Below are 57,671 nucleotides of genomic sequence, written 5' to 3' on the forward strand. Positions count from 1 at the left end.
CGTTCCTGAAACGCCATTGGCCTTGGTGGATGCGGCCAATCGCAAAATTTTCGAAAATGGTCGAAGGATGGGGCTATCCGCCGATCGACTATCGGATCAGTTTCCGCAACCGCGCAACCGCGCGCCCAAAGATTCGTGAGTTGATCGGAAGACATCCCGAGCACGTCGTCGTGGCGCATGGTGAGGTTGTCAGGACGGGTGGCGAACCCTTTTTGCGGCGTGCGTTTTCATGGCTGCTCCAGTAGTCCCAACGTCGGCAATTGGACGGTCGCCGAATGGCAACCATCCGCTGATAGTGGACGGTCCGCTTCCGTGAAGAGTTTCGGGCGCCGGCAGGCGTACGAAAGTCCCAGAGGAAGGAACCCGCGGGCCACAGGCGATGGCTATGGGGATTTCGATTTGCGCCTGATGGCGGTGATGGCGCGACCGCCGCCAGCAAGCGGCGGGTTAAATGCGGACGGACCTCTTTGCCCTTCAGCCACGCTGTATTGCCGGCCCGGCACGCGGCTGGCTGCGGCCCTGTCGGCATCGATGAGCACAAATGACACGCGTGGGTCCGTTGCCGAAGGCTGGGTGCCTGCGGCTGAACGGTTCGTCGCCGCCTTGTCCGGCGGTCCGCGCGGCTGCCTCCACCGTTCGAACGTCTCGATGATGATCATGCGTCCGCCGCAGCACGGGCATGGCGGCCGGAAGTCGTCCGGTTCGTCGGGGTTGCCGGGGTCGGGCGGCGCGGCGACGTTCAGCAGTTCGCGCGCCAGCGCGGGGCTGGCCTTGCGAGCGGAACCGGCGAGCAGGCCGTAGTGCCGGATGCGATGGAAGCCGCGTGGCAGAACATGAAGCAGGAAGCGGCGGAGGAACTCGTCGGTCGCCAGTGTCATGACCTGCTGGCGATCGGCGCCGTCGCGGCGGTAGTCCTTGTAGCGGAAGGTGACGCCGCTCTTGTCGAAGGCGATCAGCCGGCTGTTCGAGATCGCGACCCGGTGCGTGTAGCGCGACAGATAGGCGAGTACCGCCTCCGGGCCCGCGAACGGGGCCTTGGCGTAAACCACCCAGCGCTTCTTCCGCACGGGAGCAAGATGTGCGCAGGAATGCCCGCTGCTCGATCAGGTGCGCGATCGACCCGAAGAAGCTGAGCCGGCCCGCCTCGTGCAGCGCGACCAGCCGGGTGAGAAACAGGCGACGGAACAGCTTGCCGAGAACCCGCACCGGGAGCAGGAAGGCCGGGGGCGACGATATCCATCGGCTTCCGTCCGGCGCGATGCCGCCGCCCGGCACGATCATGTGGACATGCGGGTGGTGGGCCAGCGCCGAGCCCCATGTGTGGAGTACGGCGGTGATGCCGATCCTGGCGCCGAGGTGCTTCGGGTCGGCGGCGATGGTCAGCATCGTCTCCGATGCCGCCTTGAACAGCAGGTCGTAGACCAGCGCCTTGTTGTGGAACGCGATGTCGGCGACCTCGGCTGGCAGCGTAAACACGACATGGAAGTAGCCGACCGGCAGCAGGTCGGCCTCGCGCTCGGCCAGCCATGTCCGCGCGCCGCGCCCTGGCACTTCGGGCAGTGCCGGTTGCGGCAGGAGTTGTAGGCGATCCGCCATTGGCCGCAGTCCTCGCAGGCCTCGACGTGACCGCCGAGGGCGACGGTGCGGCAGTGCTCGATCGCCGACATGACCTTGAGCTGGGCGGAGGCTCAGATGACCTGCATGGGCGGCCCGGGTAGGGTGGCCCGGCAGCGCGGAAGACGTCGGCGACCTCGACAGAGGTGCGCACGGCTCAGCCGTCAGGCGAGATCTCTCCCGGCTTGAACAGGCTAAGCTTGTCGAGCGGGCTCGTCACCGTGCGCACCGTTCGGGTCGCGACCTTGGCGTAGAGTGCGGTGTTGTTGAGCTTGGCGTGCCCGAGCAGGACCTGGATGATGCGGATGTCGGTGCCGTCCTCCAGCAGGTGGGTGGCGAAGCTGTGGCGCAGCGTGTGCGGCCCGACCCGCTTGGCGATGCCTGCCGCCTGCGCCGTCTCGACGACGATCCGATAAAGCTGCCGCGTGCTGATCGGCTTCATCGCGTGCTGCCCGGGGAACAGCCAGCCGTCGCGATGCATCACGCCCTGCTGCCGCCAGACCTTCCACCACTCACGCAGAAGCGTGAGCAGGTCCTGCGAGAGCATGGCGTTCCGGTATCGCCCGCCCTTGCCACGCTCGACTCTGAGCAGAATGCGCTCGCTGTCGACGTCGGCGACCTTCAGCATCGACACCTCGGCGACGCGCAGGCCCGCGCCATAGGCGACTGACAATGCGGCCTGGTGCTTGAGGCAGGTGGTGGCGTTGAGCAGCCGGGCGACCTCGTCGCGGCTCAGCACCACGGGCAGGTTGCGCGGATGCGACAGCCGGACGACCCGGCGCGCCAGGTCCGGGCGGTCGAGCGTTTGTGTGAAGAAGAAGCTTAGCGCCGACACGATGCTGTTCATCGTCGGCACCGGAACGCCGTCTTCCTGCTGGTCGATCTGGAACCGACGTAGGTCGTCGGCGGTCGCTGTGTCTGGTGAACGCCCAAGAAATGTCGCCAGGCGTCCGATGTCGCGGAGATAGTTGCGCTGCGTCTCGCGTGAGAAACGCCGCATGTTCATGTCGTCGATCAGCCGCTGGCGCAGTGGGCTGACGGGTGCATCGAGAACGGGGTACTGCATGGTCAGGCTCCTTGTTGAAGAAGCCCGTCATGCTCTGCTCCAGCCGAACGACGCTCAACGCGAGCGCGAAGACAGGTTCTTGATCTCTACCTCAATCGCAGGCGCCCTCCCGCGCAGCGGGTTCGTTCACCGGCCCCACCGCAGCATTTTCCGCTTTGAGGCGAAATAATTCTCAATTAGTGTCCGCCAGGCTTAAGGCATGGGGGATTGCCGATGGGTTTTTCACGCAGGGGTGTCGTGCTGGGCGGCTTGGCGCTGGCCGCGGTCGGTGCAACCGGTAATGCCGTTCGAGCCGCGGCAGCAAAATCCTTTTTCTCCGGTGCCGCCAGCGACAACAGTTTTGTCTATCGCAAGACCAACTTCGCCAATATCGACAAGAGATGGCATCGCCAGATCGTCAAGTATTTCAGCAGCGAGACGGTCGGCACCGTCGTGGTCGATACCCGCCACCACTTCCTCTACCTCATCATGGAAAACAAGACCGCCATCCGCTACGGCGTCGGCGTAGGCAAGGAGGGCTTCAAATGGTACGGCCGCGCGACGATCGACCGCCGCGCGCTGTGGCCGCAATGGGTCCCGCCCCCCGAAATGCGTAAACGCAGGCCGGAACTACCGCCCATGGTCGCAGGCGGCGCGTCCAACAATCCGCTCGGGCCGCGCGCGCTCTATCTGTACCGCGACGGCGCCGACATCGGCTACCGCCTGCATGGCACGCTGGAGCCGTGGAGCATCGGCACCGACGCTTCCAGCGGCTGCATCCGCATGTTCCCGGAAGACATTATCGACCTCTACCAGCGGTGCCCGATCGGCACCGCGGTGGAGGTCCTGCCGCACATCGCCGACCAGGCGCCCGTTTCCACCACCGTCGAATGATTGGCGCATCATGAACAGCATGATTGCAAACACGCGCCGGCTGCTCGCCGCCAGCTTGCTGGTGCTGGCCGCATCCTGCTCGACCAGCAACACGCTGGCCCCTTCCACGCCCGACGTCACCAACGCCGAGATTGCCAGCTTCCAGAACGTTCAGCCGGGCAGCGAGGAGGATTTCATCCTCAATGTCGGCCGCCGCACCTATTTCACGCAAGGTTCGGCCTCGCTCGATGCTGTCGCCAGGGCCACCCTCGACACCCAGATCGCCTGGTTAGCAAAGCATCCACGCTGGCTGCTCAAGCTGCAGGGTTTCGCCGACGATCCCGGAGCAAGCGAAACCGCGCTGTCGCAGCAGCGCGCCGATGCGGTGATGAACTACCTCGCCGCTGGCGGCATAGACCGCAACCGCATGTGGGCCAAGGGTTACGGCAAGGATAGGCTTGTCCGCGATTGCCCCAACGCCGCCTGCAGGTCGCAAAATCGCCGCGTTTTGTCTAATTTGCGCGACGAGAGGGACGAGTCGTAGGGGGTGCTCGGCACCAAATCAGAGTCTCACACGCGACCGCGGCATGACTGCTTTGCGCCCATTGTCGGCCGTTGAGTTGATCTTTGCTCTGCCCGATAGCAGACCTTGCTGGCGACCACCTTGGACATCGCAGTTGCGCAAACACCTGACATTGCTGTTTGCTACTGGAAGGTTGCGATCAAGCCCGCGCAGGCCCTTTGTAGAAGTGCCACCTGATGATTCTGACGACCGGCGACCCGTTCTATTAAAAAAGTCGAGAGTCCGGCTGCCGATCTTCCTCGCTGCGAATGGAGGGCGGATCGATTGACCGGCGAGCGACCTAGTATTTCTACTGCCATTCTGCCTATGGTTCGCATCTCGACCTAGTGGGCAGCGCTGCGACCGAGGGCTAGAACCTGCATGCGGCAATCACACGACGAACTCGAAGCTAGGATTGGGCATCTCACGCGGGAGCTCAACGAAGCGCTCGAACGCGAGACGGCGACCGGCGAGCTGCTTCGCGTCATCGCCTCGTCGCCAACTGATATCAAGCCGGTCCTCGACGCCGTGGCGGCTAGCGCCGCCCGTCTTTGCGAGGCCTATGACGTAATCATCCGGCTCAAGAAGAACGATATGCTCCATCTCGGCGCGCATTCGGGCCCAATTGCGGTCGATGAGGCGCCGTGGCCACTGGAGCGAGACCGGGTAATGGCGCGGTCGGTGATCGATGCGAGGACCGTGCAGGTCGAAGACCTGTCCGAGGCTGGGACCGAATTCGCGGCAGGACGGGAAAAGGCCATTCAGTACGGCTTTCGCACCATTCTGGCGACACCTCTCGTGGGGGATGGAAGAGCGATCGGTGCGATTAGCCTGCGGCGAAGAGAGGTGAGACCGTTCAGCGACAGGCAGATCGAGGTTCTGAAGACCTTCGCCGACCAGGCCGTGATCGCCATCTCGAACGTGGGGCTATTCGAAGAAGTGCAGGCACGGACGGCCGAACTGACCGAAGCGCTTGCTCAGCAGACTGCGACCGCCGACGTGCTCAAGGTCATCAGCCGGTCGGCCTTCGACCTTGAACCCGTATTGCAGACGCTACTCGATTCGGCGATCCGCCTGGCAGGCGGTGATATGGGCTCGATCTCACTGCGCGATGGCGATTGGCTACGGGTCATGACCGGGACCGGTTGGACAGATGAACTTCGCGCCTATGAGAAGAGCCATCCACACCCGATCGGGCGTGGGACATTTCAAGGTCGAGCGGCCCTCGAAGGGGCAACCGTCCATGTGGCCGATGTGTCCAAGGATATGGAATACAAAAGGCCGGAAGCGGCGAGCATGGGCCATTTCCGCGCGGCCCTTTCGGTCCCCCTCAAGCGAGGCCGAGACGTGATCGGCGTCTTCGGCATGGCGAGACGGACCGTGGGGCCGTTCTCACAACGCCAGATCGAACTGGTGGAGACCTTCGCCGATCAGGCTGCCATCGCCATCGCGAACGTGCGCCTGTTCGAGGAGGTGCAGGCGCGCAATCGCGAAGTAACCGAGGCGCTGGAGCGGGAGACTGCGACGGGCTCTATCTTGCGCGTCATCGCCGCGTCACCGACCGACATCCAGCCAGTCCTTGACGCCGTCGCCGAAAGCGCAGCGCGCCTCTGCGACGCCTATGACGCGACGATCTACCTGCGACGCGCCGGTCGGCTGGCGGTGGGAGCCCATCACGGGCCGATCCCCGTCGACGACACCGGACTGCCGGTCGCCCGGGACGTGGTCACCGGCCGCGCGGTGCTCGATCGCGCGCCGGTGCATGTCCTTGATTTGCAGGAGGCCGGCAGGGAGTTTCCGGTCGGAGCCGAGTTTGCGCGACGGCTCGGATTCCGCGCGATCCTTGCGGCTCCGCTCCTGCGCGAGGAGGACGTCATCGGAGCGATAATGATCCGGCGCGCCGAGGCGAGGCCATTCACAGACAAGCAGCTCGAACTGCTGAAGACTTTCGCCGACCAGGCCGTCATCGCGATTGAGAACGTCCGCTTGTTCGAGGAAGTGCAGCAGCGGACGCGGGAGGCTACCGAGGCGCTAGAGTACCAGACGGCGACCAGCGATGTGCTTGGCGTCATCAGCCGCTCGCCCACTGATGTGCAGCCGGTGTTCAACATGATAGCGCAAAGTGCCGCCCGTCTGTGCGAAGCGCAGTTCTGCTTCGTCTACAGATATGATGGCGAGCTTCTGCATTTCGTAGCGCATCACGGCATCACCGAAGAAAGCGTTCATATCGTACGCAACACCTTTCCCGTGGCACCTACTCGCGGCAGCGCCGCCGAACGGGCGATCCTCTATCTTGACGTGGCGCAGATCCCAGACCTCACCTTGGACAGTGAATTCACGCACCGCGCCGCGGCGGCTTTTTCGGGCCTGCGCAGCGCAGTCGCCGTGCCGATGCTGCGTGACGGCCTGCCCATCGGTTGCATAGCAGTCGGGCGCGCTGAGACGGGCGTTCTTGCCGCCAAGCAAGTAGAACTTTTGAAGACCTTCGCCGATCAAGCGGTCATCGCCATCGAGAATGTCCGCCTGTTCGACGAGGTGCAGGCGCGCACCGAGGACCTGTCGCGCTCGCTGGACGACTTGCGCAAGGCCCAAGATCGACTCGTGCAGACCGAAAAGCTCGCCTCGCTCGGCCAGCTGACCGCGGGAATCGCTCACGAGATCAAGAACCCGCTCAATTTCGTCAACAACTTTTCGTCGCTGTCCGGCGACCTTATCGTGGAGCTGCGCGAGGCGCTGCAAGGCGCGGCGCTTGACGACAAGACCCGCTCGGAGATCGACGAGTTATCGGACATGCTGAAGGGCAATCTCGACAAGGTGGTACAGCACGGCAAGCGCGCCGACTCGATCGTCAGGAACATGCTGCTCCATTCGCGCTCGGGCTCGGGCGAGCACCGGCCGATCGACATCAATGCGGTCGTGGAGGAGAGCTTGAACCTCGCCTATCATGGCGCGCGCGCCGAGGGGAAAGGCTTCAACATCACCCTGGAAAGGAATTTCGATCCAGGCGCCGGCAAGGTCGATCTCTTTCCGCAAGAGATCACCCGAGTGCTGTTGAACCTGATCTCCAACGGCTTTTACGCGACAACGAAACGACGTGTGGCCAATGGCGAAACCGGCTACGAGCCGGTGCTGGCGGCATCGACGAAGAACCTGGGGGATGCGGTCGAGATCAGGATCCGCGACAACGGCACCGGCATCCCGCCGGAGGTGAAGGAAAAGATGTTCAACCCGTTCTTCACCACCAAGCCGGCGGGCGAGGGAACGGGGCTAGGCCTGTCGTTAAGCCACGACATCGTCGTGAAACAGCACGCAGGCACCATAGAGGTCGACACCGAGCTGGGTTCCTTCACCGAATTCCGCATCGTTTTGCCGCGCGGCGCCGCGACGCTCGCCAAAGCTGGAGGAAGCGCTTGAGTCTGCTCATCCTGGTCGTCGACGACGAACCCGACATCGAGGTGCTTTTCCGGCAGCAGTTCCGGCGCGACCTGAGAGCCGGGCGCTTCGACATGGCATTCGCGCTTTCGGCGCCGCACGCTCTCAGCGTGATCGAGGCGGCGGAAAGTGCCTCGCTGATCCTCATCCTATCGGACATCAACATGCCGGGCATGAGCGGCCTCGAGCTCCTGCCGAAAGCGAAGGCGTTGCGTCCCGATGTGCCCGTGATCATGATCACCGCCTATGGCGACCCCGAGACCAAGCGAAAGGCGCTCGAAAACGGCGCCGAGGCGCTGTTGACGAAGCCCCTCGATTTCGTCGCGCTGCGCGGCGAGATCGACGCCCGCGTCGGGCTCGCGGCGTGACGGCGCTGATCCTCGTCGTCGACGACGAGCCGGACTTGGAGCCGCTCGTCCTGCAGAAGTTCCGCCGCCAGATCCGCGACGGGGCAGTGAGCTTTATCTTTGCCCGCGACGGCGTCGAGGCGCTGGACGTGATCGCCGCAAATCCCGGCATCGAAATGGTCGTTGCCGACATCAATATGCCGCGCATGGACGGTCTGTCGCTGCTTGGGAAGCTCCAGGACGCCGAGGAGCGTTTGTCGACCATCATTGTGTCGGCCTACGGCGACATGGCCAACATCCGCATGGCAATGAACCGCGGAGCCTATGATTTCCTTGTGAAGCCGATCGATTTCGCCGACCTGGAGACGACTATCGCCAAGACGCTGAGGCACCTTGCCCTTCTGCGCGACGCGCGGGGCAAGCAGGTGGCGGCCGAGCGCGCGCACGCCTCGCTGTCGCGTTACTTTTCGCCCAACCTCGCCGAGCGGCTCGCCAGCGACGCTGGCGAGCTTGCCGGGCAGCGACGCGAGGTGGCGTCGCTTTTCACTGACATCGCCGGCTTCACTGCGCTGGCTGAAACACTCGACCCGGCGGTACTGGGCGAACTGCTTAACGTGTACCTCGCCGGCATGACCGACATCGTTTTCCACCACGAGGGCACGGTGGCCAAGATCGTCGGGGACGCACTGCATGTGCTCTTCGGCGCGCCGGGCGACCAGCCCGACCATGCCGCCCGCGCCGTCGCCTGCGCGCTTGACCTCGATGACTTTTCGGAAGACTTCCGCGCCGGCTGGCGCGCCAGGGGCGTGGCGCTCGGCCCCACCCGTATCGGCGCCCACGCCGGGCCGGCGATCGTCGGTAATTTCGGCGGCGCCCGCTTCTTCGACTACACGGCCTATGGAGACACGATCAACATCGCGGCGCGGCTGGAAGCCGCCAACAAACAACTAGGCACCCGTATTTGCGTGAGCGAGAGCGTCGCGAGGCAAGTTATGAATTTCCGAGGGCGGCCGGTGGGTGACCTCGTGTTGAGAGGACGAACGGAGTCGCTGCGCGCTTACGAGCCACTAAGGCCTGAGCAATGCGACGACCTCGCGACGAAGGATTACCTGGCGGCCTTCGCTAAGCTGGAAGCCGGCGACCCTAGTGCGGTCACCTCGTTCGCTGCTGAAGTAGGCAGGCGCGCAGGGGACCAGCTTGCGAGCTTCCACTTGAAGCGATTGCTGAACGGGGCAACAGGTCCGCGGATCAACATGGATTGATCGATTCGATGTTCAACGGCCGCGTCCTCTCCCTTCTATTTCTGAGGCTCGTTCCCAATTCTGCAATACGTGGACGGCACCGGCGGGCGCCTCGATCGTAGGATGACGCGCACCTGTAACATCCTTGGCAATCGATAAGCGACGGCCTCGGGTTCTTGCAGCCGTCCGACTTGAGTGAGCTTCGGGCTGCCGCCCCTTCAGGCGAATATCTGCCCTTTCCATCTTGGCTGCGCAAACCGGGCTGGCAGCCTTCGGCCCAGAGCCGCCAGTCAGCAATGCGCCCAGAATCGGTCGTAGAGGCAACCTGTGCCACCGCCGAAAAGCAGACATTGCAGGTGGCAATGCTAAAAGTCCCGGTCGCACACATAGGTGTTCAAGATTGTCGACGTCCTGCTAGGGCGGAGCTCGTAAAAATCGCGTCGAACGGGCATTTCGTCAGGATTCGAAGCCGATCTCAGTGATTAACACCTGCTCTTTCTACTTCACGCCTTAGCGGCCGATTTCCAGGCGGTGCGCAGCCTCTTTAGACCTCGGATAGGTTTTGCCGATATTTATCGGAAAAAGGGAGCAGAAAAGTCATGGCCGAAATCTGGCATTCACTCCTCGCCAATCTTGCCCTCGTCTCCATCCTGGTCGTCGCCTGGGACCTTGTGGCGGATTATACCGGGCGTCTCCCGAGACAGATACAGTCGCTGCTTCTTGGCTTAGTCATGTGCATGGGCTCCATCATTTCCATGGCGACGGCCCTGTCTGTCTCCGGCTTCATCATTGAGCTGTGCGCCGCGTTCATCGGCGCGGCCGCAATCGCAGGCGCCCTCCCGCGCAGCGGGTTCGTTCACCGGCCCCAAAGCAGCCGCTCTTAACCATGGGATAGAAGATACTTCTCGCGTGAATATTAGTCCTCCTGCCGGTCCTTCGGTTCGCCAGACCATACGAGACGACGAGGAATACGGGTTGGCTAACAATCCGCCAAGCCACTGATTATCCTGTTTAATCTCACGCTCTCTGCGACTAATGTAATCGTTATCTTTCGATAACTTACGAAGCGGTTCGCCAAAGTTGATTCAAGTAGCCAGTCCGCCACTTGCCACCTGCTGCCTGTAACAATTAGATCAAAAGTTTTCTGGCCTGCGAGAGGCCACTTACTGTTCTGCTCGAAACACTTGCGATGGAAGGTGCGGCGTTTCGGTGACAGCCCAGCGCGCTTTGAAGTGGGATAATCCCTCGCAGATCGCCTTTGCGACGGGAATACCAATCTCGGATCGCGAAAGGCGGTTTCGCTTGCCTTTGATCGTCATCACGGCCGGCTGCTCCAGATCTGCGGCGTCACTCAGTCGAACATGCTATTCCGCTAAAACGCCTGGAACCTATCGCTGCACTGCGTCTTGAATCGCTGTTCGGAGGGTGCATGAGTAAAAGAGCAAACGGGCTCTCTTTCGTCGAGTTTCAGTCGCCGACTCTGGTCGCAACGGCGCCCGAGGGCAGCGACTGGATTCACGAGATCAAGTACGACGGCTACCGCACCGAACTGATCATTGAGCGCAGCAAGGCACGGGCCTTCACGCGCCGTGGCTACGACTGGTCGCATCGATACCGCCGAATAGTTCAAGCAGCGGCGGGCTTGCCGGTGAAGACCGCGATTTTGGATGGTGAGGCTGTCGTTCTCGGCGACACCGGCCTTCCGGATTACCAAGCCCTGGAAAGGGAGTTGGGCAATCCAGACTCGGCGAGGCTCATCTTTTACGCCTTCGACCTGCTTCTTCTCAACGGGCGCGATCTTCGGCAACAGCCATTGGTGAAGCGCAAGGCAGCGCTGGAGAGGCTGCTGGAGAACACCCCACCGACACTGACCTATGCCGAGCATCTGGAGGTAAGCGGCAAGGATGTGTTTCAACATGCCTGCCGGATGGGATTGGAGGGCATCGTCTCCAAACGCGTGGATGGCACCTATTGCTCAGGCATCCAAACGAGTTGGCTCAAGATAAAGTGCATCAAGAGCGACACCTTCCCCATCGTGGCTTTTGTAGAGAAACTCGGTGCTCACCCGCGGCGCATTGCATCGCTTTACCTAGGCCGTCGTGAGGGCGACCGACTGCTCTATGCCGGGAAGGCTCGCAGCGGTTACACGCTAAGTGCTGCGAAACTCGTTCGGGAGCGGCTTGACCCGCTGATTACCAGCAAGTCGCCTTTGTCCGAGCCCATTGTAAAGCCGAAGGCGACCTGGGTGAAACCAGATGTGCTGGCCGAGGTCCAGTTCAGCGGCGTCACCGATCGCGGCGTGCTGCGCGAGGCAGTGTTCAAGGGTTTGCGCGAAGACCTCGTGCCGATCCCCGCCAAGCCTCCAGCCCCATCCAAGCGACGCGTGTCAGCCCCACAACATGGCGTTCCCAGTGAAAACATCCTGCAACTGCTGCCCGACGCGGTTCCACCTCCCAAGGAAGAGCTTGCACGCTATTGGGAGAGGGTTGCCGATCACGCGCTTGCTCATCTCGGCCGCCGTCCGCTGAAGCTGGTTCGCCATGCTCATGGCGCGACCTTCTATCACAAAGGCACGCTGCCGAAGATCCCGGCGGCGGTGCATCAGTTGCGGCTGCAGAAGCGCGAGGGTGGCGAGGGCGTTCGCGTGTGGGTTGATGACCTTGCCGGCTTGCTGGGGCTGGTCGAGATGGATGCAGTAGAGCTGCATCCCTGGAACGCCACTGTCGACGATATCGAACATGCCGACCGTATTGTTCTGGACCTTGACCCCGGCGAGGGCGTCGAGTGGGACCAAGTTATCGCGACGACACTGGCGCTCCGCGACATCCTCGAAGCGGAAGGTCTGGAGAGCTGGCCGAAAGTGACCGGAGGCAAGGGCATTCACTTGATGGCCCCGCTCAGGGCGAAGCTCACGCACGACAATGCCCGGCTCCTTGCTCGGTCGTTCGCAAATCGGCTCGCTGAAGCGCATCCGGATCGCTATCTACTTTCGGCCGCGCCGTCAGCTCGAACAGGCCGCATCTTCATTGATTACCTCCGCAATGGTCGGGGCAACACTGCGGTGGGCGCCTTCTCGCCACGGGCGCGCCCCGGTTTTCCAGTCGCCCATCCGGTGACCTGGAGCCAGGTTGAGGCAGCCATCCGGCCAGATGCCTTCACGATCGGCCGTCCATTCAGGGCAGCCGTTAAAAAGGCAGCGTGAACGCATACGCCGCAAATGAAGAATCTCGCAGGGGATTCCGATAGCAATTAGCAAAGAGGCGTAGCCATCCCGAACGACGGATCACGTCGTGTGCTTGCCGGACCCGTCGAGTTCTATCCAGGCTGGCGCATGATCACTCGGCTTTTCCCAGCCTCGCACGTCAGCGTCGACTCCGGCGTCACACAACCTGTCCGAAACTGATGGGCTGACCAGAAGATGATCCATCCGCAGGCCGGAACTTCGATCATAGCCGCCCTGGTAGGAGAAGTTCCAATAGGTGTAGACGCCCTTTTCCGGGTGAATGCGGCGGACGCCATCGATCCAGCCGCCATCAAGCATCTGGGCATAGGCTTGCCGGCTCTCCGGAAAGTAGACTGCATCGCCTAGCCAGCGTCGCGGCACCACGGCATCGATCGGGGTGGGGACGACATTGTAGTCGCCGCACAGAACGCTTGGGACGCCTTGCCTGAGCAGCAGCTGACCGTAACTGATCAGGCGGTTGAACCAGCGCAGCTTGTAATCGAATTTCGGGCCGGGAGCGGGATTGCCGTTGGGCAGGTAGAGGCAGCCGACGACGATCCCATCCACCTCAGCCTCGAGATATCGGCTGTGCGTATCGTCAGGATCGCCCGGGAGCCCACGTCGGCGCTCCAGCGGCTCTTTTCCACGAGCGAGTATAGCTACGCCGTTGTAGGACTTTTGCCCTTGCCATATCGCGCCGTAACCGGCGTTCCTGATGGCTTCCGCGGGAAATTTCTCATCCGAGGTCTTCAATTCCTGAAGGCACACGATGTCAAAGTCGGTCCGACCCAGCCACTTGATGAGCACTGGCAGGCGACCGTTCACACCGTTGACATTGAATGTTGCGATGCGGGTCATCAGGAGATCTCACCAAAACTCTCGCGCGGTGTAAACGCAAATGGCTCAGCAATTGATCCCTCACTGGGCTGCACGGGACGTTGTCAGTCGCCTTGTAGAACTTCGCGGCTCGTCAATTTGCTCCCACCGCTGGGCCGCCGCGCACTTTGAAGACGGCGGGTCATCCAGACTGCCGGGTTCGATCCTCGCGACCCGCGCTGGTTGCGATCGGTTCAATGCTTCCTGGATAGGAATAGGGCGAACGCCCGCCGCTTTTTTGGCGGCGGGGCCTTGATCCTCAGCGCGAGCTGGCGTTGCGAATTCTGTCGCGCTCGGCCTTTATGTCGCCGTAAGGTTCGGCATCGGCATCGAAGCGGGTCCAGCCGTCGGCTTCATATGCGCGGCGGCGCTGTTCCAAATTGACCGAGTTGGTCTGCCCGAGAATGCGCTCCGCTTCGTCGACAAGCCCGTCGCTGACTTTGGCCGTCACCAGAGCGCCGCCACGACGGACGCCTTCGGCATAGACATGGGCATCCCTTTCCGGCACGCCGGAATCGGTGAGCGCGCCGACGATCCCACCGGCCGCACCGCCGACGACTGCGCCGCCCACAGCACCGGCTGCCGTAGCAGCCAGCCAGCCTGCGGCCACCACGGGGCCGACACCCGGGATGGCCATGAGGCCAAGCCCTGTCAGCAGACCGCCGGCGCCCCCGATCACCGCGCCGAGACCGGCACCGCCGGCGGCATCCTCGGCAGCGTCAGAGCGGTAGCCATCGTCGTACCGACCATCTGAATTGTTGGCGACGATGCTGATGTCGCCATGCGGAACACCGCTGGCTTCCAGTTCGCCTACGGCATCGGAGGCGTCATCGTAATCGTCGAAAAGTCCGGTTACGGTCTTCATGGTAAATCTCCTCGATCTGGGTTTCGGTTGGTCAGTTGGCGCCGGCAACGACGTTGCCCTGATAATCGAGCGCCACCGTCGTGTTCTTGCCGTCCTTGGTTGCCTGGCCGCGCCAGATACCCTTGTCGTCCTTAGTCAACGCGGACACATCGGTGAAGCCGGCATCCTGGAGGCGGGTCTTGGCCTGCTCCTCGGTGAAGCTGTTGGCGCCGGGAACGGGGGCGGCGGGGTTTGCGGTGCCGGTCGTGGCTACGGCTGGCGTCGTAGAACTCGTGGTAGACGCTGCGTCGCCCGTAGTGGCGATCTTCTCGATCATGTCCTTGTGCATTTTGAGCGTCGGCAGCGTCTCGGCGGCGAATGTCTTCAACTGCGCATTGTCGCCGCCCTTTGCATAGCTCTCGAAAAGCGTGACCGCTTCCGAATGCGCATCGCGTTGCATCTGGACATAAGGCTTGTCGACGGCGCCCTTGGCAGTCTTCAAGGTGTCGAGATCAGCCTTGCGCTTGGCGTCTAGTTCCTTCGGCAACGTCAGCTTCTGTTCGCCGGCGATGGTCTCAAGCTTGGCGTTGGCCGCGCCGTGGTCGTCGATCATCTTCTGCGCGAAATCCTTGACCGCCTGCTCTTGGGCCGTACCCTCGGCGATCTTGCTGGATTCAACCTCGAACATCCCACCGGCCGCAGCGTTGTCGACGAAGCGTTGCGCGCTGTCGGTGGCGAAAGCGGACAGGGTGAACGTCATGGCCGTGGCGGTGGCCAGGGAAGCCAGAATAAGGTGAGTTTTCATAGGGGCTTGTCCTCGTTAGGCACGGGTGTGCTGTCGAGCTGACAAGCGTCAATCGGCTTTGTTCCGCTGCATGAGCGATTATCCAACCGACTAAAAGACGTCCCGCCGGCGCTGGTGCACTATCGCCTTTGGTCTTGGCCGGGCTACCCCACCGGACTTTCTGTTCGCGTGCCAGTGTTCTTGGTGCTGACAGACACGAGCCATTCAGAAGAAGCTCTGCCCGGTGGCCTTTGGAACCGATGTTTAAGGCTGGCCGGTGAAATCACCGAAAGCGGCCGAAGCGAAGCGCTAGACTAAACACTCGCCGCTTGGCGTAACTGCCACGGGATGACCGTATTCCGCTCTCGTGGGATCGCGTATTTGCGCAAGATCCAGCGCGCGCCTGTCGGCCATGGCGTGGATGGCGTTGAGGCCAAGGTCGGGCCGCGAGGAATGGCCGGAGCGCCCGACAACAGTCACGCGGGCGGCAGCCTTGCCCTTGGGTGATGGCTCACGCGGACTGGACGCAATAGCCCACGCTGGGGTGCCACGATGGTACTTACCAAGGCCGGCGAGATCAAAGCTGGGATGCCTATGATTGCCGCGCTGTATGACGGGCCGGTCGACTTCGCCGGTTCTGCCGATCAGATCGCCCGCGAGGTCATTCGAAAGGTGCAGCGGATTCAGCCCCCGCTTCCTCGCAGTGAGGCAGGCCCACCGCGATTGGCAAAGGCGGTCGGCGTCTTCGCTGGGAACCTAAACGACCGCAGCTGGTTGGGCGCCGGTGGCAGTGGCCTCTTCAGGCTCGCCGTTGAGGTCTGGGCCTCGACTGCCCGCGCTTCTGCCGCGGTGTGCGGCGTTTTGAGGGACCGACATGGTCCCCGGTAGTGGGAGGATCGCAGCATGGGTTTCCTTGGCAAGTTCTTCGCAGGGCTGTTCGGCAGCAAGTCATCTTCAACCAAGACGAGTGGCGACATGGGGAAGGCGACCGGTGCTGGTCCCGCAATGGCGGCACATCAAAGGATGCCAAAACATCCGCTGCAAGCGGACAAAACGCAAAAGCAGCCAGAAAATCGAAGTGATTTTAAGCAAGCCGGCAGCATTGTAGATCGGTCGCCTAACGCAAGCACGACTCGGTGGGTGAATGGCTGAAGGCCGTTCGATTGTCGGATTGATACCAACTCTCTTTCACGTATCATTTGATCTTGCCCGGTCAGATGCCCGGCAGTTTTGTATACCTCGTTCGATCAATCCGGCGTGCGGACGTGGAAGTCGACTCAGGTGCTTTCGTCCAGAACAGGGATGGAAGTTATGCTTGGAGACCAAAGCAATATCCGAAAATTGCCCAAGTTGCGGCAGATGAATGTTGCGACGTAACAGATCCCCGCCTGATAGCAGCGCTCAGATTTGTAGCCCGCTCCTATCGAGCGCGATCCGTTGAGGCTGCAGATGATCTGGTGGAGATCACGCTGCGCACCGCCATTCAGCAAGTAGATGGGCGACCGGAGGAAATCAGCCTGTTCAGCTGGCTGAGCGCAATCATGGCGCGATATCGGAAGTGAGAGCGCTGGGGGCCGACGACCCGCTCCCAGCTGCCGGCCGCGTCAGAAAATTGCCATTCCGCCATCAATGCACCCAGAAAGCGCCTCGTCTGGCTCGTTCGCGCGGTTGGGGAATGCTCGTCGCGGAGCGCTGCCCCAAGAGTGCCGCTGTCTGCGGACGCCAAGCTCGACTCCTGACCTCCTTAGAGAGCGCCACCTAATGCTGAAATTACCGGGCGTGGTGGAAAACCAAATTTAAGTACTTTCGGCTAGGCTCGGCCGAGGGGTATTGCCAGGGAAAGGTATTTGGGTCAATTGGCCAACACCGCATCCAGTCTCAGCCGGTTGAGACACTCCGTTTTGTCTTCAGCGAACCTGCCGGCGGCGATCGCTTTTGTGGTGCTTGTGATCTGCGCCGTGTTGGCGGACCGGGAAAACAGGATTGTTTCAGACCAATTGGCGCGCGCCGACGTCTCGGCCAAGGTGAACATCATAAGGGCCAAGCTGGAAGGCAACATCAACGGCAATCTCCAGCTTACGCGCGGTCTGGTTTCGGCGATCGTGACCGAACCCTATATGGGGCAACAGAGGTTTGCGGCCCTGGCCAGCAACCTGTTCGAGCAGGAATCTCAGCTGCGCAACATCGCCGGCGCGCCGGACCTAGTTATCTCGCTGATGTATCCAATGCCTGGCAACGAGAAAGCCATCGGCCTCGATTACCGCAAGAACAATGCCCAACGCACCGCCGCGCTCCGGGCGCGCGACCTGCGGGTGCCCGTGCTGGCCGGTCCAGTCGACCTGGCGCAGGGCGGCCAAGGCTTCATCGGCCGCTTTCCGGTCTTCGTGAAGACGGCGGGGGGTGGCGAGCGCTTCTGGGGGATCGTCTCCGTCGTTGTTGACGTTGAGCGCCTCTACAAGGCAAGCGGCCTTTTTGACGCCGATCTCGACATCGAAATCGCCCTGACCGGCAAGGACGGCCTTGGCGGGACGGGTGATCGCTTCTTTGGTGGCGAGCGCGTCACGCGTGCCGACCCGGTGACCGCAGAGGTGCATCTGCCCTCCGGTTCCTGGCAGATCGCCGCCATCCCCAGAGGTGGCTGGGCCGCATCAGCGAAGAATCCCTGGGCCTTGCGGGCCATCATGGCATTGGCCGGTGCGCTCGTCGTTCTGCCCATTCTCGTTGCGGGGCGGCTGTTCGGCGAAAGGCAGAAAAACTTCGCCGAGCTCAGGCGATTGTCCGGTCGCCTGGAACTCGCGCTGGATGCGTCGGGAATCGGTGTCTGGGAGCACAACATCGCCACCAACGAGCTGGTGTGGGACGACCGCGTCAACGAAATCTACGGCAGGCCGGCTGACCGGAAGCCACGCGGCTATGATGACTGGGCCTCAGCGATTCATCCGCACGACATCGAACGGGCGCAGCAGGATTTCGATGCCGCGGCGGCGGTAAAGGGCCCCTATTCCTCGCAGTACCGGATTGTCCACCCGAATGGTGAGATCCGGCATGTGCGCACGCGTGCAACCTATTTCCAGGGCCGCAACGACACGCCCAAGATGATCGGCGCCGAATGGGACGTCACGAGCGACGTCGTGCTCAACGAAAACCTCGTACGAGAAAGACAGCTGTCCGAACTGAGGAACGCTGAGCTTGAACTGGCCAAGGGGCGCATCGAACATGTGGCGCTGCACGACTCGCTCACCGGGCTGCCGAACCGCCGCTATCTCGACGAAATGCTGGCGACGACCGCGCGTCGAGGAGAACGAACCGCGCTCCTGCATTTGGACCTTGACCGATTCAAGCAGATCAACGACACGCTGGGGCACGCGGCCGGCGACGCCATGTTGATGCATGCCTCGAAGGTCATCAAGGCAAATGCCGGAGCCGCCGACTTCGTCGCGCGCATTGGCGGCGACGAGTTCGTGGTCATTTGCGGCGGGCGCGACGATCCCGAGCTCGCCGCACTAGCCGACCGCATCATCGAAGAGATGCGGCAACCCGTCAATTTTCGTGGCCACCAGTGCCGGTTCGGTGTCAGCATCGGCGTTGCGGCGAATACGGGCGAGGGGCTCGACGCAAGGCAGCTGCTGGTCAACGCCGATCTCGCCCTCTACCGGGCAAAGAGCTCAGGCCGGAACCGCTACGAGTTCTTCAACGAGGAGCTGCAAAGCGAAATCGTGGAAACCAAGCGGACCGCCGACGAGATCCTGGGCGGCCTCGAGCGCAACGAATTCATCGTCTTCTACCAGCCGCAGTTTGACGCCGGCACATTGGAAGTCGTCGGCGTGGAGGCCTTGGCCCGCTGGCAGCACCCGACGCGCGGCATCCTGACGCCCGACGTCTTCCTGAAGGTCGCGGAGGAACTGAACGTTGTCGCCCTGATCGACCGAACGGTCCTCAAAGCGGCTCTGGCCGACTTTGAGTGCTGGCAGCTTCAGCACCTCAACATTCCACGCGTTTCGGTCAACGTCTCGGCACGCCGGCTCGAGGACAAGGACCTGATCGATGGTCTTCGCAAGCTCAACATCCGCGAAGGGACGGTCTCCTTCGAACTGGTCGAGTCCATCTTCCTCGATGAGAATGACGACCTCGTCGCCTGGAACATCGAGCACATCAAGGACCTCGGCATCGACATTGAGATAGACGATTTCGGCACCGGCTACGCCTCGATCGTCAGTCTGCTCAAGCTTCAGCCGCGCCGACTGAAGATTGATCGCCAGCTGATCACACCCATCACCGGCTCGCTGCCGCAACGGCGCCTGGTGTCATCCATCATCGAGATCGGCAAATCGCTCGGCATCGAAGTGGTTTCCGAGGGCGTCGAGACGATGGAGCATGCGCGCATCTTGAAAGAGCTCGGCTGCGACCTGCTGCAGGGCTACGCGCTCGGGCGCCCCATGGGCGCTAAGGCTTTAGAATCCTTCGCGCAATCTCGCAAATGGCCGGCTGCGGGATAGCCGTCTCGTGTCGCGGAGTTGGTTGATCTTGCACGAATACAAGGTCGTGCGACAGCAAGTCCAGGGGCGGATCAGGACCCGCGCCGCTGTTCGATACAATGGGCCCCCGACCAGCAAAAGATTGCCCAAGCTGATCCGACGCACCATCCCGCAAGTACATCCGTGGGGTAGTGAACGCCGAAATATATCCGGCTCATTCCGACCATGATGGTCAGGAACACGGCCAGGGCAACGAAATACCCTTTCACCCGGCGATCAGGATTTGCCCTGGCCAGCAAAGCTCCAAGCGTAAGGAAAGTGACAGCGGACAACATCGCGTGGCCGCTCGGAAAACTGGCGGTAAAGTCCCTGGTGGTGTGGAAAATGTCGGGTCTCTGGCGATCAAAGGCGACCTTCAGAACTGTGCTCAGGGCCTCTCCACCAGCCACGGCGGCGGTGACCAATCAAGCGTATCTCCGCTTCTGCGTGATCAGCAGGTAACCTATGGCCGCCAGCGATACAAAACCCAGGAACGCAACGCTGCCCAGAGCCGTGACGTCGCGGCCCATTTCCTCCAGCCACGGCGGGCCGATCAGATTCGTCGGATCATCGGCGCTCCGAAACGCCGCAAGTACGGCCCGGTCGAATGCCCTCGTGTCACCCTCGACAACTTCCTCTGCCAGGAGGCTGAATCCGAGGACCAGGCCGCCAGCTACAAGCAAATGAAGCGATCAGCCACATAGCATCGCTGCGAAAACCTCGCAGAAAGCCGTTTAACGAAGCAGGCGGGTTGATCTCCATGCATCCAAGCTAGGGGGCGGCTAAGTCTCGTCAATCATTTCCGTCGGCCGAACGCTGCTGAAGCGCTATCAAGTCGCGTTCGATCTCATCGAACGGATGAAGCGACCGCTCAAGGACCACCCTCTCACGCCGTAACACTCCAACCTCCCGGCGTAACCTTATCTTCGCCTTGAATTGAACCAAGGACATGGCAACCACCGCATGAAACGTAAACGCTCGAGGCAACTGTCGTGGACTCACGGATGTGGGGGACCTACCGAGCCTCTCGTGATGATCGCGGTCCGCAGGACCAGCCTTTCCGGCGGTTGGATCTGGCCGTTCAGGCGGCGAATGAGCAGTTCCGCAACGCTATGGCCAAGTGCATAGACCGGCTGATCGATGACGGTTATCGGCGGAGTTGTGACACCGGTCCAGTCCGCATCGTGAAAGGTGATCAGCGAAATGTCGTTGGGGATCCCCATGCCGCGTTGGCGAATAGCCCTGAGGATTTCCAGCGCAATCACACTGTCAGAGGCAAGGATCGCGGTCGGTCGCCCAGGATGGGAAAGCAGTTCGTCTGCGAGCCTGCGTGTCTCTCGGGGGCCTGTCGCGCCGAGCCGGACGTGGCGCTCAGGTCGGTCGACACCGGCGTCTCTGCACGCGCTGACGAAGCCATCGATGCGCTCGCGGACCGACGACGTGTAGATTTGCCCGAGATCGACATATTCGTGGCCATTGGCTTCCACTGCCGTGACATAGGCGATGTTGCGATGGCCGGCGTCTATTAGCACACGAGTTGCCCGTATGGCGGCCTCGCGATCGTCAACCGTGACAGTGTCGACATCGAGGTCGGGCAGGGCTCGGTCAAGCAGGGCAAGCGGCCGACCGGACCGATGGATGTCGCGCAGATGGCCTATGTCCCGCGACTCCGAGGGCGTCACGATCAGCCCGTCGACGCGCTTGCCGATGAGGAGCCGTACAGCCGCCTTTTCCGCTTCGATCTTCTCGCCGGAGTTCGCCAGAATGACGTTGAAGCTGGACGCTTTCGCCGCATCGCTGATGCCGCGCACGGCGAGACTGAAGAACGGATTTTCGATATCGCCGACGACCACCCCTATGATCCCCGACCTGCCGGTCGTCATGCTGCGGGCGAGCTCGTTCGGCCGATAATCGAGAGCCTTGGCGGCTGCCGTGACGCTCGCCCGGATGGTGTCGCTGACGACGCCATAGCCGCCCAACACGCGGGCGGCCGTCGCCTTGGAGACGTTCGCCGCTCGGGCAACGTCGGCGACCGTTTTGGGGCGGGCACTGTATGGGACTTTCGTCATCTCAAGAACGACTACAAGAAATGTTGACGGCAGGTCAATCGGGCGGTACTTTTAGGAAAGAGACCGGTCTCTTGTAGCAGAAACCGGTCTCTTTTGCGATACGACTGGACGCGAGGATTCTGCTGGGCGTCGGATGACGAGGCGGGTGAAAGCGGTCTCAAGTGAATGCCAAGAAAAACAGACCTTCAGAGTGGAGAGAGACGTGAACAAGTTCGAAATGATCAAATGGCTGATGTGGCCGGCTCGGCGGGGCGCAGTGGCTCTCGCAATCGCGTGTGTCGCAGCAGCTTCTGTTTCGGAGGCCACCGCGGCGGAAGACAATCCCTATGGCCTGATCGACGCCAAGGTCGTCAGCGTCGGCACGATGGGCGATGCGAAGCCTTACGCCTTTACCCAAGCCGGTGGCACTTTCACGGGTTTTGACGTGGAACTGTTCCAGAACGTGGCGAGCCGCCTTGGCTTCAAACCGGATCAGGTGATCTTCACCGGCCAGGAGTTCTCGGCTTTGATGCCATCGGTTGCCAATGGGCGCTTCGACGTCGCGGTGGCCGCGATCGGCACGACGGAAGCGCGCAAGAAGACGGTCGATTTTTCGGATGGCTATCTCGCCGGTTACCTGTCGGTGCTGACCGCCGACAAGACGATCACATCGGCTGACGGGCTCAAGGGCAAGCGTCTCGGCGTCGTGCAGGGCACACTGCAGGAAATCTATGCCGCGAAGAATTTCATCGGCACCGATCTGGTCAAATTTCCTGACAACAACTCGGCCGTCTCGGCGCTCAACAACGGCACGGTCGACGCTCATTTTCTCGATTACGAGGCGGCCAAGGACTATGGTCAGCGCTACCCGGACCTGAAGATTGCTGTCAATATCCCGTCGTTCGACGCGCCGGCAGGCTTCGTCATTCGCAAAGGCAACGACAAGCTGCGGAACGCGCTGAACACCGCCCTGCACGCAGCCATGCAGGACGGCACGTGGAAGACACTTTATGAAAAGTGGTTCCCTGGTTCGCCGATGCCCGATCAGTATCTCCCCAAGAAGTGACCGCTCCGGCAGCCGGTTCCCGCCGACGGCTGGAAACTTCGCGGGCCGCACTTCGATGAGTTCGGATGCTCAGCGCAATGAGAAGAAGATCGAATGAACTGGCTTGAAAACCTGCGTCGCAGTTTTCTCGACTGGCAGGCCATGGCTGACGTGCTGCCGAGCATGATTACCATCGGATTGAAAAACACCCTGATCCTTGCGGCTGCTTCAACGGTGCTCGGCATCGCAATAGGCATGGTCCTGGCGATCATGGGCATTTCGCAATCGCGTTGGCTGCGCATTCCGGCCCGGATCTATACGGATGTCTTCCGCGGGCTTCCGGCGATCGTCACGATCCTGCTGATCGGCCAGGGCTTTGCTCGCATCGGCCGCGAAATCTTCGGCCCTTCGCCCTATCCGCTAGGCATTCTTGCGCTCAGCCTGATCGCTGGCGCTTATATCGGCGAGATCTTCCGGTCCGGCATCCAGAGCGTCGAGCGCGGCCAGATGGAAGCCTGCAGGGCGCTCAGCATGAGCTACGGCCAAGCCATGCGCCTGATCGTGGTCCCGCAAGGCATCCGGCGCGTCCTGCCGGCCCTGGTCAACCAGTTCATAGGCAATGTCAAAGATTCGAGCCTCGTCTATTTTCTCGGCCTGCTCGCATCGGAGCGCGAGATCTTCCGTGTCGGTCAGGACCAGGCGGTGGTCACCGGAAATCTGTCACCATTGCTGCTGGCGGGCGTCTTTTATCTGGTCATAACCGTGCCGTTGACCCATGTGGTCAATCACATCGACAACCGGCTGCGGACTGGAAAGCAAAAAGCTGGCGTGGCCACAAGTGGCCTGGCCGAGGTGAGCGAACTGGAAGGCGCCGCCAGCGGTCCAACTTCAGAGGCGGGTTCGGTGCGTCCCCTGTTCAAGGGCGGCAGCCTCGTCGTCAGCAACCTGGATATGGCCTATGGGGAGCTCGACGTTCTCAAGAGCGTAAGCCTGACGGTCAAGCCGGGTACAGTCACCTGCATCATCGGTCCCTCGGGGTCAGGCAAGTCGACCCTGTTGCGTTGCCTTAATCGTCTGGTCGAACCCAAGGGCGGCGAGGTGTTGCTCGATGGGGCGAGCATCTTGGCTATGAAACCCGAGAAGCTGCGGCGGCGCGTCGGCATGGTGTTTCAGCAGTTCAATTTATTCCCGGATCACACCGCCCTTGAAAACCTCACGCTATCGCTGACCAAGGTCAAGGGCATTCCGACGCAGGAAGCCGAACGCATCGCCGAGGCACGTCTTGCAGATGTCGGCCTTGCCGCGCGTAAACACCATCGCCCCGGCAGTCTTTCCGGCGGTCAGCAGCAGCGTGTGGCGATCGCCCGCGCGCTTGCAATGGATCCGGAGGTCATTTTGTTTGATGAAGTGACCAGCGCGCTTGATCCCGAACTGGTCAAAGGCGTCCTCAACCTGATGGCGGACCTCGGTCAGCGCGGCATGACGATGGTCGTCGTGACCCATGAAATGGGCTTTGCCCGCAAGGTCGCGGACCAAGTCATTTTCATGGACGAAGGCCGCGTCATTGAGGCCGGCCCACCGGCAGCGATTTTCGACACCCCCAAGAGCACGCGTCTAAGGCACTTCCTGGCCGAAGTGCTTTGATCTGAATTCGAAGAAACCAAGACGACCCGGTCCGCTCCCACGATTCATTCTCCACAGCGAAAGAACCTTCCATGCCTACACACCTGGTCTCGAAAGTCGTCGTTGTCGGCGGCGGTATTTTCGGCGTCTCCTCCGCGCTTCATCTGTCGCGGCTCGGCATCCAAACCATCCTCGTCAATAACGGGCCGTTGGCCAGTGGAGCGTCCGGCCGCTCGCTCGCCTGGCTCAACTCCGCACGCATGCGCTCCGCTGAGTATCATCGGCTGCGTATGATCGGCATCGACCGGTACCGGACCTTGTCGGCAAAATACCCAGATGCTGCCTGGCTGCGTTTCGACGGTGGATTGACCTGGGATGCGGACGACGGCTCGAATGAGATCATGGGAGCTTTGGCCCATGAAAAGAGCCTCGGATATGACGCACGGCATTTGCGCCCAAGCGACATCCCTTCAGCCACGCCTGGCGTCGCGATAAACGCCGTCACGCCCCAGGGCGCGATCTTCAACCCGGGTGAGGGCTGGGTCGATCTGCCGACGTTGATCAAACTGCTGGTTGCGGAATTCGTGGAGCGGGGCGGTCAGCTCGTCCTCGACGCCGGGCGCGCAACGGTGACACTCTCTGCGGGGCGCGCCACTGGGGTCGCGACGGAGACTGGCGCCACGTTTGCCGCCGATGCGGTGCTTTTGGCCACGGGCAGCGAGGTGCCGCGTACGGTGGCGCAAACCGGCCAACACATCCCGGACGGAACGCCGATCGCGTTGCTGGTCAGAACCAAGCCCGTGGCTCTGCCACTTCGGGCGGTCCTCAATACGCCGCGCGTTGCCGTTCGCCCGACCCCGGACGGAGCTCTCGCACTCGATTCGGCATGGTCCGAAGAACAGGTGATCGTCAACTCCGACGGCACTTATGGCGTCAAGGCTTCGACCCTCCAGGGGCTCCTCGAAGAAGCCTCGAAGGTGCTTGAGGGCAATCCGAAGCTGGAGTTGGAGAACTACGGCGTCGGCCCCAAGCCGATCCCGGGGGATGGCGAGCCTGTGCTCGGCCGGCTGAACGACGTTGAGGGATATTACGTGGCCTTCAGCCACAGTGGCGCGACGCTCGCGCTGATCGCCGGCGAACTGCTTGCAGGCGAGATCGCCACCGGAAATGAACACCCGTTGCTGGCCAATTTCCGGCCAGCCCGGTTTGCTTGAGGTAGCGCTCCGGAGCCTTGCCACCATACGTGTCCGCGAATTCCGAAGGGGGTAGCCGGCCGGAGTTCGTCACCTGTTGCAGCAAGGCACCAATATGCGGCACAAGAGCTGCTCAAGCCCTGTCGAAGGGTGGCCTGCGCCAATGCCCAGGTCTTGGGAGCACAACGATCGTGGCGCAGAAAGGCATCACCCTGAAGGACGTTGCCGCCGCGGCCAACGTTTCGCGCGCCACGGCCGCGCGGGCGCTCAACAGCTATGGTTATGTTGGCGACGGGACGGCGTTGCGTGTGCTGGAAGCGGCCGAGAAACTGGGATATCGGGCCAATCTCGTCGCGCAGGCCCTGCGCAGCGGACAACTGCCGATCGTCGGCTTCATTCCTGGGGACATCCAGAACCCGTTCTTCGCGCGCATCGCCCATGATATCGAGACGGAACTGCGCAGACATCGCCACAATCTTCTGATCGCCAGCAGCGAAGAGAACGTCGAACAGGAAAAGGAGCTGCTCGAGAGCCTGCGCTCGCTCAGCATTCGCGGCTTCATTCTCGCACCGACCTCCGCGACGGACAGCCAGCATATCGTCCAACTCGCTCGTGAGGGCACGCCGGTCGTGCTGATCGATCGTGTCGTCAAGGAGGTGCACTGCGACAGCGTCATCGTCGACAATGAGGGCGGCGCGCGCGAGGCGGTGGACTATCTGGTCGCCAACGGTCACGAGCGTATCGGCTTGTTGCGGGACGAATCGCGCATCTTCACCGCGCAGGAGCGGTTTGCCGGATACCAGAATTCGCTTGAATCGCACGGCATTGCGTTGGATGCGTCGCTCGTCAGTGTGTCGCGATCCACCGTCGAACATGCCATCGAAGCCACCATCCGACTGTTCAGTCGCGGTGATCGCCCGACCGCCTTGTTCACCGTGGACAGCCTGATGACCCAAGGCGCGTTGCTCGGCCTGCGCTCGATGGGACTGTCGATCCCGCAGGATGTTTCGCTGGTTGGATTCGACGATTTCAACCTCGCCACCTTCACCGATCCCCAGATCACCGTCATTGCGCAGCCCACATCCGAAATTGGGGCGCTTGCCGCCAAAATGCTGCTCGAACGTCTGGCGGGCAAGAAGCTGGCCCCGCGCCACACGCGCTTCCCGACGCGTCTCATTGTTCGCGGCTCGGTCTCGCGGCTGCACCGGCGCTGATCGCCCGATCAAATAGGCCCATCCGCAGATTCGTCCCGTAAGAGCACTTGCCAACCGCCAAAATGCATGCGTTAAATATGTGAGATCGATCTCACAATCAGCCGGATCGATTGTGGCCGTGTCGATCTGCCGGCGGTGCCTGCACGAATGGCGCCCTGACGCACCGAAAAATACGAGGAAGAACTGCATGCTCAATTTTGACAAAGACCGCTTCATCAAGATCCAGAGCGGAGCCATCTCCTTTGCCGAAGAGGCGAGGTCGCTCGTACGTCGGCTGCTCGCGGACGGCGTCGAGCGGCTCTATTTCATGGGGACCGGCGGCGTGCAGCTTCTGACCCTCCCAGCGATCGAACTCGCCGAGCGCCGTACGAGCTTTCCCGTGCGGGGAGAATATCCGGCGCAGGTCGTGCTGGATCCTCCTGCCGGGCTGGACCGGAAGGCATTCGTGGTCATCCCCTCGCTGTCGGGCACGACCAAGGAAAGCGTGCAGCTGCTTTCCTTCCTGAAGCAGAAAGGCGTGCGCACGCTCTCGCTCACCGGCCATTCCGACACGCCGCTTGCCAGGGAGGCCGATTTCACCTTCACGAACTTCGCGGAGGACGACACCTCTTCGGAGTCCTTCTACCTGCAGTCACTGCTGATCGTCCTGGCATTGCTGGCCGAGCGCGGCGAGTATGAAGACTTCGACGCCACAGTTGCCGAGCTCAGGAGACTGCCTGAACTGTTGGTTGCAGCAAAGGCCGCTTACGAAGGCGCCGCGGCAAAACTCGCCGATACCATTAAGAACGAAACCTACCACATCTTCACCGGCGCCGGCTCCGTCTGGCCGCAAGCCTACTATTACGGCATGTGCATTCTGGAGGAGATGCAGTGGATCAGGTCTAGGCCGGTCCATGCCGCGGACTTTTTCCATGGCACTCTGGAGCTGGTCGAACCCGGTGTGAGCGTATTCCTCTTCAAGGGGGAAGATGCCAGCCGTCCGCTGGGCGACCGCGTCGAAAGCTTCATCAAGCGGTACACCGACAAGGTGCACGTTCTCGATGCCGCGTCGGTCGAACTGCCCGGTATCTCGCCTGCTGTCCGCAAACTCATCTCGCCGATCGTGCTTGCGACGTTGCTGGAACGCGTGAGCGCGCATCTGGAAGTGCTGCGCAATCACCCGCTGACGACGCGTCGCTACTACAAGCGCGTCGAATACTGATCACCTCACCTCATAAAAACGAAGAAGGGAACTGATCATGAAATATTCAATACAGGCTGCAATGGCGGCGCTGGCCGCCGCATCGGCACTGGGCATGACAATGGGACAAGGTATCGCCGCCGAGGCGGTCCAGGCCGATGCGAATGCAAAGGTCGATTATCAGGGAACGCTGTCGGTCCTAACGAAATTCGGCGCGCAGCAGTTGGCGCCTTATTTGGTCGGCGTCGCCCAGCACTATGAGAAGCTTCATCCCGGCGTGAAAATCGAACTAATCCAGGAAAGCGACGACAGCGTCAAGGACAAGACCAAAACGCTGGTCGCGTCAAACTCGCTGCCGGACATCTACTTTTCCTGGACCGGCAGTTGGGGCGGAAACTTCGTGCGCGGCCATCGCGCCGTGGACCTGACCACGGTCATCGGGCCTGACACCGAGTGGGGCAAGACACTGACACCGGCGGCCGTTCAGGCCTTCATGTACAACGGCAAATACTACGGCATTCCGCTCTACCTCGACGCAAAGTTCATGGGCTACAACAAGCAAGCCTTCGCCAAGCTCGGCCTGAGCGCTCCCAAGACCTTCGAGGAGCTCCTGTCGTCCTGCGAGACGATCCGGAAATCGAGCATGACGCCGATCTCTTTCGGCAACAAGGAAGCCTGGCCGGCAATCCACTATGTGGGTCAGCTGCTCGCCTACGACGTGCCGCAGGCGGTGCTCGAGAAGGATTTCAACCCGAGCACGGCGCAATACAGCGACCCGGGCTATGTTGCCGCGCTTTCCCAGTACAAGCAGCTCATCGACAGTTGCACGGATGGCGGCGCCTCTGTCAACGGCACCTCCTATTCGTCAGCTATCCAGACCTTCAGCAACACGAAATCGGCCATGTACTACCAGGAAATCATCGAGTTCGATCAGAGCGCGTCGGCCGATTCCGCTTTGAAAGTGTCCGATCTGGGCTTCTTCACGCTGCCTGCGCCGAAGGGCGCAAAAGGCGACGTGAAAGCGATCGAAGGCGCGCCGGAAGGCTACATGATTAGCTCTGCCTCGAAAAACATCCCGCTGGCGATCGACTTCATGAAATTCGTTACGTCCAAGCAGAATGGCCAGGTGCTCTCGGCCTCACCCTATGGGCAGCCCAGCGCGACCATCGGCGGGGCTTCGGAATCCAACATGAACCCTTCGGTGGTGGCCGGCCTTAAGGAGATCGCCTCCGCTTCCTACCTGATGCCATGGCTCGACACGGTGAACCCGCCGCGCGTGGCCTCCGCGTGGCTATCCAGCCTCCAGGCCCTGACCGGCGGCTCCATGACGCCTGAGCAGGTGATGGAGCAGGTCAAGCAGGCCGCCGCGTCGTCGAAATAGGCCGATGGCGAACTCCGGTCTGGCCAGAATGGAAGGCGCTGCCTTGAGCAACGCTGCGGGCGAGCCGGCGGCGAAAGCCGGCCGGCCGTTCCGCCACTGGAGCTCGCTCCGCTGGGTTGCCGTCGCCGTGATCCTGGTCGGTTGGTTCGTCTATTACCCGATCGTCGACAACTTTATCGTCAGCACCACCGACGAGGATATCTTTACCGGCGAGACCACGAATATCGGCCTTGCCAATTATGAGCGGCTGCTGCATGACCCGGTCGTCTGGGTGGCGCTGTGGAACAACACGCTCTACGCCCTGATCTCGATCATCTTTCAAGTTGGTGGTGCCTTCGTCCTAGCGGCGCTGATCGAGGGGCTGGGCAGCGAGCGGCAAAGGCGCTTCTGGCGCGCGATTTATTTCATCCCTTCCGCCATCTCGATCACCATAACCGGTCTGCTGTTCTATTTTATCTACCAGCCGGATATCGGGCTCTTGAATGCCGGCCTCAGGCGCATTGGTCTGGAACAGCTCATCCAACCCTGGCTCGGCAGCGAGCATACGGCGATCTACGCGATCATCGCGATGAGCCAATGGCAGGGCTTCGGTTACTCGACGCTCCTGTTTGCGATCGCCATCCAGAAAATTCCGCGCGATCTCTATGATGCCGCCGTCATGGACGGAGCCGGGCCGCTGCGCAGGCTGTGGAGCGTGACGCTGCCTCTGACCCGCGAGATGACTGGCCTGATGATCATCGTAACGATCACCGGCGCGTTCCAGGTGTTCAACGAGGTCATGGTCATGACCGCCGGCGGCCCCAACAACCGCAGCCAGGTGCTTGGCACATGGCTTTACCAGCAGGGCTTCATTCAAAACAATTTCGGCTACGGCGCCGCGATCGCCGCCGTGATCTTCGCCGTGACCATGATCACCGGAGCGGCCCAGCTTTGGTACACCAGACGCCGGAGGATCGAGCTGTGACGGTGATGGCGGCCAGTGGGCGGACCGCGCGCCCGACCTTCGGGAGCGCTCTTGCGAAAGCCTTTCTGTACTCGTTCCTGATCTGTCTCGGCATCGTCGTGCTTTATCCGCTGGTCTGGATGGCGCTCAACGGCTTCAAGGATAATGGGCAGATCTTCGGCGACCCGTTCGCGCTGCCGTCGCGGTGGACCTGGGGCAACTATGTGCAGGCCTGGAACCGGGGCGTCCGCGACTATCTGGCCTCTAGCCTGCTGGTGACCGTCGCTTCAGCGATCTGCACGGTGCTCATCAGCGCCTGGACCGCCTATGGATTGACGCGAACGCCAATGCCCGGCAAGCCGCTTATCGTCGGTCTGGTCCTTGGCGGCCTCATGCTAAGCCCGACCGTGGCGCTCATTCCCCTGGTGCGGATGCTGCAGGCCATCGGCCTCTACAACACTTACTGGGCGCTGATCATCCTCTACACGGCGTTCCGGATCCCGTTCAGCACCTTTCTGATCCGCGCCTACATGCTTGGGCTGCCGAAGGATCTCGACGAGGCGGCCCGCATCGACGGCGCCAGCGAGGGGCAAATCTTCTGGCGCATCATCCTGCCTCTGTGCCAGCCGATCATCATCTCCTGCATCATCCTCCACGTTCTATTCGCCTGGAACGAGTATTTGTTCGCGATGGTCTTCACCAATGGATCGGCGGTGCAGACGCTGCCCGTCGGCCTCACCTCGCTGATGTCCAAGAACGGCACAAATTACGGCGTCGTCTTCGCGGCGATGACGATCTCGGCCCTGCCGATCGTCCTGCTGTTCTTCGCCGCACAGCGGTACTTCATCCGCGGCCTCTCCGAAGGCATCGGCAAATAAATCACCGGGAAGACATTCATGCCGCAGATCAAGGTCGACCAACTGATTGGGGCCAATTTCGCCTTCCAGCATTACGCGTTCGAACGCGTTGCCGAGATCCTTCGCAGCTTCGGCTTCAAGGAGATCGAGCTCTGGGGCATCGCGCCGCATCTCGACCTTTTTCACGCGACCGACGCACAAGTTCGATCGGTGCGCGATATACTTGCGCAGAACGGCCTGTCGACTTGGTGCTTCACGCCCGAGCAGGTGATCTATCCGATCAACATCGCGTCGGGCGCCGGAGCATACCGCCGTGACAGTGTCAGGCGGTTCCGCCGCGCGGCGGACATATGCGCTGAACTGGGCGCCAAATATCTGTTCCTGACGTCCGGGCGTGGATATGAACACGACCCGCCCCAAGACGCGTGGGCGCGGTCAGCCCAGTCGCTTGCTGAGATCGCCGCCCATGCGGCCTCGGTCGGCGTGCGCTGCCTGCTCGAGCCGCTGCAACGCGTCGAAACCAACGTCGTCACCAATGCGTCGGGCCTGCGCCGAATGCTCGACCAGATCGGCGCCGACACCATGGACGTGGTCCTGGACACGGTCGGCATGGCCACGGCCGGCGACACGGTGGCCGATTATGTCAGGCTGTTCGGGCCGCGCCTGGCACATGTCCAGATCGTCGACGGGCTCCCCGCTGGACACCTTGTCTGGGGTGACGGGAAGCTTCCCATCGGCCAGTATCTCGAAGAGCTCGCAGCGTCGGGTTATCGGGGAAAACTGACCTTCGAGCCCTTTGGAAACGGCTCCTACGCGCTCGACCCGGTCGCGGCATGGACACGCAATCTCAAGGCAATCGAGCCCCACATGACGCGGGCGTCGACAGCAGCATGACCGGAAGAGCATCGCCCAATCTGGTCGCTGTCGGTGACAACTGCCTCGACGTCTATCTCAACAAGGACCTGCTCACCGTGGGCGGGAACGCCCTCAACGTTGCCGTTCAATGGCGCCGCAATGGTTGGAGCGCGCGCTATTTCGGCGCGGTTGGCGACGATCCGGAGGGCGAGATAACGCTCCGCGAGATCGAGACCGCCGGGCTATTCCGCGAGGATGTCGAGATGATCTCCGGTGATACGGCGGTAACCCTGCTGCGCGACCAGTCGGGCGACCGTACTTTCCTGTTCGAATCCTTCGGCGTCGGCGAGAACTACATGCCCACGCCGCCCAACTGGCGGGTTATATCGAAAGCCGACTGGGTGCATCTGGGCACCAACGCCAACAAGGATCTCGTACGCCGCCTGGTTCGCGAGCATGTGCCGTTCAGTGTCGACGTCTCGACCGCGCATCTGGCCTTGCCGCTGCAGGGCGTGCCTCTCGTCTTCGCCTCCGGTCCAGACGAACTGAGCGTGCCGGTCGAGCCGGTCATCGCCGCGCTGCGGTCGGCTGGTGCGCGCCAGGTCGTGCTTACCTGCGGCAGTCGGGGCGCCTACTTCTGCGACAGCCAAGGCGTTCGCCACGCCGAGGCGTCGCCGACCGCCGTCATCGACACGTGTGGGGCGGGAGATAGCTTCATCGCCACCTTCATAACCGCGTTCTGTTTCGCGGGTCTCAACGCCGACAGAGCCATGCAAAAAGCCTCTTTCGATGCCAGCAGGACCTGCACGCATCTGGGTGGCTTCCCGCAGGCGACGCGCCCGATCCCAGACTGGCTGCCGCTGAAATATGCCGACGTGATCAATCGCGAGACGAGGGTCTGACATGGCCACTTTACGGATGAGACAGCCGGCAGCCGCGGCGCCAGCCGATCGGTCGTTCTGGCTGCAGGACATCGCCGCTGCCCCGGCGACGCAACCCTTGGTCGGCGGCGAGCGGGCCGACGTGGTGATCGTCGGTGGCGGCTATACTGGGCTGTGGACGGCGTTGCGGATCCGCGATCTGGCTCCCGAGACCCGCGTTATGGTGCTTGAGGCGGATCACTGCGGCTCCGGCGCTTCCGGGCGCAATGGCGGACAGGTGCATTCCTGGTTCGCCGAGCTCGATCAGATCAGCGCCGTTGTCGGTGAAGAAGAGGGGCGGGAGCTTTGCGCCGATAGCGTCGATGCCATCGCAGAGTTGGGGAAACTTCAGCGCGACGGCACGATCGATATGGATCTTCGTCTCGACGGCTGGCTATGGACGGCCAGTTCCTCGGCCCAGGAGGGAGCCTGGAACCGCGCTGTCGCGATGACCGAGGCGGCCGGGGCCAATCGCTTCCGGCAGTTGACCGGCGAGGAGATCAAGCAGCGGACTGGGTCTTCCGCATCCTATACCGGCGTTGTCGAGCCGAATGCCGGGACCGTCCATCCAGCCAAGCTGGCCACCGGCCTGCGCGACCTGGCGATTGCTCGCGGGGTGGTCATCCATGAGCGCAGTCCCGTCACCGAAATCGTGCCCGGCAGGACCTGCCTGGTCCGGACTGCGCAGGGCGAGGCGCGGGCCGAAAAGGTCGTGCTGGCGGCCAATGCGTGGTTGTCGGCGCTGCCCGAACTTCGACGGCATCTTTACGTGGTCGCAAGCCAGGTGGTCGCGACCGCGGAAATCCCTGACCTGCTCGACCGGATCGGCTGGCGCGACGGAGCCTCTATCTGCGACTCGCAGCGCCAGGTCCTCTACTACCAGCGCACCGCGAAGGGTCGGGTGGTCTTCGGCCGCGGCAGCGGCAACATCGCCTATGCCGGCAATTTCGGCCAGAGCTTCAACCGCAGCCCCCAACACGGACGGGAAAACATCCGCGAACTGGGCCGCGTCTACCCCGAACTGCAAGGGGTGCCGATTGACTATGATTGGGCAGGTCCGATCGATTGTGTGCCGGAGCATGTTCCCGTCTTCGATCAATTGAAGGGTCATCCCAACATCGTCTTCGGCATGGGATACAACGGGACCGGCATTGCCCAGACCCCGATCGGCGGCCGCATCCTGGCCAGCCTTGTGCTGGAACGGAAGGATCGCTGGAGCGGCAGTGGGCTGGTGGGGCTCGATCGGCGCAAGACGATGCCGCCAGAACCATTCCGCTATATCGGCGCCAAGCTTGTGCGCGCCGCGGTCGCGCGCCGAAACGACGCCGAGATCCGCGATGAGAAGCCCGGGATGCTGACCAAGTTACTTTCGGAATGCGCGCCGGGAGGCGACAAGCCCGTTTGCCTGCACCGTCGTCGCGGCTCGCTGGAATAGGCGCGCTACGCGAGCAACTTGCGGGTGATGAGGCAGAGCCTGGCGGACTGCGGGGCGCCGTCATCGGCGTTCGGCGCGGCGTCCAAGGTGGATACGAAAGCAGGAGCCATTTCGGCCACCGCGGCTGACCGGTCGAGGTGTTGGGCGCGAGCGTGCGACGTGTTTGGCCACCTAATCCCACGCTGGGCAACCCCAATAATGTGGGGTCGGTGGCTGCTCTGTTTCACAGGCGACGTGCTGAGCAAACTAGGATTGTCGCTCCGTTGACGGCCCTGGAAAGCTGTGCCGGAGCCTACGTCAACTCATAATAAAAATCACAGATCAGGTCCGCAACCTTTACCGCTTCAAAGTCCGTCATGTGGGCGGTCGTCTCGATGGCGACCGTTTCCATGTTGTCCTGGTCGGCAGCCAGAAGGTCCAAAATCTTGGCAAACTTGAACTTGAGCTCCCGGTCACCGTCGAATTCATCGAGCGTGACATGCAAAACGTTCAGGTTTGCATCTATCAATCGTGTCTGGATGGGGTCGGATGATGCGGCCAAGGTGCGAACTGCTGCGAAAAAATGCTCGCGCGCATTGGCGTATTTGTCGTCCATTTTTGCAAACCTTATGGTCAGTTGATGCGCCCTGGACGTGGGCGAGAGGTCGGGCTTTACGCTCTGGCTCGAACTGAGTCAAATTACCGGCGAGACGGTGGAACGGCGTTCCATGGACACGCTGGCTACCAGTCCGACAGCATTTCCTGGTGAAAGTCACCACTCTCGCCAAACCGGCGCCTGCCGAAGGGACCGAGGCCGAGGAATATCATCTGGGGGCGGAGCATCCACTAATGCCTGGGTTTCGGCAATCCTGACGCTCTCTGAGCGTTTCCGGTTCCTGTGCTGCTGTAGCGCTCAAAACCAGGATTGATACTACCGGCAGCTTGCTTGCGAAGCCGGCCTTGCGAGTAAGCCGACACCCTGTCTTTTCCGAACGGTTCGCTCTTTCAAGACGATCTAACGGAGCAGGCCCTCGTCGTCGAACGCTCCCAGCCCTTCAACTTGGGCCCGGGAGCGTCATCTCTGGGGTTATTCCCGGCACCGCGAACTTCTCGCTACCCTTTCCCGCCCGCGTCAGGGCAGCCTTGCCGGCACCGCGTCGCCTGTTCTCTGTAACTTGCTGCGCGTCCTCTTCGCGCCAAAGGCTTGGCAGATCACGATCAAGGATGTCCTCGATGTGCTTGGGATCGAACACGTGGACGGTCACGGCCTTGGATCGACCGCGCATCTTCACGGTGCGGGTGCCAATGCTTTGCAGCCGTCCGTCTTTCAGCCACTTGTGACGCTCACGCTAAGAGATCGCGAGGATGTCCTCGGCCTCGCGCGGCAGGACCGGGAGCACTTCGATGGTTTCCAGTATCTTGGCGGTCTTGTTCGAGGCGGCCTCGAACTCTTCGGCATCGTCTTCGCGCATCCGCAATGTCATGCAACCAGTCCCGGCTTTGATGTATTTCCTCACCGCCCATGGCAGGCGGGCACGTATTTCACGCTCGATGCCTCTCGTGCGCACCGACGAGCCAAGCGACGCTGATTGCTGAAGTGGCCACTCGGCAATCCGCGACAACGAGGTGCTGATGCTTTGGCGAGAGCCAAGATCTCGAGCAGTCACAATAGCCGCAGCGATGCCGCCAAGAATCTTCCGGGTTCGCGCAAAACGCACCGGCATCTGAGCTAGTCGCTTCCTTGTCGCACGGTTACTACCGCCAACGAGCCGGCCGGCAGGGCATTCATTCGAGAGAAAACAGCCGCTGGGGGCGGGCGTTCCAGCCGCTGTCCTTGGCAGGACCAATGCGTGTTCTCCGGCCAGACTTAGGCCCCAAAAGGGCTAGACCTAAATGCCTAAGGCGGAACGTTAAGCGCGGCTTTGTGTTCAAGTTGCCGGGCGGTGCGGGGCGGTGATCGTCATGGGCCGGACCCTACAGGAGAGCAGATATGAACATGCTTCTAAAGAACACCGCAGCTGCGATGTTGCTGTTGGCCGGGATCGGCTCAGCCGCCGCTGACGACATCATCATCCAGCCGGAACAAGACACTGTCATCCGGGAATATGTGAAGGAGCAGCGCCTTGCTTCGGTCAAGCTCCCCGGCGTGGAACTGAATGTCGGGACAGCTCTGCCGGACACGGTTGAAATCCATGAGGTTCCCAACGTGAAATACCGCTATGTGGTGGTCGACAACCGCACGGTGCTGGTCGACCCGGGCACCCGGAAAATCATCAAGGTTTACGACTGAACGAACTAATCCAACCCCGCTGCCAGTGAGGTGGCGGGGTTTGAGTCTACCAAATCTCAACAATCCGGATGAAGATGATCAACCTTGAAGTCGTGACATCGCAAGCGCTCTGGCACGCCGTTTCGGCAAGAATGCGGTTTCCGAGACGAAACCTTCCAAAAGGTCTCGGGCTTTATGGGTGACGGTCGCGGCCAGGCAGAGTCTCCCGCTCAACGAGCCAGTCGAGAAGATCGAGGACTTTCAGGGCGCCCGACACCGGTATTAACGGGGCTATTGGAGAGGCAAGCAAGTTACGAGAAGGGTACTGGCCAACTAGCTTCCGCCATAGTGCTTCCCGCATCAAAGGGCCGGACCACAACGCCGCATGTCGGCCTGGAGATTAGTTTCCTCTCGTTGTGAAGCAGGCGCGACAGCATCGACGGCCGGAAGTGAAGGCACGGTCGCGATGCGCGTTGTCGCGGACGAGCGCGCCAGCAACTCGGCCTGCAAGCCGACACCACGGGGAACTAGTCGCTGGGTTGAAGCTTGGCGGGTGGGTCGGATCTGGACAGCCACGCCGGAGAGTTTGCCACTCATTGCGAATGGTTCGGCTCTGAGGTAACTTACACGTTCGGATGAGGAAGGTGCCTGCTGCCGCGACGGTTTTCACTGTGTTTTGTGTCGCTGTCTTGGCGGATTGTGAGTTCTTTACAGACCTTGATGCCGCAATCTGGGGAGCTTGCGGCGTCGATGTGGCGGTTAAGGCGGTTGCCATGCTCCGACTTTGCGGATTGATCGCGGTCTTCCTCGTAGGGAGCCTGACGAGCTTCGCTGCGTCGGCCGATCGAAGGGTCGCCCTGGTGATCGGCAATTCTCAGTACCGCGAAATTCCCGCTCTCAAGAATCCTGACAAGGATGCCGAGGACGTATCCAGGACCTTTCGGTTGGCTGGTTTCGAAGTGTTCGTCGCCAAGGATCTCACAAAGCTGCAGTTCGAGGCACAGTTCCGCAACTACCTCGCGGCGGCGGATGGCGCCGATCTGTCCGTCGTCTACTATTCAGGTCACGGCTTTCAGATTGGTGGCGAGAATTTCCTGATCCCCGTGGATGCCTCGCTGAAGGATGCGGCCGACATAGAGGTCCAGGCGGTCAAACTGGACGATGTCTTGCAGCAATTGCGCGCGAAATCGAAGATCCAGGTGATCATCCTCGATGCCTGCCGCAACAATCCATTTCCGCGCAAGGATTATTGGCTGAGGGACCAGCTGATCACGGCGGGCAACACCGGCCTTGCACAAGTCAAAAGTTCCTTGAACACGCTGATTGCCTTTGCCACCGAGCCAGGGGCGGTCGCCTATGATGGAGCGGGAGACCTCAGCCCGTTTTCATCCGCATTCTCTCGTCGCGCGCTGGCGCCGAACCAGGAGATACGCACGGTCATGGCTGCGGTGCGCCGCGATGTGGTCAAGGCCACCGACGGCAAGCAGGTTCCGTGGGAAAACTCCTCGCTCATCGACGAGGTTGTCCTGATGCGCCGTACCAGCCGGCCCTCGCTGCCGCCAGTTCTGGAGAAAGTCGTGCCGTCGGGTGTCGGGCCTGTTGCCTTGGACCTGCCGGAACCGGTCGACGTCGACGGCGGATCAATCACCGTCAGCATCGAAAGGCCGCCTGCGCTCGGACGGCTGCTGCTGGACGGCAAGGCTGTCGCGGTGGGCGAACAGATCCAGGGTAAGGACCTGCCGGGCCTGAAGCTGGATGTGCCCAAGGGGGTCGGTGCGACGGAAGAGGTGGACATGCTGGCCTACGCCACCCATGACAACTGGGGTGGCGTAGGCCAGGGCATCATGGTGTTCCGTGTCAAAAACGGCCAGGGCGCCGATGGCGAACAGATCATGGCCTCGCTCGAGACCGAGCAGAAACAGCAGGTGCTGGAGCGGGGCATCCATATCACCGGCGCCGCCGAGGCGATCGAAAACCGGCAGGTCAGCGTCCCGGTGGGTGTCGGCCCGGTTCCGCTGAAGTTGGATTTTCCGACCAAGGATCCCGCGGTCAGCCTGAAACTCGCGAGGTATCCGGCAACGGGAACGCTGTCCCTGCCGGATCGTGCCCTGTCGCCAGAGTCGAGCGTGATGGCGGACGAGGTCGACCAACTCCGCTACGAGCCCCAGATCGGTGCCGCCGCGCCGGTCGAGGTCGGCTTCGAGATACGGGCCGAAAGCAGTTCGTCCAAGCCCGCCACCATGAAGCTGTCGCCAAGCGTCGATCCTTGCGACCAGGCCGCAGGCGAACCCCTCGATTTGCAAGGCATGGTCCCCGGCCTGCTGCCGAATGAAATCGGCGCGGCGGCTGTGACGGCCTGCGAGGCTGCGGCGAAGGCCTATCCCAATGTCGCCCGCTTCCGCTACCAACTCGGCCGAGCGCTGCTGGCGACCGGCAAGGTCGACCAGGCAAAGAAATCCATTCAGGAGGCGGCCGACAAGGGCCACGTCCGCGCTGTGTTCGAACTCGGCTACCTCAACGCAACGGGAACGGGAATGCCCAGCGACCGCAAGCAGGCCAACGCCTTCTACGCGGCGGCCTCCGATAAGGGCGATCCTTACGGGATGACGTCATGGGGCCGTGCCTTGTTCAATGGCTACGGGGTCGAACGCGACACCGGCAAGGGTCTGGACCTGCTGCTCAAGGGGGCGGCGATGGGGCATACCTATGCCATGAACGATCTCGCCGCGATCTTCACGGAAGGCCGCAACGGCGTGCCCGCCGATCCGGCCCGCGCCGTCGCCTTTTTGAAGGCAGGCGTCGAGCGGCAGGACATGTATTCGATGAACCTGCTCGGCGGTAATTACCTGGCCGGTGTGGGCGTCGAGAAGGATCCCGGGAAGGCGCAAGGGCTATTCCAAAAGGCTATGGATCTAGGCCAGCCATACGCTCCGGCCAACCTTGCGCGCATGTACCGGGATGGGGTTGGTGTCGAGCAAAACCTCGACGAAGCGCAAAGACTGTTCGAGCTGGCCACGGCACGCGGCGATCAGTCCGGCGCCTATGATCGCGCAGCGCTCGAAATGCAGAAGGGCGCCAATGCCGACCAGACGACAGCGGTGCGTTATCTGGCCTTCGCGGTCGCGCTTGATCTTCGCAAGGAATTGCCGGGCGCCCAGACGACGCTGACGAAATTCGCAGTGAAGACGAAAACGGCCGCGCTCAAGCAATTGCGCGGCGAACTCAAGTCGAAGATCCCGGCGAAGGGCTCGCTCGACGACCAACTGGCCGACGCGGCCAGAGCGGTCTGGGAGCAAGCCAATCCGCGCCGGGACTTGTTTTGATCCACAAGGAGGCAATGGTGGGCAGGGCAGTGAAGCAGGCATTGATTGCGACCGTTCTATCCGCAGCTCTGGCAGCGCTAACGGGCTGTATGTCCATCGCGCCCAAGGCCGAGCCGCCGCTGACGACGACGAAGCACAGGCCGAAGCTGGTTCGCACGACGACCGCGCCACAGATCCGTCAGCAGAAGAAGGTCATCGCCAAGAAGGTGGTCAAGCCGGTTGAGGAAACCACTGTTCCCCCGCCTGTCGTTCCTACCGCTGGTGGCGGCGGAGGCGCTGGCGGGAGCGGCGGAGGCAGTAGCGGCGGCGGCTGGGGAGGTTGACCAAGTCTCGAGAGGGTCAGCGGTAGCTACGACCACGTTCTGGTCGTGGCAGAACCGACTCCTACAGCGTTCCACAAAGGCTTGGTCCGCTGCGATTGGGAACAGTAGACGAGTGGAGGGCACCAAGTTCTTCTCCGATTATCTGGCATTGTCCGGATTTCCGGGAGTTGCTCGCCAACCAGTCGCAAGTGCTCTATGCTCCCGCCAGGTGTCGTGTCGATACGGTGGTCCTGGGCAGGGGGCGTTCCATGTTCGAAGTCGTCGCATTCTGGTGGGAGACGAGGCTGAAAGGCCCCGTCACCCGGGGTCTTGGCCCTGTCGTCGCGCTATCCGGCTTGCTGCTGTTCGGATCGCAAACCGCCAACGCCGTGCCGAACTGGACGCTTGATCCCACAGCTTCAGTCATCACCTACCAGTCGGTGAAGAAGAACACGATCGTCGAGACAAACAAGATCAGGAACATCACCGGCACGCTCAGCTCGGCGGGTGATGCCAAGGTCACCTTCGACCTCAATTCGGTTGATACCGGCGTTGACCTGCGCAATGTCCGCATGCGCTTCCTGTTTTTCGAGACATTCAAATACCCGACGGCCGAGCTGACAGCGAAGGTGGATCCCGCCGCATTCGCCGAACTCGCGACAAAGCGCAGGGTGAAATCAACGCTGCCTTTCCGTCTCAATCTGCACGGCGTCGACAAGGACCTCGAGGCCAGCATCGTCGTCACCATGATCAGCGACACCATGGTGTCGGTCGCTTCGGAGGCTCCGGTCGCTGTCCATGTCGAGGAATTCGGCCTGCTGCCGAACGTCGACAAGCTCCAGCAGGCGGCCAACGTGACCAACATCGTGCCCACCGCGTCGGTGTCGTTCGACTTCGTCTTCACCGCCGACGGCAGCAAGCCAGCCGCCACCCAAACCGCCGCGGCGAGTCCGGCCGATGTCGGCCCGGTTGCCACCGATGCCGCGAAGGCGAACTTCAGCGACGAGGAATGCCTGAACAGGTTCGCCGTGCTCTCGCGCACCGGCGCCATCTACTTCCGGCCGGCCAGCGCGCGGCTCGATGCGAAGAGCCGGCCGTTGCTGACGGAGGTCGAAGGTGTCGTCGGCAAATGCCCAAGCCTGAAGGTCGAGGTCTCCGGCTATACCGATTCCGATGGTTCGCCGGATGCAAACAAGCAACTGTCGGAGCGGCGCGCTCAGGCGGTTGCCGACGCCCTGATTGCCGCGGGCATTCCGCGCAACCAGATCAGTGCCGCCGGCTATGGCGAGGAGCGACCGGTTGCCGCCAACGATTCGCCCAAGAACAAGGCGCTCAATCGGCGGATCGAGTTTTCCGCTACCAAGCTCTGAGGTTGCGGTGAGGTCCGATCTGATCGCCCGTTGCGGTGGCCTCTTTCGCACCGCCGGGTTCGCGGCGCTCGCCTTGCTTTTGACTTTGACGGCCGCCAGTGCCGAGCGCCGTGTCGCGTTGGTCCTCGGCAACGCCCAGTACCAGCACGCGGCGCCGCTCGCCAATCCGGTGCGCGACGCCCAGGCCATGGCCGAGCGCTTGAAGAAGCTCGACTTCGAGGTGGTTTCAGGCTTCGATCTGACCAAGCCGCAGACGCAGGCGACGATCGCCCAGTTCGCAAAACAGGTGCGCGGTGCCGACATCGCGCTGTTTTTCTACGCCGGCCACGGCTTGCAGGTTGCGGGCAAGAACTACCTGCTTCCTGTCGACGCCGCGCTGGAGGACGAAACGTCCCTCGACTTCGAGGCCGTGCCGGTTGATTTCGTTCTACGCCAGATGTCGCGGGAGACCAGCATAAGGCTGGTGTTTCTCGACGCTTGCCGCGACAATCCCCTCGCCGAGGTGCTGGCCAAGACCGCGGGCGTCAATGGCGCAAGCAGCGGCCTTGCCGAGATTCCGATAGAGAACGGTGGCGCCGGCACGCTCGTCGCTTTCGCCGCCAGCCCCAATCAACTCGCCTATGACGGGTCGAGCGAACATTCGCCTTTCACCTCGGCGCTCCTCCAGCATATCGGTGAATCCAACGTCTCCATCACCGAGGCTATGAACAGGGTCACCAGCGACGTCTTCAAGGCAACCGCCGGCAAGCAGCGCCCCTGGATCAACGTTTCGCTGACCACGGAGGTCGTTCTGCACAAGGTCGATCTCAATGCGCCGTTGATCGTGGGCGAGGCGAGCGCACCTCAGACCGAAGGCGGCTCCGAAGCGCGCAACACCGGCGCGGCAAGCGCACCGGGCCAAAGTGCCGATCAGCTTGCGCTCGATGCGCTGCGTCAGAAGATCCCCAGGCTGGCTTCGGACGATCCGATCTTTTTCGACCATCCGATCGATTTCGGCGATCCGGCAATCGACGGCAAGAGCATCGCCCAACTGATCAAGGGCAAGCCCCTGTTCAGCCCGGTGGAGGGATTGGACAAGTCGGTATGGGAGGGCAAGCACTGCGACGGCTGCCATGAATGGGACGAGGCACGGCTGTGCGAACAGGCGAAAAATTTCGCCGCCAACGATACCTCCGTCTTGCGCCTGCAACATCCGCTTGGAACACGCTTCAAGGTGGCGCTTGCCAAATGGGCTCAAGGTGGCTGCAAGTAAGACAGGACGATGATGGCATCCGCCCGGTTTCGTCGGGACAGGTTCTAGTAGGCATCCGCCGATTGGCGTGGCGCCTCGATCTCGGCCATCTGGATACCCATTTCGACAAACGCGGAAAGAACGGCAAAGCGGTCCGCGAGTGCGACACGCGCCAGCCCGGCCAGAACACCGGCATTGACTGCATGGGCGGCAGCAAACGGCTGCAAGGCCGATGGTGCTTCTGCGCCTACAACAGATACGCCAGCAACAGAACCATTGTCACGCCATCCCGCCGCCAGGGCAATCCAGGCGCCGGGCGTTGTCGGTGACGTTGCCTCTGCCTGGCTCACTGCGGCGCGATGGCGGGGGCTGCCCGGTTCACCGACCCAGTCCCGAACATGGGCGAGCAACTCGTGATCCGTCCCATCGAGCAACTCGCTCAGATGGCTCAGGCATTCATGCGCCCACCAGACCGCGGCCCGATCGGGAAGCAGGTAGGCACAGAACGTGATCGCCTCCTCGGGAACGCGCCCGGCGAGCAGGCCGCGGCAAAACTCGATCGACGGCTGTTCGGTTGGCAGCGTCCTCATCTCCCGGGCAATAGCGGGACAGGCCATGAAGAGATCCCGTGCCGTCTTGAATCGAAGCCCATTGGCCATGACCGCCACGCTTTCATCGAGGAGATTTGGCCACTCAAGCCCCAGGCGAGGCGCGGGTCAAGTCTCTACCGGTGACGCTGCAACAACTGCGGGCACCGCCGTATCCCCGGCGTTTATCGACAGACAATTGCCCCGGAGTTTGGTATGATCCCCACCATCGAAATCAGATGCTCAAACAGGAGTAACCGCTATGCAATGGGGCAGTTCAGCCTTTATGTTGGCGGTCGTGTTTTTCTCGACCCACGCTTCCGCCGATCCCGTTCAGAAATCAGAAGACATCGTGAAGTTCTTTACCGGAGCGGCCGACCTCGGCAAGTCGCGAGGAATTTGTGTCGGCACCGAGGAGGAGTGCAAGAGCAAGAGCAAGGCGAAAGACGCGCCCGGAGAAAAATCCAGCCTCGATATGCTGATCAATTTCGGGTTGGATTCGGCCGAGCTCGACACCACTGCGCGCTCTGAACTCGGCGAGTTCGCCAAGGCGCTGAAGGACAGCCGGCTGAGCACGTTCAACTTCGTCGTCGAAGGTTTCACCGACGCCACCGGCACGGTGCACTACAATGAAGGTCTGTCGCAACGGCGAGCGCAATCGGTTGCAGCCTTCCTGACAGCCAGCGGTATCGAGCCTGCCCGCATCAATGCGATCGGCATGGGCGAAAAGAACCCACGCAGTCCCAACCCGTACGATCCCCTTAACCGCCGCGTGGAAATGCGGATAAAGACGCAATAGCGCGCGCTGCTGCGTACCGCCAAAATTGCGCCGCCGGCGGTCAGTTCTTGAGCACGCCGCCGACAGCCACACCGGTGCCGAAGATCAGCGCCTTGGTGAGGAAGTCGTTATTGTCCCTGGCTGGCGGAAGATCATCCTCCTGCACCACGATCTCGCGGTTGCGCCGCTTCTGAACGACCTGTTGTTGTTTGCGCGGTTTTTTTACCAACGGTCTCGGGGTGCGGACCTTCTGTGCCACCTGCTTTCTCGGCTGGGTCGCACGGGCCTGATCGGCGGCATATCTGGCGCGCACCGCTTCCATCATCGGATCTGTCTGGATCACGAGGAATGCAAGTTGCTCGCGTGTCAGATAGGTGGTCTGCGGCAGGCCGTTCTTCTCTTGCCAGACGCCGATCGCCTGACGGGTCTGTGGGCCTATGTTTCCGTCGACGCGGCCAAGCTCGTTGCCCAACGCTTCGATGCGCAATTGCAGATCGATGCGACCCTGGCGATCAAGGCCTATCGCACTTTCGGTCAAATCGGTGCCCGGTGTTTGCTTCACCTCGTCGGGAATGCTCACCGAGGTGCGCACGGCAGAGCCGGAACTGGCGTTGGCCTGGTCCGTATCGAGTGCCGCGACCTGCCGATTTTGGGCTTGCGGGTCGTTCAATTCATCAATGTTCAGCCGCGCCACCGTAGCGAAGCGGCCGTTTGGGAACTGGTCGAGATAAGCCTCATAGAACGGCACCGAGTTGCGCTTGGAGGCTTCATCCCAGAGCCGCTGCTCGACTTCCCAGGACGGAGGATCGCTGGCGACAGGAGCAGGAGCGGATGTCGCTGCGGCGTTCGATGCGTCGGCCACTGGTTTTACGGCAGGCTCCGCCGCCGCGACGGGTTTTCCAATGAACACCTCGCGTCCCAGCGATGCGTTATGCCACGGCCTCTGGCGCCCTTGCGTGGTTTCGGTCACCTCGCCGCGCACCCGGGTCAGAGCGCTCTGGATTTCGACGCCGGGTTCGGTCAGGTGCCGGGCGAGCGCAGTGGAGTAGGGACTATCGACCCCGTTGCCATCGAAAGCGATGGCGCCAGGATCCGTTGCATAGGCAATCAGGAGGCCGCCGGTGCCGATGCCGTCTGATTTTGCTTCCACTGGCGCCAGCCCGGTGCCCAACGAGGTAGAGCGGCTTTTCGGCAGTGAGGCCGCCAGTGTCCTTGCCAGCGGATTGTCGCGGCAGGCATCGAGGATGATGACGCCAATCGCCGGGTCAGGTGGCAACGCAGCCATGAAGTCGTCGATCTGAATGGTCCGGGTCTTGAGATAGGCCGGCGAGCTCAATTCGGCGTCGACCGGTATCAGGTAGTTCTTGCCGTCGACCTGCATGCCGTGGCCGGCATAGAAAATAACAGCGAGGTCCGCGTCGTAGGATTGTTCGGTGAACCGGCTGATGAGGCTGTGCATGCCTGCATTGTCCTGGTCGACCCCTTCGATAACCTCAAAGCCGGCATTGCGCAGCGTCGATGCTATGAGGTGCGCGTCGTTGGCGGGGTTGGGCAAGGTAACCGCGTGAACATACTTGCTGTTGCCGATGACCAGCGCCACGCGCTTGGCGTCGGGCACGGGCGCCTCAGCGCTGAACGCGGCAAGGACAAAAAAGAGAAATCCGCTCAGAAAGACGAAGAACGCTTTCATGGACCAGTCCTCCGCCCACCAGGGCGCACTGTTGATGTCTGCGCATGCTAAATTTCGTCGGCGACTTGGTCGCCTATGCCAAATGGCTCTTGAGCCTATGTGATCTCGACCGCGGTCCTGGTTCACAAAGAGCTCGAAAAAAGTCGCACATAGTAACACTTTGCGGCAGGAACACCAATGTTCCGGCCGCGAAACTCATGAACCGCGGGGCAGGTTCAAAGGGTGCTCTGGATCGAGCCAATGACGGCCGTGACGGCTTGTTTGTATTTTTCGAACTCTGGCGATGTCTGACGGATTTCCGTCGTGCTCGTTGTCTGCTGGCTGGCGTCGGTCGCTACTCGAACAACCTTCTGGCCCATTTTCCTTTCCGCCCAATCCACGACATAGCCGGCGGTCTTGCCTGTGAGGAAGGGGTTGGCTTGAATGACGGCGGAGCCGAGCACGGCGCTCAATTGCGCCGAACCCGACGCCGCCAGCACCTGATGCGCGCCTTCCATGCCCAGGAAATGGCAGAGATAGAGCCGACCGGCCGTGATTTGATGGCCGCGTGCCCGAAGATAGGCTTCGCCTTCCCGCGCCAGATTTCGCACCATCTCGCGCGAGATCGTGGCGTCGTAGCGTAGGGCAAGCAGGTCGGCGGTCGACAGCGTTCGTGCAAGTTCAGGGCGATAGGTGGTCATCATCCGGATCCAGGTCTTGGTTATGAACTGGCCGGCGCCGGTCGCTGAAGAGTTTGGGTTTTTGGCGCGGGCGCTGCCGCCGCTTTCGACATGAACGATACGGTCGGTCAGCGTTTCGACGGCGACATCGCCGGAATTGCCAGAATTGCCGGTATCATAGCTGGCGACCGTGGTCACCGCCCCCAGCGGATCGATCGCCTCGCCATTCTGATAGAGTTCGAAATGCAGATGCGGTCCGGTCGACAAGCCGGTGGTGCCGATATAGCCAATGATGTCACCGGCCTTCACCTTGGTGCCGATACCGCTTGCGATTGCGAATTTCTGCATATGCGCGTAGCGCGTCTCGCGTCCGTTGGCATGCGCAATCTTGACCAGGTTGCCGTAACCGCCGCCGTCGCCCTGGAAGGTGATCTCGCCGTCGAAGGCGGCTGCGATCGGCGTACCCACGGGGGCCGCCCAATCAACGCCCTTGTGGATGCGAACAACGCCCAGAATTGGATGTTTGCGTGGGCCGAAGGTGGACGTCATGACCCCGTTGACCGGCGTGACCATGCCGTTGGTGACCGTCAGCGACCGAACCTGATCGTCGCCGGTAACGCATGCAAACTGACTGTCACTCTGCTGGAAGACAAAGCATTCGAGGCTCTTTTCAGTACCTTGCACACCGACATACAGCACGCGTCCGTCGGTCTCGCTCTTGCCGCGCGGTGTTTGCGAATAGATCAGGACAAGGCGCTGGTCCTCGCTGGCAAAGGCGTCCAGGTCCTGTCCTCTCGACAGGTACATGATCGCTTCGCCGATCACCCCGGTCGGAACTTTGTTGCGCGCCGCCGTCGAATAGATTGCGTCGAGCAGGCGATATTGCCGCTTGTGCGTGCCTTCCTCCGGTGCGCCCGAATAGTTGAACAGATCCTCGCGGACCCAGGGATCGACACCCGATACGAAGGCGCCCGCGGCGTTGCGCGTCAGCGTGCCGACAAAGACGTTCTTGGCGTAGATCGACACCTGCATGAGTGACATTGTCGTCGTCTCACGCGTCGGCCTGAAGCCACGCATGGCGACGACATCACCGGGTTCCAGGCCTTCCCGGTTGAAAAGTGCCTTCAGCGCTTCGCCCGCCAGCCTGGCGTCCTCGGCGGAGAAATGGGCATCGAGCGCAACGCTGTCCAGGCTGCGGTCATTGAGGATTTTCACGAACGTGTCTTCGGTCGCCTCGAACCGCTGATATTCGTTCGCGACGGTTGCGACACTCGTGTTGTTTTCGATCTGCGTCTTCTGGAATGCGGGGAGGGCTGCCTCGCCGGCATCGATTGTTTCACCCCAGCCGGCTTCGGGATCGTCGGTCCTCGTCTGCTGTCCCGCGGCAGCCGGAGCCTCGTTGGGGGCAGGCGGGGCCTGTAGATCGTTCTGCAGGTCTCCCGTCGGTGGCTGAAGATCGTCCTGCAGATCGTTGGACGGCGGCGGGGCGGTCTGCCGCTGCGCCTGGAAGAATGCGAAGTCCTCCTGTGTCGACGGTATCGTCGTCATGAATTTTTCGCTGGCGCTGAGCATCACATCCGACAGGATTTCGATCTGTGGGGACACACCAGCCTGATCCAGCTCCGCCGGCCTCGCGATCGCATGGCCTTTCGACGTGGTGTCGGCGTCGGGGGCAAGGGTGATCCACATCGGATCTCCGGCAAGGTCGATGATGGCAGGCACATAGACCGATGCGTCGGCCGGCACATCGTCCACCCCTTCGACCGCGTGAAGGTCTTCGTCTTCGTCGCCGAACGACCAATAGTCGTAGGTGCGGTAGAAGCCCACGGCGATCGACAGCACGACAGTCGCGGCAAGGCCTGCAAGCAGCCGGCGCCAGAGCTTGCGCCTGCGAAGCGCAAGGCGCGCCTGCTTCTTCTGCTTGAAGCTCGTGTCGATACTGTGCGTCACGGGCTGCTTCCGGTCAGGAAGAACGTCCAGCGCACCTGTTCGAGTGTATCCACCTCTAAAAATTGCGCCGCGATATGGCCGCGCTGCCAGCATTCGTCGATGCCGCGGATCGAGAACCGTCGCCGCTCGATACACATTTCGGTCGATCCGCTGAGGATCGCGTGGCCAAACACATCGGTGGCATAGATGTAGATGTAGCGGTTCGTCAGCTCCTCGCGGATGACGTTCACGCATTGATTTGCACCGATGGTCCACCAGCCGTCGGTCTGGTCCGCATTGTCGATCTTCTGCCCGACCGCGAGATTGACGACGTCGAGCGTCTGGTTGCAGACCGTGAATTCGGCGCGTGCTTCGCCGCATGAGAGCACGGCCAGCAGGACGGCGCTCGAGATGACCGCAAGCTTCATGCGGCCCATCAAGGCGAGCAAGGCTCGAACAAAATCACGCTGCTCTATGGGCAGGTCGGCGGACGAGTGGGGCAAACACGAGCAGCGTTCCATCGGGCGCCCATGCTATCCGCCGAGCCGGAAATACTTGGCAGTGGCTGAGAACTGAGACCCGTCGGTCTCGATTTCCTCGAGAATTTTGGGCAGCAGCACCGAGGCTGGCGTCGGCGTGGAGACTGCGGCAGCCTCAATATCCTGGGGTCCCGTTATAACCATGATGATCTGCGGCACTGCCTTTCCCGCGGCCTTGTCGGCGGCGCCGAGTCCAATCGGAATGCTGAAGGTAGCCTTGTCCGATTGGGCGACGATGCGGTCGTCGAGATTGAACACCATGCCCTTGTGATCGATCAGCAGCATGCTGGAAATGAGCCCGCCGCGCGTCACCAGCGTGCCGCTGATCGGCGTACCGTTCGGCACCGATGTCCGGTCGAGAACAAGCTGCGGCTTGTCGGCGCCAGTCTGCCCCAGAAAGCGCAGAAAATTGGTGACCTCGCATTGGCTCGGCTCAATGAGACGGACGCTGATGTCCGGCTCGACATGGAATTTTGCCTGGAAATCGCCCAGCATCCGTTCGAATGGCTGGACCGCCGTTCCAAAGCCTTCGATCGCGGCGGCCGTGTCGGTTGACGAATTCATGGTCGCATAGAAACAGTCGCCGCCGCCGAAGTCGCGAACCCAGGAGACGCGCTGCGCGATGTCGTCGACGGCCGGGGGAACCGCTGGTTTGGGTACGTTCAACGCGACGACAGGTTGGTCCGGCTGCTTGGTTGCGGGTGACACCGCCTGTTGGCTCTCGGCGTTCGCGGCATCCGTCTGGCTTGCAGTGGGTTCGGCCGCCGGCGCGACCACCTTGGGCACCGCCGGCTGGCTGATCCGCGGTTCGGGCTTTTGGCTCTCCACAACCGCCGGCTGGGCCGGCGATGTCTTTTCGGACGGCTGCTGCGCGTCCGTTGCCGATGATTTCGGGGGTTCCTCGGCTTGCGTGGGGACGGTGGGCTTCGCCGGCTCCGGCGTTTGCACGGCCTTGGCATCTGCCTGGCTTCCAGCTGGCGGCAGGCTCGCTTCTGTTTGCGGTTGCGCTTCTGTTGCCGGCGGCTTCGCGGGTTCCTCGGTCTGCGAAGGGAGTTCGGCCGGCTTGGCCGGCTGCGGCTTTTGAGCCGCAGCCGCATCCGGCTGGTTCTCAGCCGGCGGTAAGCTGGCCTCTGGCTGCGCAGGCGGAACTGGCTTTGCTGGCTCAGGAGCGTTCGCGACTTTGTCCGTGGGGGTCGGCTTTGACGTTTCCGGTGCAGGCTTTGATGGCTCGGGTGCGGAAAGCAATGCCTTGCCGGGAGTCGGCGTCGCAGGCGTCATGAAGCCGCTCAGATACAGGCCCGCACCTGAGGCGACTGCCAGCGCCGCCAGTGCAGCGATCGCGATGGTTCGGGTCTTCGTGGATTTTCCGGGGACATTGCTCGTGCCCGTGCGCGGCGGGCTGGGGACGGCCTGAGGCAACGGTTTGGACAAATGCGCTGGCCGGACATGCGGAACGAAGCCCTGCTCGCCCGGGCCCGTTGCCGCCGGCGCGTTGTGCCCCGCGACATTGGATGGCTGGGGCTTGGGATCAGGAGCAAGGGTTTGCTCGGCTGGTGGCAAAGCCGGCCGGTCGCGGGGTGTCCTGGATGGGGGCGGTGTTGTCGCTTCGTCTTCGCCGCGCGTCATCCTGGCGATGTCAGCCATGCTGACCGGCCGGTCTTGCGGATCCGGCTGCAGCATGGCTTCGACAATGCCGCGAAAATCGTCGTCGATGTCTGAGAGATCAGGAACGGTTCGACGCTTTTCGATGATCTCGTACTGTGATCCGCTCATGTCGATCGGCTTGCCGCGCAGGGCGGCAGCCAGCACCAGCCCAAGGCTGTAGATGTCGGACTGCTCGCTGACGTCGCCGCTGTACAGCCCGAGCTGTTCGGGTGAAACGTAGTTGTATTTTCCCGCGAACTTTCCGCCGATCAGCGTCTCCCCGCCCACCGTCGCCGATCGCGCGATGCCGAAATCGATGATCTTTGCGCGGTCCACCCGGCCCCCCGGCAGGATGATGTTGTCGGGCGAAAGATCGCGATGGATTGCTCCAGCCTGATGCACAGCGGCCAGGCCGGATGCGAGGCGATGACACAGCTTGCGCACCTCTTCCGTCGGCATCGGCCCACGCCGCATGATGTCGAACAGCGACTCGCCGTCGACGAATTCCATGGCGAGGTAGGGACGGCCGATGCCGGGATCTATGGTGAAGACGTGGTAGCGCACGACCGCGTCATGCGACAGGTGATTGAGGATCGAGGCCTCCTTGCGGAACAAGGACAGGATCGTCTGGTCACGGGCAAACTCGGGCAGCACGATCTTGATCGCGACGTGGTCGCCGGTCTGGATGTTGTGGCCGCGATAGACCTCGCCCATGCCGCCAAATGCGATCCGCTCGTCAAGTTCGTAGATGCCGCTGAGCTGCGTGCCGACCGCGGTGTTGGCCACCTGCGGCGATATTCGCGTCTTGTCGTCGGCGCTCATCGGCCTCTGCCCTCCGCTCTGGACAGATCAGGGTGGAGCGATTGTCCATTGCGCCCGGTTCCGATCTTCACCAGTACAATGGTGACATTGTCCGTTCCGCCCCGCGTCAGCACCGTTTGCAAAAGATATTCGCAGGCCGCCTGAGGCGTTGCCGACACCACCGCGGCCTCGATCTCCGCATCAGTCACATGTGCCGTCAGCCCATCGGTGGCGAGCACGAAAATGTCCCCCGGCATCAGTTCGCCCTGCTGGAAGTCGATGACGAAGTCATCGCTGACGCCGACCGCATGCGTGATGACATTGCGGCGTGGCCAGGTGAGCGCCTCGGCCGCGCTGATCATGCCTCGATCCAGCAGCTCCTGCACTTCGGTGTGGTCCTTCGAAATCTGCGAGATCGCGGCGTTGCGGATCAGATAGACTCGGCTGTCGCCCGCCCACAGGCAGGCAAACCGTCCGTCCATCGCCAACAGGGCCGCGATCGTGGAGCCGATCGTGATGCCGCGCGATTCCGATATGCTGCGGATTTCGGCATTGGCCCGGCTCAGCCTGTCCTCGAAACGCGCCCGCAGGTCCGGAGCTGAGCTTGCGATGCCGATCGTGGCCAGGTGGTCGACAATGCTGGCCGAGGCGACCTCTCCGGCCTCATGCCCGCCCATTCCGTCCGCCACCACCCAAAGGCCGGTTCGCGGCTCAAGCAGGTAATTGTCCTCATTGTGTTCGCGGACACAGCCCTTGTGGCTCACGCCGAAACTATCAAAGGGAAGGGCGACATCGCTCACCTTGCCACCAAACGCGTCTCACGCGTCCTCTGAGGCGCACTCCCGGGCGCCCGCTCACACCAGTCTGCCACAGGCTCGGCCATTAAAGTATCGAAATTAAGGTCCGGGCGCCTGAGGCTCCCGAAGGGAGTCACCGCATTGAAAAGTTCGAAGCCCATCTCAAAACGCCTTCGGACAGCTGAATCCGGAAAGTGCCGGAAGCAGGAACGGGTTGGGGCCGGAGCCGGCCTGGATCGTATAGCTGACGTCGCGCCCGCCGATCACGAAGCGCGCTTGGACATTGTCGTCGGTGCCGGTGATGGTCGCCTTGTCCATTAGCCGCTTCAGCGCCCACGGCCCTTCAAACTTGATGGTGGATTCGCGGCCTGGCATCTCCGGCGTCAGGCTGAGACTGGCGGATCCACTGGCCGCTCCGCTCGGCCAGGTCACGGTGCTCGGCGTGCTGCCCGCCTGGTTGCTCTGCACGGCCTGGCCGTCGACATCGAGCACCGCCGCATCGGCATCGCCATGCAGTGAGAACGGCGTGAAGGTGATGCTGGCCGAGGGCGTCGAACCGCCTTGGGGAAAGAAAGCGCTGCGGATTTCGGCCGCCTGCTGGAAGCTTTTCAGCGTCGATTTCGACAGGTCGCGGCCGAAGCGCGCATCCTGTTTCCAGCTCCAGTCCTGGCCACTCATGTCGATCAGCGATGCGAGGTTTTGCGCAAAGAACCGGTCCAGCAGCCCGCCCGGTGCGAACAGTTTCGCGAAATCCGCCATCGCCACATCCTCGGTGCCATTGCCGGCGAAAGGATAACGGCCGTTGACGGCCGCCTCGCAAGGCGCCGTGACCGCCTGGTCGAGCAGCTGGTTCAAATTCGCCACCGAAGTCTCGGCGACGTTGCCTTCGAATTCGTCCGCCGTCGCATTGACCATTCTGGCGAGTGGCTTGGGCAGGCGCGAGGAATTGGCACGAAGTGTGGCGATCTGCAGCTGCAGATTGGCGTTGACGCGCTCCGTCTGCGACGGCACGTCGGTCGCCAGTTGCAGGCTCTTGTAGATGTCGCGGAAATTCTGGGTCAAGGCATCGATCGGGCGGCGCCCGGCAGGACCGCTCACCAAGGTCTGGAACGACCTGTACTGAGCTTCGATGTTGCCCCCGGGGCTCTGGTTTTGCGCCGCCGCGGATCCCGGGCCGGCACGGCTTTGCGATTTTCCGGTAGCTATTTGTATGCCGATCCGAGCCAGACCCCCGGCCATCTTGGTGGCGTCTTGCGACTGGCCTTGAACCGTGTCGGCTTCAACCCCGGTGGCTGGCTCCTTGCCAGAAGCAGCGCCCCGCGTAAGGGCAGTTTCGGCGGTGATCGCCGTAAACAGCTGTTCGATTGGCGAGGTTGGCGATGCGACGGCGGAAACCGCGATATAGTGCGGCTTGTCCTTCAGCATCGCTTTGAATTTCAACCCATCAAGAACGCTGTTCCACGCGGTTGCGAACTCCTTGCCGTAGCGATCGAGGAGCTCGGGGCCGAGCTTAAGCAACTCCTGATCGATGCCGCCCTGTTCGCCGCCGCCGCCAAGCACCCACTGGTCGTCGACGAGCATCTGCGCAATGCGCGAGAGCTGTCCGAGATAGAAACGGTTGAAGCCGGCATAGGTATAGAGGCCTGGAACACGAAGGCCCGACAGGTCGCCGCCATCGACACGCTCGAATACCAGCGGCGTTTCCGGTCCGCCCTTCACGGAAACGGAGAAATCGTCCAGCGCTGCCGAATATACCGCCGACTTGATCAAGGCGGAGGCGCGGTCGGCAAGGCTCATGCGCCCGAGCGAGCGCTGGGCCGCCTCGACGAGCGGCTGGTTCAGTTCGAAAACCGGATCATAGGCGTCGTCCAGGGCAAGCATGGCGCGCAGGTGCTTTTCGAGTTGCTCGCGTCCCTCGCGGTTGTTTTCGCCTGGATAGCGGTTTTGTTCCCAATCCTGCTTCATCCAGGAAACGATCAACGCATCGTCGACCTTCGGCGCCTTGCCGCCAAGCATCAGATAGATTTTCAACGGCTCGTAGAGCGCGGCGGGATCGGCCATCTTGGTCTGGATCGTCCGCTCGGCCTGGATCAGCAGGCGCGATCGGAACATGCGCTCCAGCGCTTGCCGGTAGGCGGTCCTCGAGGCCGAAAGCAGTCTCTCCCGCTGGCTGAGGCCAAACGTCTCCCCGATCGGTGTCGGCGCGGCCCCGGTTTCGAACCCGGCCGGCAGATCACGCAGCTGGTCGAGCGGACCGATGACGTTTTCGAGGTCCACATCGGTAACCTTGGTGCTTTTGAGCAGCGCATCCGCCGTCGTGCGATACTGGCCCATGGCTTGCGTGGTGGAGGCGATCAGCGACCTGTTGGCAGTGAAGCTCAGGGCCAGGGTGCCGAGGGCCGCCGCGGCGATCAACGTGATGGCGCTAAGCCCGGCAAATCTGGCGATCGCTGCCCGCCTTGCCGCCGATTTGTCGTACGAGACCCATCCGGATTCAGCGAAAATGACGCTTGTCAGCAGATCATGCAAAAAGAAGCTTTTGCCGGTTCCCGACAGATGGGAGCAGGAATTGCTGCCGAAGGTGCGGCCGATCGCGCCCAACACCTGATCGATGGGCGTTCCCTCTTGTGTGCCTGACGAGAAATAGAGCCCCCGCAGGCTGGCATTCACCTGACTGCGGCCCGGATCGAACAGGCCGGCGATAAAATTCGCAATTCGGCCCTTCATCGCGCCAAACTGCGCCGGGAAGCCAAAGACGGATATCCGCGCGACCGGGTCAGCCTCTTCCTGAAGTCGATCAGGCATCTCCTCGACCAGACGTCTTGCCAGTGCATCGAATTCGGCCGGCGCCTCGGCGGCCATGTTCTTCGTGCGATCGCTGGTCTGGAATGTCGCGCCCCAGACCTTGCGCCTGCGCGTCTCGTCGAAACCGCCGAAATAGTCCATGAAGCCGACAACAAGATCGGCCTTGGTGAACAGCAAATACACCGGAAACTGGATTTTCAGCGTCTCGTGGATTTCCCGCAGACGACTGCGTATCTCGACGACATGAGCGTCAAGCTGCTGATCGTCGAGGCCGATGAGATCGGCAAGGCTGATCGCCAGGATGACGCCGTTTATCGGTTGCCGTGTGCGGTATTTCTTGAGCAGCGACAGGAAGGCGAGCCAGCTCTTGCTGTCGCTCTGGGCGTTGGAATCCTGCGTCGTGTAGCGTCCGGCGGTGTCGATCAGCACGGCCTGGTCGGTGAACCACCAGTCGCAGGCGCGTGTTCCGCCAACACCGGCGACCGGCTGGGCATCACCCGAAACGGCCAGTGGGAAATTCAGGCCGGAATTGACCAGTGCCGTTGTCTTGCCTGCGCCGGGCGGCCCGATGATGATGTACCAGGGGACGTCATAGAGGAAATTGCGCTTGCCGCTCGATCGTTTAAGCGCGGCGATCGCCTCGTTCATGCGCGCCTCGAGCACCTGCGAGTCGGCATCCCTGTCGTCGTTGCGGGCAGCGGCCGTCTCCAGCGCCTTTTGCGCCTTGCGCATCCGCCAGAAACGCAATCCGTAGAAGAGCGCTACGGCCGCCACGATCACGCCAATGATTGCCGCACGAAGCCAGACAGGCCCGAGAGGACGGCTATCGGAAAAGCGGATCAATGGTCCGGCAAACCACACTGCCGCCGAAAAACCGGCCAGCGCGATCATGCTGAAGATCCGCAGCAGCCAACGCGTCATCGGCGCTTCCAACCGGCCGTGCTCACAATGTTTCCTCCTTGGCGATCATCACATCGACACGGCGGTTCGTGGCGCGGCCTTCCGGTGTTGCATTGTCGGCGATCGGCTCGTCCTCGCCCTTGCCGTCGACGGTCAGTCGCGAGGGATCGCTGAACTTTGGCGCCATCATCGTTTCGACGGCCTTCGCCCTGGCCACGGATAGGTCGAAGTTGGACTTGAACGGGCTCGATTTTCGCGGCTTCACATTGTCCGTATGGCCAACGATCCTGATTGGCCCGCGCTCGGGTTCCAGGGCGGCTGCGATATCAGCGGCTATGGGCTGGAACTCCGGTTTCGCATCGGCTCGGCCGGACTGGAACAGTAGGAGATTGTTGATTTCCACGACGATGAAGTCGCCCTTCGTGCCGATGGTCAGCCCGCCGGCTTCGACTTCCTTGGCCAGTGCCGAGCGGATGCGGTCGATCTGTGTGGTCGCGGCTACGGGTGCGGAGACTTTCACCGGCTCAGCCAACGGCGCCACGCTGGCGCGCTCGATGGCGATCGGAGTCGATGGGTTGAGTGCCAGCAATTCACCGGCGGCGGCGTCGCCTTCATTGGTAATGGAGACCCGCAGCGCGAAGAACGCCGCAGTCAGCAGTGCTGACGCCGCTGCCGCAACGGCCCAGATTGGCAGGCGTGTCGACGATTGAGTCATCGTTGCCGCCAGGCCGCGCCAGCGAGGCGAGATGTCCTCGTCCGCGCGAGGCTTAAAATAGCGAAGCGTTTCGTAGACGTCGCGCCGGACGCGTTCGAGATTGGTGTCGTCGCGTGTCAGGCCGCGATACTGGCCCTCGAACCCCAGCGACAGGCAGACATGCATCAGTTCGAGCAGATCGCAATGCGCCTCCGGGCTGGCCAGGATCTTGTTCAGCGCTTCGAAAAAGCCCGTGCCGGTGGGCTCGACGTGGAAGAACTGCGACAGCATGCTGTGCTGCGCCCAGGCGTCCTTGCGTGGCCAGGGCAGGTTGTCGATGAGATCGTCGGCTGTTTCGCACAGGGCAAATTTCGCAATCCGCGCATCCTCTTCGGCAACGCGTGCTTTCTCCAATGCCCTGTCGAATCTATCGATCGCCTCGGTGATATGTTCGGCCAACGGTTCCGCTCGTCTCTCGACGGAGATAAGCCTGAGTTGGCCGAACAGCATCAGCAACGGTGCGGCCGCGGCAAGGATCGGGTTTGCCGCGGAATATCGGACACTGTCGGTGACGTTGAGCAGGGTCTCCTGCCGCAGAGCCGACGTCGGCGCCGCTAGGGAAGCACCGCTTCCTGCCGCCACCGACGGAGTTCCCTGATAAATCACGGTCCCGGACGTCCAGCCCGGCGGGGTATGCCGGCCGACGCCGGGATCGAACACAGTCGATTCCTTGATATGCGATGGTTGTCCGTCATCCCCGGCGGGCTCCGGAGGGACCGGCGCTGGCTTTCGCTCACGCGGTGGCGTGGCGCGAATGACGGTCTTGCCCGCCGGGCCGAAAGGATCGTCCTTCGAGCTCATCGCCGATCGTCCGTCCGCGCGCGGCGCCCGCATTCTCGCCGGACAGGCGCAAAGCCGTTCGCGGTCAGGTAAAGCAAACGCGAGCCTTGCGGGCCAGGGCAGTGCCCGCAGGAAGGTCGGCTACATCGTGCTATCTCGCCGTAAGATGACATTGTCGCGACCCCCAGGTCGATCAGCCTTACCCGCTTAGCGAATTGTCGTATGCGATCGTAATCTCAGAAACTCTCGATTGGAACCGGATGCCGCGCACCGAAGAGGTTGTCTTCGTCGGCGGCAGCGCCGCGGCTCCCTGAAGCGCCTATTTCTGCTTGTCGGCCTTGGCATAGGCTTCGCTGAAATAGGCCAGGAATATGTCCAACATGCCGTTCTCGTGTGCTTCCTCCATGGTTCGCCAGGTCGCGACAAAAGCGTCCCAGGCCTGGCTCTTTTTCGACGAGAACGACGTCGGCGGAAGCTTTCTTCCG

Annotated in this window: 45 protein-coding genes and 2 pseudogenes (2 of these 47 running past the window's edge); 27 read left to right on the forward strand and 20 right to left on the reverse strand. The window is 62.0% G+C overall.

Annotated features, from left to right (window positions below; genetic code table 11):
* Positions 1-245: the 3' end of a DUF4336 domain-containing protein gene (locus tag EOA16_RS00795; RefSeq protein ID WP_127254860.1), read on the forward strand. Its footprint begins 340 nt before the window's first position; only the last 245 of its 585 coding nucleotides appear in the window; its start codon lies off the left edge, out of view; its stop codon occupies positions 243-245.
* Positions 246-632: 387 nt separating this feature from the next.
* On the opposite strand, the pseudogene EOA16_RS32975 reads toward EOA16_RS00795, so the two are convergent.
* Together EOA16_RS32975 and EOA16_RS00805 are read right to left on the reverse strand one after the other, a co-directional pair.
* Positions 633-1,768 (reverse strand): annotated as a pseudogene (locus EOA16_RS32975) (IS91 family transposase); the annotation flags it as partial.
* Positions 1,769-1,771: 3 nt separating this feature from the next.
* Positions 1,772-2,680 (reverse strand): tyrosine-type recombinase/integrase, encoded by a 909-nt coding sequence (locus EOA16_RS00805; protein ID WP_127254862.1) that lies wholly within the window; start codon positions 2,678-2,680, stop codon positions 1,772-1,774.
* 213 nt (positions 2,681-2,893) lie between these two features.
* On the opposite strand from EOA16_RS00805, the gene EOA16_RS00810 reads away from it, so the two are divergent.
* The 7 genes from EOA16_RS00810 to ligD all read left to right on the forward strand — a co-directional run bounded on the left by EOA16_RS00810 (position 2,894) and on the right by ligD (position 12,316).
* Entirely contained in the window at positions 2,894-3,553 is a 660-nt protein-coding gene (locus tag EOA16_RS00810; protein ID WP_127254864.1) for a L,D-transpeptidase, read from the forward strand.
* 10 nt (positions 3,554-3,563) lie between these two features.
* Complete coding sequence (locus EOA16_RS00815) at positions 3,564-4,076, forward strand: OmpA family protein (protein ID WP_127254866.1); 513 nt, start codon at positions 3,564-3,566, stop codon at positions 4,074-4,076.
* A gap of 399 nt (positions 4,077-4,475) precedes the next feature.
* Entirely contained in the window at positions 4,476-7,508 is a 3,033-nt protein-coding gene (locus tag EOA16_RS00820) for a GAF domain-containing protein (protein ID WP_127254867.1), read from the forward strand.
* Complete coding sequence (locus tag EOA16_RS00825) at positions 7,505-7,894, forward strand: response regulator (protein WP_023723443.1); 390 nt, start codon at positions 7,505-7,507, stop codon at positions 7,892-7,894. Before EOA16_RS00820 ends, EOA16_RS00825 begins: the two co-directional genes overlap by 4 nt.
* Positions 7,891-9,135 carry an adenylate/guanylate cyclase domain-containing protein gene (locus EOA16_RS00830; protein ID WP_127254869.1) on the forward strand — a complete coding sequence of 415 codons (1,245 nt, stop codon included), beginning with the start codon at positions 7,891-7,893 and terminating at the stop codon, positions 9,133-9,135. Before EOA16_RS00825 ends, EOA16_RS00830 begins: the two co-directional genes overlap by 4 nt.
* Positions 9,136-9,713: 578 nt before the next feature.
* On the forward strand, positions 9,714-9,998 hold the full coding sequence (locus tag EOA16_RS00835; RefSeq protein WP_245455808.1) for a hypothetical protein: 285 nt from the start codon (positions 9,714-9,716) through the stop codon (positions 9,996-9,998).
* A gap of 545 nt (positions 9,999-10,543) precedes the next feature.
* Positions 10,544-12,316 carry a DNA ligase D gene (gene ligD, locus EOA16_RS00840; RefSeq protein ID WP_127254871.1) on the forward strand — a complete coding sequence of 591 codons (1,773 nt, stop codon included), beginning with the start codon at positions 10,544-10,546 and terminating at the stop codon, positions 12,314-12,316.
* 81 nt (positions 12,317-12,397) lie between these two features.
* Here ligD and xth read toward each other — a convergent pair whose 3' ends face one another.
* From xth to EOA16_RS00860, 4 genes and pseudogenes are all read right to left on the reverse strand, one after another.
* Entirely contained in the window at positions 12,398-13,195 is a 798-nt protein-coding gene (xth, locus tag EOA16_RS00845; protein ID WP_127254873.1) for an exodeoxyribonuclease III, read from the reverse strand.
* A gap of 277 nt (positions 13,196-13,472) precedes the next feature.
* Positions 13,473-14,078, reverse strand: a complete 606-nt coding sequence (locus tag EOA16_RS00850) for a hypothetical protein (protein WP_127254874.1) — start codon at positions 14,076-14,078, stop codon at positions 13,473-13,475.
* 31 nt (positions 14,079-14,109) lie between these two features.
* Positions 14,110-14,862, reverse strand: coding sequence for a DUF4142 domain-containing protein (locus tag EOA16_RS00855; RefSeq protein WP_127254876.1), 753 nt, complete (start codon positions 14,860-14,862; stop codon positions 14,110-14,112).
* Between the two features lie 384 nt (positions 14,863-15,246).
* Positions 15,247-15,348 (reverse strand): annotated as a pseudogene (locus EOA16_RS00860) (peptidase dimerization domain-containing protein); the annotation flags it as partial.
* Between the two features lie 396 nt (positions 15,349-15,744).
* Between EOA16_RS00860 and EOA16_RS32505 the strand changes: the two are divergent.
* Together EOA16_RS32505 and EOA16_RS00865 are read left to right on the forward strand one after the other, a co-directional pair.
* Positions 15,745-15,993: a hypothetical protein gene (locus EOA16_RS32505; RefSeq protein ID WP_164754047.1), complete on the forward strand. Its 249-nt coding sequence runs from the start codon at positions 15,745-15,747 to the stop codon at positions 15,991-15,993.
* Positions 15,994-16,727: 734 nt separating this feature from the next.
* Positions 16,728-19,337 carry an EAL domain-containing protein gene (locus EOA16_RS00865; RefSeq protein WP_206517302.1) on the forward strand — a complete coding sequence of 870 codons (2,610 nt, stop codon included), beginning with the start codon at positions 16,728-16,730 and terminating at the stop codon, positions 19,335-19,337.
* Between the two features lie 71 nt (positions 19,338-19,408).
* Here EOA16_RS00865 and EOA16_RS32980 read toward each other — a convergent pair whose 3' ends face one another.
* The 3 genes from EOA16_RS32980 to EOA16_RS00875 all read right to left on the reverse strand — a co-directional run bounded on the left by EOA16_RS32980 (position 19,409) and on the right by EOA16_RS00875 (position 21,424).
* Entirely contained in the window at positions 19,409-19,765 is a 357-nt protein-coding gene (locus tag EOA16_RS32980; RefSeq protein WP_245455832.1) for a phosphatase PAP2 family protein, read from the reverse strand.
* Positions 19,766-19,780: 15 nt separating this feature from the next.
* Positions 19,781-20,038, reverse strand: a complete 258-nt coding sequence (locus tag EOA16_RS32985) for a hypothetical protein (RefSeq protein WP_245455809.1) — start codon at positions 20,036-20,038, stop codon at positions 19,781-19,783.
* 315 nt (positions 20,039-20,353) lie between these two features.
* The gene (locus tag EOA16_RS00875; protein ID WP_127254880.1) at positions 20,354-21,424 is read right to left on the reverse strand and encodes a LacI family DNA-binding transcriptional regulator; all 1,071 of its coding nucleotides are present in this window, start codon (positions 21,422-21,424) and stop codon (positions 20,354-20,356) included.
* Positions 21,425-21,656: 232 nt separating this feature from the next.
* Between EOA16_RS00875 and EOA16_RS00880 the strand changes: the two genes are divergently transcribed.
* The 11 genes from EOA16_RS00880 to EOA16_RS00930 all read left to right on the forward strand — a co-directional run bounded on the left by EOA16_RS00880 (position 21,657) and on the right by EOA16_RS00930 (position 34,049).
* Positions 21,657-22,469: an ABC transporter substrate-binding protein gene (locus EOA16_RS00880; RefSeq protein WP_164754076.1), complete on the forward strand. Its 813-nt coding sequence runs from the start codon at positions 21,657-21,659 to the stop codon at positions 22,467-22,469.
* Positions 22,470-22,562: 93 nt separating this feature from the next.
* The gene (locus EOA16_RS33460; protein WP_127254881.1) at positions 22,563-24,092 is read left to right on the forward strand and encodes an amino acid ABC transporter permease/ATP-binding protein; all 1,530 of its coding nucleotides are present in this window, start codon (positions 22,563-22,565) and stop codon (positions 24,090-24,092) included.
* A gap of 71 nt (positions 24,093-24,163) precedes the next feature.
* Positions 24,164-25,285 carry an FAD-binding oxidoreductase gene (locus EOA16_RS00890; protein WP_127254883.1) on the forward strand — a complete coding sequence of 374 codons (1,122 nt, stop codon included), beginning with the start codon at positions 24,164-24,166 and terminating at the stop codon, positions 25,283-25,285.
* A gap of 170 nt (positions 25,286-25,455) precedes the next feature.
* Positions 25,456-26,478 carry a LacI family DNA-binding transcriptional regulator gene (locus EOA16_RS00895; protein WP_127254885.1) on the forward strand — a complete coding sequence of 341 codons (1,023 nt, stop codon included), beginning with the start codon at positions 25,456-25,458 and terminating at the stop codon, positions 26,476-26,478.
* A 187-nt stretch (positions 26,479-26,665) separates the two neighbouring features.
* Positions 26,666-27,679, forward strand: coding sequence for an SIS domain-containing protein (locus EOA16_RS00900; protein WP_127255303.1), 1,014 nt, complete (start codon positions 26,666-26,668; stop codon positions 27,677-27,679).
* Positions 27,680-27,716: 37 nt separating this feature from the next.
* The gene (locus EOA16_RS00905; protein WP_127254887.1) at positions 27,717-29,039 is read left to right on the forward strand and encodes an ABC transporter substrate-binding protein; all 1,323 of its coding nucleotides are present in this window, start codon (positions 27,717-27,719) and stop codon (positions 29,037-29,039) included.
* Between the two features lie 43 nt (positions 29,040-29,082).
* On the forward strand, positions 29,083-30,003 hold the full coding sequence (locus tag EOA16_RS00910; RefSeq protein ID WP_245455810.1) for a sugar ABC transporter permease: 921 nt from the start codon (positions 29,083-29,085) through the stop codon (positions 30,001-30,003).
* Between the two features lie 5 nt (positions 30,004-30,008).
* A complete protein-coding gene (locus EOA16_RS00915) occupies positions 30,009-30,860 on the forward strand; it encodes a carbohydrate ABC transporter permease (RefSeq protein ID WP_127255307.1) in 852 nt (283 codons plus the stop codon).
* Between the two features lie 18 nt (positions 30,861-30,878).
* Positions 30,879-31,733, forward strand: coding sequence for a sugar phosphate isomerase/epimerase family protein (locus tag EOA16_RS00920; RefSeq protein WP_127254889.1), 855 nt, complete (start codon positions 30,879-30,881; stop codon positions 31,731-31,733).
* The gene (locus EOA16_RS00925; protein ID WP_127254891.1) at positions 31,730-32,596 is read left to right on the forward strand and encodes a PfkB family carbohydrate kinase; all 867 of its coding nucleotides are present in this window, start codon (positions 31,730-31,732) and stop codon (positions 32,594-32,596) included. Before EOA16_RS00920 ends, EOA16_RS00925 begins: the two co-directional genes overlap by 4 nt.
* A 16-nt stretch (positions 32,597-32,612) precedes the next feature.
* Complete coding sequence (locus EOA16_RS00930; protein ID WP_245455811.1) at positions 32,613-34,049, forward strand: FAD-dependent oxidoreductase; 1,437 nt, start codon at positions 32,613-32,615, stop codon at positions 34,047-34,049.
* A gap of 292 nt (positions 34,050-34,341) precedes the next feature.
* Here EOA16_RS00930 and EOA16_RS00935 read toward each other — a convergent pair whose 3' ends face one another.
* Complete coding sequence (locus tag EOA16_RS00935) at positions 34,342-34,644, reverse strand: hypothetical protein (RefSeq protein ID WP_127254895.1); 303 nt, start codon at positions 34,642-34,644, stop codon at positions 34,342-34,344.
* 733 nt (positions 34,645-35,377) lie between these two features.
* Positions 35,378-35,752 (reverse strand): hypothetical protein, encoded by a 375-nt coding sequence (locus tag EOA16_RS33000; protein ID WP_245455812.1) that lies wholly within the window; start codon positions 35,750-35,752, stop codon positions 35,378-35,380.
* Positions 35,753-36,018: 266 nt separating this feature from the next.
* Between EOA16_RS33000 and EOA16_RS00945 the strand changes: the two genes are divergently transcribed.
* The 5 genes from EOA16_RS00945 (at position 36,019) to EOA16_RS00970 (ending at position 42,544) form a co-directional block, all read left to right on the forward strand.
* Positions 36,019-36,318: a DUF1236 domain-containing protein gene (locus EOA16_RS00945; RefSeq protein ID WP_127254897.1), complete on the forward strand. Its 300-nt coding sequence runs from the start codon at positions 36,019-36,021 to the stop codon at positions 36,316-36,318.
* Positions 36,319-37,070: 752 nt separating this feature from the next.
* Positions 37,071-39,620 carry a caspase family protein gene (locus tag EOA16_RS00955; protein WP_127254899.1) on the forward strand — a complete coding sequence of 850 codons (2,550 nt, stop codon included), beginning with the start codon at positions 37,071-37,073 and terminating at the stop codon, positions 39,618-39,620.
* A complete protein-coding gene (locus tag EOA16_RS00960; RefSeq protein ID WP_245455813.1) occupies positions 39,617-39,943 on the forward strand; it encodes a hypothetical protein in 327 nt (108 codons plus the stop codon). The genes EOA16_RS00955 and EOA16_RS00960 overlap by 4 nt, the downstream gene beginning before the upstream one ends.
* A 248-nt stretch (positions 39,944-40,191) precedes the next feature.
* Positions 40,192-41,292 (forward strand): OmpA family protein, encoded by a 1,101-nt coding sequence (locus EOA16_RS00965; protein ID WP_127254901.1) that lies wholly within the window; start codon positions 40,192-40,194, stop codon positions 41,290-41,292.
* A 7-nt stretch (positions 41,293-41,299) separates the two neighbouring features.
* The gene (locus tag EOA16_RS00970; protein WP_245455814.1) at positions 41,300-42,544 is read left to right on the forward strand and encodes a caspase domain-containing protein; all 1,245 of its coding nucleotides are present in this window, start codon (positions 41,300-41,302) and stop codon (positions 42,542-42,544) included.
* Between the two features lie 44 nt (positions 42,545-42,588).
* Here the strand turns inward: EOA16_RS00970 and EOA16_RS00975 are convergent, their stop codons facing one another.
* Positions 42,589-43,182, reverse strand: coding sequence for a hypothetical protein (locus EOA16_RS00975; protein ID WP_206517296.1), 594 nt, complete (start codon positions 43,180-43,182; stop codon positions 42,589-42,591).
* Between the two features lie 190 nt (positions 43,183-43,372).
* Between EOA16_RS00975 and EOA16_RS00980 the strand changes: the two genes are divergently transcribed.
* Positions 43,373-43,909 carry an OmpA family protein gene (locus EOA16_RS00980; RefSeq protein WP_127254906.1) on the forward strand — a complete coding sequence of 179 codons (537 nt, stop codon included), beginning with the start codon at positions 43,373-43,375 and terminating at the stop codon, positions 43,907-43,909.
* Between the two features lie 40 nt (positions 43,910-43,949).
* Here the strand turns inward: EOA16_RS00980 and EOA16_RS00985 are convergent, their stop codons facing one another.
* From EOA16_RS00985 to tagH, 8 genes are all read right to left on the reverse strand, one after another.
* A complete protein-coding gene (locus EOA16_RS00985) occupies positions 43,950-45,704 on the reverse strand; it encodes a caspase family protein (protein WP_245455815.1) in 1,755 nt (584 codons plus the stop codon).
* Positions 45,705-45,793: 89 nt separating this feature from the next.
* Positions 45,794-48,187, reverse strand: a complete 2,394-nt coding sequence (locus tag EOA16_RS00990; RefSeq protein WP_127254908.1) for a M23 family metallopeptidase — start codon at positions 48,185-48,187, stop codon at positions 45,794-45,796.
* Positions 48,184-48,594, reverse strand: a complete 411-nt coding sequence (locus tag EOA16_RS00995) for a DUF1036 domain-containing protein (protein WP_164754079.1) — start codon at positions 48,592-48,594, stop codon at positions 48,184-48,186. Before EOA16_RS00995 ends, EOA16_RS00990 begins: the two co-directional genes overlap by 4 nt.
* A gap of 105 nt (positions 48,595-48,699) precedes the next feature.
* A complete protein-coding gene (locus EOA16_RS01000) occupies positions 48,700-51,171 on the reverse strand; it encodes a serine/threonine-protein kinase (RefSeq protein ID WP_127254910.1) in 2,472 nt (823 codons plus the stop codon).
* Positions 51,168-51,950, reverse strand: a complete 783-nt coding sequence (locus EOA16_RS01005; RefSeq protein ID WP_127254912.1) for a protein phosphatase 2C domain-containing protein — start codon at positions 51,948-51,950, stop codon at positions 51,168-51,170. The genes EOA16_RS01000 and EOA16_RS01005 overlap by 4 nt, the downstream gene beginning before the upstream one ends.
* Before the next feature lie 159 nt (positions 51,951-52,109).
* Positions 52,110-55,673 (reverse strand): type VI secretion system membrane subunit TssM, encoded by a 3,564-nt coding sequence (gene tssM / locus EOA16_RS01010; protein ID WP_127254914.1) that lies wholly within the window; start codon positions 55,671-55,673, stop codon positions 52,110-52,112.
* A 22-nt stretch (positions 55,674-55,695) separates the two neighbouring features.
* Positions 55,696-57,207, reverse strand: a complete 1,512-nt coding sequence (gene tssL / locus EOA16_RS01015) for a type VI secretion system protein TssL, long form (protein WP_127254915.1) — start codon at positions 57,205-57,207, stop codon at positions 55,696-55,698.
* Between the two features lie 298 nt (positions 57,208-57,505).
* On the reverse strand, positions 57,506-57,671 hold the final stretch of the coding sequence (gene tagH / locus EOA16_RS01020) for a type VI secretion system-associated FHA domain protein TagH (protein ID WP_127254917.1). 887 nt of this gene lie beyond the right edge of the window; only the last 166 of its 1,053 coding nucleotides appear in the window; the start codon falls outside the window, past its right edge; it ends in the stop codon at positions 57,506-57,508.

Origin of the sequence: Mesorhizobium sp. M7A.F.Ca.US.008.03.1.1, assembly GCF_003997495.1 — a bacterium.
Lineage (GTDB): Bacteria > Pseudomonadota > Alphaproteobacteria > Rhizobiales > Rhizobiaceae > Mesorhizobium.

Coding starts and splice junctions, on each gene's coding strand:
- EOA16_RS00995 (WP_164754079.1), bottom strand. CDS start 48,594: ATGAAGCTTGCGGTCATCTCGAGCGCCGTCCTGCTGGCCGTGCTCTCA.
- EOA16_RS00980 (WP_127254906.1), top strand. CDS start 43,373: ATGCAATGGGGCAGTTCAGCCTTTATGTTGGCGGTCGTGTTTTTCTCG.
- EOA16_RS00975 (WP_206517296.1), bottom strand. CDS start 43,182: ATGGCCAATGGGCTTCGATTCAAGACGGCACGGGATCTCTTCATGGCC.
- ligD (WP_127254871.1), top strand. CDS start 10,544: ATGAGTAAAAGAGCAAACGGGCTCTCTTTCGTCGAGTTTCAGTCGCCG.
- EOA16_RS00935 (WP_127254895.1), bottom strand. CDS start 34,644: ATGGACGACAAATACGCCAATGCGCGCGAGCATTTTTTCGCAGCAGTT.
- EOA16_RS00945 (WP_127254897.1), top strand. CDS start 36,019: ATGAACATGCTTCTAAAGAACACCGCAGCTGCGATGTTGCTGTTGGCC.
- tssM (WP_127254914.1), bottom strand. CDS start 55,673: ATGACGCGTTGGCTGCTGCGGATCTTCAGCATGATCGCGCTGGCCGGT.
- EOA16_RS00930 (WP_245455811.1), top strand. CDS start 32,613: ATGAGACAGCCGGCAGCCGCGGCGCCAGCCGATCGGTCGTTCTGGCTG.
- EOA16_RS00915 (WP_127255307.1), top strand. CDS start 30,009: ATGGCGGCCAGTGGGCGGACCGCGCGCCCGACCTTCGGGAGCGCTCTT.
- EOA16_RS00815 (WP_127254866.1), top strand. CDS start 3,564: ATGAACAGCATGATTGCAAACACGCGCCGGCTGCTCGCCGCCAGCTTG.
- EOA16_RS00905 (WP_127254887.1), top strand. CDS start 27,717: ATGAAATATTCAATACAGGCTGCAATGGCGGCGCTGGCCGCCGCATCG.
- EOA16_RS00890 (WP_127254883.1), top strand. CDS start 24,164: ATGCCTACACACCTGGTCTCGAAAGTCGTCGTTGTCGGCGGCGGTATT.
- EOA16_RS33460 (WP_127254881.1), top strand. CDS start 22,563: ATGAACTGGCTTGAAAACCTGCGTCGCAGTTTTCTCGACTGGCAGGCC.
- EOA16_RS33000 (WP_245455812.1), bottom strand. CDS start 35,752: ATGCCGGTGCGTTTTGCGCGAACCCGGAAGATTCTTGGCGGCATCGCT.
- EOA16_RS00835 (WP_245455808.1), top strand. CDS start 9,714: ATGGCCGAAATCTGGCATTCACTCCTCGCCAATCTTGCCCTCGTCTCC.
- EOA16_RS00900 (WP_127255303.1), top strand. CDS start 26,666: ATGCTCAATTTTGACAAAGACCGCTTCATCAAGATCCAGAGCGGAGCC.
- EOA16_RS00820 (WP_127254867.1), top strand. CDS start 4,476: ATGCGGCAATCACACGACGAACTCGAAGCTAGGATTGGGCATCTCACG.
- EOA16_RS00875 (WP_127254880.1), bottom strand. CDS start 21,424: ATGACGAAAGTCCCATACAGTGCCCGCCCCAAAACGGTCGCCGACGTT.
- EOA16_RS00955 (WP_127254899.1), top strand. CDS start 37,071: ATGCTCCGACTTTGCGGATTGATCGCGGTCTTCCTCGTAGGGAGCCTG.
- EOA16_RS00920 (WP_127254889.1), top strand. CDS start 30,879: ATGCCGCAGATCAAGGTCGACCAACTGATTGGGGCCAATTTCGCCTTC.
- EOA16_RS00810 (WP_127254864.1), top strand. CDS start 2,894: ATGGGTTTTTCACGCAGGGGTGTCGTGCTGGGCGGCTTGGCGCTGGCC.
- EOA16_RS00805 (WP_127254862.1), bottom strand. CDS start 2,680: ATGCAGTACCCCGTTCTCGATGCACCCGTCAGCCCACTGCGCCAGCGG.
- xth (WP_127254873.1), bottom strand. CDS start 13,195: ATGACCCGCATCGCAACATTCAATGTCAACGGTGTGAACGGTCGCCTG.
- EOA16_RS32505 (WP_164754047.1), top strand. CDS start 15,745: ATGGGTTTCCTTGGCAAGTTCTTCGCAGGGCTGTTCGGCAGCAAGTCA.
- EOA16_RS00850 (WP_127254874.1), bottom strand. CDS start 14,078: ATGAAGACCGTAACCGGACTTTTCGACGATTACGATGACGCCTCCGAT.
- EOA16_RS00925 (WP_127254891.1), top strand. CDS start 31,730: ATGACCGGAAGAGCATCGCCCAATCTGGTCGCTGTCGGTGACAACTGC.
- tssL (WP_127254915.1), bottom strand. CDS start 57,207: ATGAGCTCGAAGGACGATCCTTTCGGCCCGGCGGGCAAGACCGTCATT.
- EOA16_RS01000 (WP_127254910.1), bottom strand. CDS start 51,171: ATGAGCGCCGACGACAAGACGCGAATATCGCCGCAGGTGGCCAACACC.
- EOA16_RS00880 (WP_164754076.1), top strand. CDS start 21,657: ATGTGGCCGGCTCGGCGGGGCGCAGTGGCTCTCGCAATCGCGTGTGTC.
- EOA16_RS00965 (WP_127254901.1), top strand. CDS start 40,192: ATGTTCGAAGTCGTCGCATTCTGGTGGGAGACGAGGCTGAAAGGCCCC.
- EOA16_RS00855 (WP_127254876.1), bottom strand. CDS start 14,862: ATGAAAACTCACCTTATTCTGGCTTCCCTGGCCACCGCCACGGCCATG.